This is a genomic window from Curtobacterium sp. MCBD17_035, from assembly GCF_003234815.2.
Lineage (GTDB): Bacteria > Actinomycetota > Actinomycetes > Actinomycetales > Microbacteriaceae > Curtobacterium.
On sequence record NZ_CP126279.1, the window covers coordinates 1136865 to 1193986 of the forward strand.

The following is a 57122-nucleotide window of genomic DNA, read 5'->3' on the forward strand; positions in this document are numbered from 1 at the left end:
TCCGCACGCTCGCCGACATCCACGCTGCGCACGCGGCCGGGAGGACCGGGCTCGTCTTCGGTCTGGAGGCCGCCACCCCGATCGGGAACGACCTCGACCGCCTCGACATCCTGTACGGACTCGGGATCCGGCAGATCGGGCTCGCCTACTCCCAGTCGAACGGTCTCGGGGCCGGCCTCTCGGAGCGAACCGACTTCGGCTTGACAGATTTCGGTCGGGCCGCCGTGCGTCGGATGAACCAGCTCGGGCTCGCGATCGACGTGTCGCACTCGTCCGACCGGACCGGCATCGACGCCGCCGACGCGTCCGACGTGCCGGTCTTCATCACGCACGCCGGGGCGCGGGCGCTCTGGGACATCCCGCGGCTCAAGTCGGATGACGTGCTCCGGGCCGTCGCCGCCGGCGGGGGAGTGATCGGCATGTCCGCCGCCCCGCACACGACGATCTCGCGCGACCACCCGACCCACAGCCTCCTGTCCGTCATGGACCACTTCGAGTACTGCGCCGAACTCCTCGGCATCGACCACGTGGCCTTCGGTCCCGACACGCTCTACGGCGACCACGTCGGCCTGCACACGACGTTCTCGTCCATGCTCGGGGCGGCCGCGGCCACGACGGAGGACCACCCCCGGGTCGAGTACGTCGACGGGCTCGAGAACCCGACGGAGAGCTTCCACAACATCGCGGCGTCGCTCGTCGAGCACGGGTACTCCGACGACGAGATCGGGAAGGTCCTCGGCGGGAACGTGCTCCGGGTGCTCGGGGAGGTCTGGGCGGGCTGACCGCGCAGTTCGGGTCCGCATCCGCGGCCGCGGGCTCGATGTCCTGCGTGGCTGGAGCGCTGGAAGTCCACACAGGACAACCCCATCCGTCGCCGAAGCCCGCGCTCATCGACGTCGACCACCGGCGGGACGTCGACGACCGCTGAGCCGGTCGTCGCCCCCGCCCGTCAAGCGGGACGGCCCGGGTACCTCACGGGTACAGCTTGTTCGAGTCTCCGATCTGGATCGACCCCTGCGCCGCGGGCCCCACGCCGGAACTGGTGATCGCGGACACGGACACCAGGTAGGTGAACGTGGAGTCGAGCTCACCCGAGGTGTAGGAGCGCGCGCTCGGCGCGAGCACGACGACGTTCGGCGCGGCACCGGTGGCCAGTTGCTGCACGGTGACCTGGTACCCGAGCACCTTCTTGCCGGCCGAGACCTGCGGTGCCGCCCACGCGGCGGACACCGTGCCGACCCGCGCGTTCTCGTCGTTCCGCGTGACCACGAGGGCACGCGGCGGCGTGACCTGATCCGACCCGACGCGCACGGTGGTCGAGGCGGATCGCCCCTGGCCGAGGTCGCCCGTCACGGTGACGGTGTAGGTCCTGCCGCGGACGAGGTGGTTGAGCACGAGTGCGGTGTCGTTCGCCGAGGTCGTGCTGATGCTCTGCGGGCCGATGCCGAGTGAGTCCGTCCCGTTGCGGCTGACGACCCACGCGCCCTGGGCGCCCTCGGGCTTCGTCCAGTGGATGAGGGCACTGCCGAACGTGGCGCGGGCCGAGGCGAGGGGGAGCGGTGTCGCCGTGAGGGCGGTCGGAGCCGGGGCCTTCGCGGTGGCGGTGCGCGCGGGCCCGGCGGCGCTCGGCTTCGCCGTCGCGGCAGTACTCGACTTCGCCGCCGCGGCAGCGCTCGGCGTGGCGGACGCGGTCGCGGACCACGGCGTGGCGGACGGCGACGCAGACGAGGGCGTGGTCGCGGACGGTGTCCGCCCGGCGGCCGGCGCGCTGCTGCGGGCTGCGGCGGACGCCGCCGTCGTCGCGTGGTCGGATGCGGTCGCCGCGGCGGCGGGAACGGTGATGCCGACTGCGGCGATGCAGACGGCAGCGGCGATGACGGTGATGGTCGTTGTGCGCACGGGTTCGGGTCCCCTCGGGTGTCGCGCTTCGGGTGGAGCTCGATCACCGTATCCGGTTTCGGCGGGCCCCCGGAAGGGGGTGTCCGCTCTGCGTGTCGCCCCGCATGTCCGGCCGCCTGGCGGGTCCGGGCTGGCCCACGCGTCGGGGCCGCGTTCCGACCCGCGTGCACGCGCCGCGCGTCAGCCCCGCCCGCCGGCGACGAGGACGGTGACGTCGCCGCGCGCCCGGAACGGCGCCAGCTGCTCCTCGGTCGCCCCCGCGTCGGTGATCAGGGTCCACGGCTGTTCGATCGGTGCCCACGCGTCGAACGGGGCGCGACCGAGCTTCGAGCTGTCGGCGAGCACGTAGACGTGGTCGGCGTGGTCCATCATGAGTTCCTTGAGCCGGGTCTGCACCGGGCTGGCCTCGCAGATCCCGAGCCGGGCGTCGAGGCTGTCGGCGCCGAGGAACGCGCGGTCCGCCGTCAACCGGGTGAGGGCGAGCTCGGCGAGGGGTCCGACGAACCCCTGGCTGATGTTCCGGAGGTCGCCGCCGAGGCCGATGACGTGGACGTGCTCGTCGTCGGAGAGTTCGGCCAGGGTCGTCATGCCGTTGGTGATGACGGTGAGGCCGGAGCGTCCGCGCAGGCGTCGGGCGAGGCTGCCCGTCGTGGTGCCGGCGTCGAGGATGAGCGTCTCGCCCTCCTGCACGAACGTCGACGCGAGGCGGGCGATCTGTTCCTTCTGCGCGACCGCCATGGTGGTCCGCTGACCGAGCGAGGGCTCCTGGCCGGCCGCGCTCGTGGCGATGGCGCCGCCGTAGGTGCGGGCGAGTTCACCATCCGCGGTGAGCTGTGCGAGGTCGCGGCGGATCGTCGACGGGGTGACGTCGAAGGTCTCGGCGAGCTGTTCGACGTCCACCAGTCCGGCGCGCGAGGTGAGCTGCTTGATCTGCTCGCGGCGCTGGGCGGCACCGGTCTTGCCCCTGCCTCTGGGCATCTCCGCGGCCCTCCCGTCCTCCGGTCCGCCGAGTCCGCCTCGGAGAACGGCACACGGAGCATACCGGGCGGCCGGATCCGGGCCGGTCTGGAGGTGCGGCGCGGCTCCGCCACGGCAGGTCAGGCGGTCCGTTGGTCCGTCGAGCGGCGGTCCGGCCCTCCTGGAGTTGCGCTGAGCGAAACGCGCAGTACGCTTGTTTTATGCGCACAACGCGCAATCAAGGAGCCGGCCCGGATGCCGAGCCCCCTCGCCCCCCTCGAGAGGTAGTCCATGAGCGGCACAACGAAGTCGTCGTCCAACCACGTGTTCCTCGTCTGGCTCACGGTGTTCCTCGGGTGGGCGGTGACCACCCTCGACCTGCAGATCGTCAGCTTCGTGCAGGGGCCGATGGCGAAGTCGTTGCACACGAGCACGGGCACCGTCGGCGACGCGTTCTTCCTGTACGCGGTGGGTCTGGGCCTCGGCGCCCTCGTCCTCGGGTACTTCAGCGACCGGCTGTTCGGCCGGAAGCGCGCGTTCATGTACGGCATCATCGGCACCGTCCTCATGACCGGTCTGACCGGTCTCGTGCAGGACGCGCCCCAGCTCATGGTGGTCCGCTTCCTCGCCGGGTTCTTCTCCGGCGGTGAGTGGGCGATGGGCCTCGCGATGCTGTCCGAGTTCGCGCCGGTCAAGCGACGGTCGCTCATGCTCGCCGGCACCCAGGCCGGCGTCGGCGTGGGCTACGGCCTCGCCAACGTGTTCGCGCAGACCTTCGGCGCCCCGACGGCCGCCGGGTGGCGCGTCGCCTACCTGGCGTCCTTCGCGTTCGCGGCCATCGCGTACCTCGTGCGCCTCGGCCTGCGCGAGTCGCCGCAGTGGGCGAGGATCAAGGAGGCCCAGGAGGCCGCGCCCGGCGAGTTCAAGCAGGGACTGCGTGCGCTGTTCGCCAAGAAGCAACTCGGCTACACGCTGATCGCGCTCATCATCGCCTTCCTCATCGGTGCTCCCCAGGGCGGCTGGGACTTCAACTACCCGGCCTGGTACGCCCACGGCGGCATCACCGGACACCCGATCCCCGCGGTGTCGGGCACCACGATCACGTACGCCTACGAGATCGCCCTGGTCGTGTCCACGGTGTTCGGCGGCTGGTTCATGGACAAGGTGTCCGCCAAGTGGACGCTGCCGCTCGTCTGGATCGCGGTGCCGTTCACCCTGCTCATCTGGCTCGCGCCGTTCTCGCAGGGCGTGGTGCCCGTCTCGCTGTACCTGTTCATCGCGGGCTTCTTCCGTCAGCTCGGCTGGAGCGTCACGGCGGCGTACTTCGTCCTCCTGTTCCCGACGCGGATCCGTGGCGTCGGGATGGGACTGGCGGTCGTCGCGGAGTGGTCGCTCGGCTACGGGACCTCGGCCTTCTGGGGCACGAACCTCGTCACGAGCGGCAACTGGAACACGTTCTGGCTCCTGCAGGTGATCCTGCTCGCCCTCATCCCGATCCCGATGGTGATCGCCGGCGTTGAGACCCGCGGGCGCAAGCTCGACTTCCAGGAGGACGTGCTCGAGCCCGGAGCCACGGCGGCCGTCGCGGCGCCCGGTCTCCTCGGGAAGGGGGGACCCCGTGCGCGCGCCTGAGCCCCGCGAGATCGGCCGTGTCGGGGACATCGGTCCCGCCGACGTCCTCGACGCCCTCGGGGCCGCCGGACAGGGCCGCGTCTACGACCTCGACGCGGGCCGGTTCGTGGGCATGCCGCAGTGGGATGGACACCCGACCTTCACCCTCACCCCGTACCGCACGCCGCGGGGCATCAAGCGGGCGCAGGACATCCCCCTGTTCGGCGAGCAGCAGAACGCCGCAGGCGTGAGCATGCTGACCGAGCTCATGATCACCGGCATGCACACGGGCACGCACCTCGACGCCCTCTGCCACATCACGGACGCCGACGACACGTGGTTCGGTGGCTTCCACGCGGCGGAGCACAGCAGCGACTTCGGTCCCACCCGGGCCGACGCCGCGAGCATCCCGCCGATCGTGCTGCGCGGTGTCCTGCTCGACGCCGCGGGGTACTTCGACGTCCCGCTGCTCGAACAGGGCCGCGGGCTGTCCCGGGCGGACCTCGAAGCCGTCGCCGCGGCCCAGGGGACGACGATCCCGCCGCGGTCCTGCGTGCTCGTCCGCACCGGCCTCATGTCGGTGTGGCCGGATCCCGCCCGCTACGGGGCCGCCGACGGCGCGGGCCCCGACCTCGAGGCCGCGCGCTGGCTCATCGACGACCTCGGCTGCGTCGTGCTCGGCTCGGACACCTCGACGGTCGAGCAGGTCCCGTCCGCCGACCCGCAGAACCCGCACCCCGTGCACGAGTTCGCCCTGCGGCAGCGCGGCGTCCACCTGCTCGAGAACGCGTTCCTCGAGGACCTCGCGCGTGATGGCGTGGCCGAGTTCACGCTCATCTGCCTGCCGCTCAAGATCGCGGGCGCGACCGGCTCGATGGTCCGTCCCATCGCGATCGCGTAGACGGGATCCGAGCAGTGCAGCACACAGACCGAGGAGGAGACGCGATGGAACGGTGGCTCATCCTCGCCGACGACGTCACCGGCGCGCTCGACAGCGCCGTGGGTTTCGCCGGGACCGGCCTCGTCGAGTACGGGGTGACGCTGCCGGTCCACGTCGACGTCGCGTCCGTCTCGACCGGGTCCCGCGCCAAGCCGACGCACGACTGGGAGACCGACGACCGGTTCGACCGCGACGCCGTCGACCGCCTGTTCGTCAAGATCGACTCCACGCTCCGTGGCTGGCCGGGCGAGCACGTCCGCACCGCCCTCGCGTGGTGGGGCCCGTCCGCGACGGCCGTCATCTGCCCGGCTGCCCCGGCACTCGGCCGCACCGTCACCGACGGCCGCGTGCTCGTCCACGGGACCCCCGCGGCACAGACGGCCGCCGGAGCCGATCCGGTCGCCCCGACCCGCGAGGACCGCCTGCCGGTGCTGTTCGACGCGCCCCTGGTGGACCTCGCGGATCTCCCGGGCGCGATCGGGCACCACCCCGCCGTCGTCGTGGACGCCGCGACCCAGGCGGACCTCGACGCGCTCGCCGCCGTCATCGAGGCCGCCGGGCCCCGTGCCGTCCCCGTCGGCGCGTCGGGCCTCGCGGCGGCACTCGGCGCACGGCGCACGGCACGGCAGGCGCCGGGCCCGCGGGCTGCACGCGTGGTCGTGGTCGTCACCTCGGTGCACCCCGTGTCCCGCGCGCAGATCGGCGCCCTGGAGGTCCGGGTGCCGATCGTCTCGCCGCCCGCCCTCGACATCGGGACGGTCACGCACGAGCAGGCCGTCGCGATCGCGCGGGCCACCGCCGACCGTGCCGCCGAGCACGTCCACCGGGATGCCGACACCGCCGTGGTCGTCATCGGCGGCGACGGCACCGACGCCCTGCTCAGCGCGCTCGGCGCCGAGGGTGTCGAGGTCCTCGGGTCCGTGCTGCCGGGCGTGCCCTGGGGTCGGATCCGCGGTGGTCGCGCCGACGGCACCACGATCGTGACCAAGTCCGGCGGCTTCGGCGACGCCGACACCCTGAACGCCATCATCCGCACCCTCACGAAGGACGAACCATGACCAACCCCACGCTCGCGCTCACCCTCGGCGACGTCGCCGGCATCGGTCCGGAGATCACCGCCAAGGCGCTGCTCGCACACCCCGAACTCCGGGAGATCGCGCGTCCGGTCGTGATCGGCGACGCCGACGCGATGCGCCGCGGGATGCGCGCCACCGGGTTCGACACGGACGCCCTCGTCGTCATCGAGGACCCGCGCGAGGCCCGGAACGACCCGGACACCGTCGAACTCGTGCAGACCGGACCGTCCCTGGCCGACGTCCCGATCGGCGAGCTCAGCGCGGCCGCCGGCGACGGCGCCTACCGCTTCGTCGTCGAGGCCTGCTCCCTCGTCAGGGCCGGCCGCGCCGACGCGATCGTCACCGCGCCGCTCAACAAGGCGGCGATGCACGCGGGCGGCCACGACTTCGCCGGCCACACCGAGCTGCTCGCCCACGAGTTCGGCGTCAAGGACTACAGCCTCGTGCTCTCGGCCGGGGACCTCTACGTGTTCCACCTCACCACGCACGTGTCGCTCCGCCGTGCGATCGAGGACGTCACCGTCGAGCGGACGACCCAGGTGCTGAACCTCGCACACGGGCTCGCCCGGGCCCTCGGGCGTCCGGAGGAGCGGATCGCCGTCGCCGGCCTCAACCCGCACGCGGGCGAGAACCGGCTGTTCGGCGACGAGGACGCCGACGTCCTCACCCCGGCGATCGAGGCCGCCCGCGAGCGGGGCATCCCCGTCGACGGACCGATCCCCGCCGACGCGCTGTTCCCCGCGGCGATGCGCCGCGGCCGCTGGAACCTGCTCGTCGCGTGCTACCACGACCAGGGCCACGCCCCCTTCAAGTCGGTCTACGGCGACGACGGGGTCAACATCACGGTCGGCCTGCCCGCGGTGCGCGTCTCCGTGGACCACGGCACGGCGTTCGACATCGCCGGGACCGGCCAGGCGAACGAGGCGAGCATGCTGCTCTCCTGCGTCCGGGCGGCCGAGCTCGCCCCGGGCTGGGGCGCGGTGGTCGACGCGCTCAGCTGATCCGGGGGAACGGCCGGGAGGCGCGGTGCGGGTCGGACCCGCACCGCGCCTCCCGGCCGTCGTCGTGTGCGCAGCGTCCACACGTCACGCTGGACGAACCGACCAATTCGCTGAGATTCTCCAGGGCGCGACCTCATAGGGTCGAGGACGTTTGGCGCGCCCGATCGTGAGGAGATCCTTTGTCGTCATCGCTGCACCCGGCCCTGCTGGCCGCATCCGCCGGAGGAGGCGGACTCCGGATCAACGCCCACGCGATCGACTACGTGCTCGTCGCCGTGTACTTCGCGCTCGTGCTGGCCATCGGTTTCGTCGCACGGCGCCAGGTGTCGAGCAGCCTGGACTTCCTGCTCTCGGGTCGGTCGCTGCCGGCCTGGGTCACCGGACTCGCGTTCATGTCGGCGAACCTCGGGGCGACCGAGCTCCTCGGCCAGACGGCCAACGGCGCGCAGTACGGGGAACAGACGTTCCACTACTACTGGATCGGCGCGATCCCGGCGATGGTGTTCCTCGGGCTCTTCATGATGCCCTTCTACTACGGGTCGAAGGCCCGCAGTGTGCCGGAGTTCCTGCGGCGCCGATTCAACCCGACGACACAGCGGTTCCAGGCCGTCCTGTTCGCGGTGGCGTCGGTGCTGCTCGCCGGCGTGAACCTCTACGCGATGGCCCTCGTCGTGAACGCGCTCCTCGGCTGGCCGATCTGGGTCGCGATCGTCGTCGCCGGCGCGGTCGTCCTCGTCTACACGTTCATCGGCGGCCTGTCGGCCGCGATCTACAACGAGGTCCTGCAGTTCTTCGTCATCGTCGCGGCGATGGTCCCGATCACCTTCGTCGGTCTCGCTCGCGTGGGCGGATGGCACGGCCTGGTGCAGAAGATCTCGGCGCAGCCGCACTCGCAGGGCAGCCTGAACCCGTTCCCGGCACACGAGCTGACCGGCATCATGAACTCGTTCGGCAGCGTCGTCGGCGTCGTGCTCGGCCTCGGCTTCGTGACCTCGTTCGGGTACTGGACGACGAACTTCACCGAGGTCCAGCGTGCGTTCTCGGCGAAGGACGCCTCGGCCGCGGTCCGGACCCCGCTCATCGCCGCGATCCCGAAGACGCTGGTCGCCTACGTGATCATCATCCCGGGCATGATCGCCTCGGTCCTCATCCCGTCGATCGCGCACCTCAAGGAGGGCCTGCCCTCGCACGCCGCCTACAACGACGTCGTGCCGCTACTGCTCCAGGAACTGCTGCCGAACGGGTTCCTCGGCGTCGCGCTCGCCGGTCTGCTCGCGTCGTTCATGGCCGGCATGGCCGCGAACGTCAGCTCGCTCAACACGGTGTTCACGTACGACATCTGGCAGGACTGGATCAAGCCCGGTAAGTCGGACCGCTACTACCTCAACGTCGGACGCGTGGTGACGATCGCGGGTACCGCGGTGGCGATCGGGACCGCGTTCATCGCGGGCGGGTTCAGCAACATCATGGACTACATCCAGACGCTGTTCTCGTTCTTCAACGTGCCGCTGTTCGCGATCTTCATCCTCGGCCTCCTCTGGAAGCGGATGACGGGTCCGGCGGGCTGGTCGGGCCTCCTGGCCGGCGTCGTGGGCGCGGTCGTCGTGTTCGTGATGAACCAGTCGGGCGTGATCGCGCTCTCGGGTCAGGGCTCGAGCTTCCTCGGCGGTGGCGTCGGGTTCGCGCTCGCGCTGCTCGTGGCGGTCATCGTGTCCTACCGGACCGCACCGAAGCCGGAGTCCGAACTCGTGGGCCTCGTCCGCGGTCTGTCGCCGCACAAGCTGTCCGACCTGCCGCCGGCGCCCTGGTGGCAGCGGCCGAAGGTCCTGGCGGTCATCGTGCTCGTGATCACCGCACTCAGCTACATCCTCTTCATCGTCTACTGACCCTCCACGAAAGGTCCACCATGGCGCGTCAGAACCGGGTCGTCGAGCAGCTCTTCGACCTCCGCATGATCATCGCGGTGCTCTTCACGATCTACGGCATCGTCTGCCTCATCTGGGGCCTCGCGTTCACCACCCAGCGCGAACTCGACAAGGCCGCGGGCACGAACGTCAACCTCTGGGCCGGCATCGGCATGCTCGTCGTGGCCGCCCTGTTCGTCGTCTGGGTGGTCCGCAGCCCGCTCACCGCACAGGCCGAGCGGGCGCAGGCGGAGCAGACCGAGGACTGAGCCCGCGGGCCGGGCTGCTCACGCTTCCTCGAGCACCGCCTCCGCGCGCTCCGGGCTGCCCTCGGCGAGCCCGCGGTCGATCGAACCGCGGAGCCCGGACCACATGACGATCCCGGCGACGAGGACGAGACCCTCGCTGACGGTGAGCGCCCAGATGATGCCCCCGAGGCCGAACCACAGGTTCGCCAGGATCACGATCGGGATGAAGAGCACCCCCTGGGTGACCGACATGATCGTCGCAGGCAGGGCGCGGCCGGTCGCCTGGAACAGCGACGTGATCAGGCCGGTGAACCCGTTGCAGATCATCGACACGAGCTGCGCGGTGATGATCGTGGCGCCGAGGGCGAGCAGCGCGTGGTCCGCGACGAACAGTGAGAACACCTGGTCACGGAAGGCGAAGACGAGCCCGGAGAACACGAAGGCGATGCCGCCGACGGTGATCGCCGAGCCGCGGAGCGCCGTAGCGAGCCGTGCCCGGTCGCCCTTGCCGAACGTGTAGGCGAGCAGCGGCAGGACCCCGAGCGTGACACCCATGATGAGGAACTCCGGCACCTGCGCGATCCGCACGGCGACTCCCATCGCGGCGAGGGGGCCGTCACCGTAGCCCGCTGCCAGGTTGTTGAGCACGAGCGACGTCACGATGAGGAACGCCGACTGCAGCAGCTCGCCGATGCCGACCCCGAACACGGGCCGCATGATGGCGGGGGAGAGCGTGAACCATCGCGGCGCGAGGCTGACGTGCTCGCTGTGCCGGGTCAGCCACGTGACGAAGTACACGACGGTCACGAGGTTCGACAGCCCGACCGACAGTGCCGCGCCGGCGACACCCCGGCGCAGCACGAGGATGAACAGCACGTCGAACACCAGGTTGCCGACCGTGGACGCGATGAGGCCGATCATCACCTGCCGTGCGGCGCCCTCGGCGCGCACGAGTTGCTCGAGGCAGAACGCCGCGGCGAGCACCGGGACGAAGGCGAGCATGACCGCGACGAACGCGCTCGTCGCGGGGACGGCCACACCGTGCGCGCCGAGGGCGAGCACCAGGGGGTGCAGGACCACGAGGCCGACGCCGCCGAGCACCGCGCCGACGATCACCGCACCCCACACGGAGAACGCGGCGACGTGCTTGATCTCGCCCGCTTCCGCGGGGTCCTGTTCCGACGCGCCGAGCAGCCGCGAGATGAGGGCACTGCCACCGGTCCCGAACACACCGCCGACGGCCATGACGAGCCCGAGGATCGGCGAGCCGAAGGTGACGGCGGCGAGCAGCGTCGCGTCGTGCAGCGAACCGATGAACCCGGCGTTGACGACGTTGTAGACGGCTCCGACGATGAGCGCGGCGGCCATCGGGATGCAGAGGTGGACGAGCGCCCGCACGATGGGCGCGGCGGACAGGTACCAACGGTTCGTGCCGATGGCGGGGGCGGCGACGGACACGTCGACGGTGGTGGGGGTTGAGGTGCTCATGGTGACTCCTCGAGGGCAGGGTGGAGCCCGGTTCCGGGCATGACGGATGGCGCGCCGACGGACGCCGGCACGGCGGTGGTGGGGGTGCGACCCGCGGCCGGGCGCGCGGGCGACTGGCTACTGGTCCCGCGTCGGACGCGGGAGTGCGGAGGTCACCTTGGTGAGCAGGGCGTGGAGGGTGTGACGCTCCTCCTCGCTCAGGGGCGCGAGGATGGTCTCCTCGGCGTCCCGCATCGCGTCGTCGAACCCGGCGATGAGCGCGGCGCCGGCCTCGGTGGCGTACACGCGTTTGCTCCGTTCGTTCCCGAGTTCCGTGCGGCGCTCGATGAGTCCGCGTCGTTCGAGCCCCTGCAGGAGACTCGAGACGCTGGCCGGGGTCGTCCGTGTCATCGCGGCGATGTCACGCTGGATCGCACCGGGGTTCTGCACGAGGAACCCGAGTGCGAAGCCCTGCTGGTGGCTCAGCTCGCGCTGCCGGATCCAGTCCAGTCCGGCCTGCTGCTGCGCCCAGCCGACCCACCGGAGCAGGTCCAGGTTGGTCGTGAGTTCGGGCTCCTGTTCGGTCATGGTCAGAACTCTGACAGTCCGACATCTAACTGTCAAGGATCAAACCGACCGATCCTGTTCGGGCGCGACGGCCGGGGGCGCGCGACGGCCGGGAGCGCACGACGGCCGGGAGACGCACACGGCGCCTCCCGGCCGGGAGTGGTCCTGCGGTGGTGGTCCGGGGGTCAGTACCCGAGCGGCTGCGCACCCGTCTTCCGCGCCTTGACCGCGGCGAAGTAGGCGTTCGACGGCCGGAGGTACATGAGGATCGTCGCGACGATGGCGGCGACCTCACCGACCGCGTTGATGCCGTGGCCCCCGAGGATGGTGAAGAGCGACAGGATCGTCAGGATGAAGAGCACGATGCGCGCCCAGTTCGCCCCGCGACGCATGAACACGTCGAACAGGGCGAACGCGATGATGGAGAGCACGCCGATGACGATCGCGATCACGAGTCCGGCGACGAGCGCGGCGTGCACCGTCGATTCCGAGAGGTTGCTCGACGTCGACGCGACCCGTCGCTTCGCTTCGTCCTCCGCCGTGCCGAAGGTCGAGATCGAGACGATCAGGCTGACGATCTGGGCGAGCACGGCGAGCATGAACAGCCAGAACGCGGCGTTCACCAGCGTGGGTGGGGTGGCACGGGTCTGGCGCTCGGAGGCGTAGGTCATCGGGACTCCTTCGTCGGAAGCATGAGCGTGGTTCGACTGTGAGTCTGCCCGTTCAGCGGCCGTCGCGTCCGCTGGCATGTGTGCCCCGCTCAGGTCGAGGGCTTGAGCGGGTCGTGCCCGATGGACATGAGCCGGTGCCGCCACTCCGCGTCGCCGGCCGTCGGCTCGCGGTCGTCGCCGCGCTCGGCCTGCACCTCGGCGACCACGGTCTCCATGACGGTGACGTCGTCGTCGGTCAGGTCCGTCCTGCGCTTGCCGAGGATCTCGAGCACGGCGCGCGAGCGCTCGTCACCGGCCTGGTCTGCGAAGGCCTCGCTGTCCGGCTGCGACGCATCGGTCTCGAGCCACTCGCGGAGTTCGCGCGAGGTCATGTTGACGGCCGCGTGGAAGTCGTCCCAGAGGGCGTCGTCGATGTCGGTGTGGGCCATGGAACCTCCTGCGTGGGTGGGAGAGCGGACCGGTCGGACCGCGGACGAGGACCGGTCCGACGCTAAACGTCGGGTGCCGCGCCCCTTCAGCTGCCGGTCAGGGACGCGGGAAGCGGGCCTGTCGCCGTCGGGAGCGCCATGCTGGGGGTGATCGTCCGCCGTTCGTCGACGTCCCTCGTGCAGGGACCACGACCATCCCAGGAGGCCAACCCCATGTCCGAACCCACCACCCCGGGCCCCACCGCACGCGACGACGGCGAGCTCATCGCCATCGACGGCACCGACCCAGACTGGTGGCGCCAGGCCGTCGTCTACCAGGTGTACCCGCGGAGCTTCGCCGACAGCAACGGGGACGGTCTCGGCGACATCGCCGGTGTCACGAGTCGCGTGCCGTACCTGCAGCGGCTCGGCGTCGACGCCATCTGGCTCAGCCCGTTCTACCCGTCCGCCCTCGCCGACGGTGGGTACGACGTCGCGGACTACCGGAACGTCGACCCGCGGCTCGGCACGCTCGACGACTTCGACGCCATGGTCGCCGCCGCGCACGACGCCGGCATCAAGGTGATCGTCGACATCGTGCCGAACCACAGCTCGAACGACCACGCGTGGTTCCGGGAGGCGCTCGCCGCCGAGCCCGGTTCCGCCGCCCGCGAGCGCTACGTGTTCCGCGACGGGCTCGGCGACGACGGGCAGATCCCGCCCTCCACGTGGCAGTCGAACTTCGGTGGCAGCGCCTGGACCCGCACCACGGACCCCGATGGCACACCGGGCCAGTGGTACCTGCACCTGTTCGCGCCCGAGCAGCCCGACTTCAACTGGGCGAACCCGGAGATCCGCGAGGACTTCCACACCACGCTCCGGTTCTGGGCCGACCGCGGGGTGGACGGGTTCCGCGTCGACGTCGCACACGCTCTCGCGAAGGACCTCAGCGAACCACTGCGCGACGCGAACCCGAAGGACTTCGACCTCCCGCTCGACGGCAGCGACCCGCTGTACGACCGCGACGAGGTGCACGAGATCTTCAGCGGCTGGCGGCGGGTGTTCGACGAGTACGACCCGCCCCGCACCGCGGTCGCCGAGGCGTGGGTGCCGAGCGCGCGGGTCGCCCTCTACGCGCGGCCGACCGAGCTCGGGCAGGCGTTCAACTTCGACCTGCTCCGCGCCGACTTCGACGCCGGCACGTTCTCGCGGATCATCGACGACAACCTGCGGCTCGCGGCCGAGAGCGGTGCGTCGAGCACGTGGGTGCTCTCGAACCACGACGTCATCCGCCACGCCTCCCGCTACGCGCTGCCCGCCGGCGCGGACGAGGAGGACTGGCTCATGTCCGGCGGCACGCGTCCTGCGGCGGACGAGACCCGGGGACTCCGCCGCGCCCGCGCCGCCACGCTCCTCCTGCTCGCGCTGCCGGGCTCGGCGTACCTGTACCAGGGCGAGGAACTCGGACTCCGTGAGGTCGCGGACCTCCGCGAGGGCGACCTCCAGGACCCGGTGTGGGTCCGGAGTGCACACACGCGCAAGGGCCGTGACGGCTGCCGAGTCCCGCTGCCGTGGGACACGTCGACGCCGGCGTTCGGCTTCGGCCCGGCCGCGCCGCACCTGCCGCAGCCGGCGTGGTTCGCCGACCTCGCCGTGTCCGTGCAGGACGGTGCGCCCGACTCGACGCTCGAGCTCTACCGGGCCGCACTCGGCGCCCGCCACGCGCTGCAGCAGGGCGAGGACCTCCGCTGGCTCGACGCTCCGGGGCCGGACGCGATCGCCTTCGCCCGGCACGACGGCTGGGTGTGCGCGATGAACTTCGGGACCGACCCCGTGCCCGCGCCCGCCGGCTCGGTCGTCGTCGCGAGCGGTCCGCTCACCGCGGCTGGCGTGCTCCCGGGGGAGACCACGGTCTGGGTGCGTTCCTGACCGCTGACCGGCAGCGGTGCCTGACCGCTGACCGGCAGCGAGAACGCTGGTCGGCGCCCCGCCGTACGCTCGGACGCGATGACCTCCTCGCTCTTCGCCGACCTCGACTCGTTCATCCGCCATCCGCGCGTCACCGGCCTCGCGCTCAGTCACGACGGCGCCCGCCTCGTCGCGACCGTGCAGGAGCCCGACGCGGACGCCGCCCGGTACCGGAGCGCGCTGTGGGAGGTCGACCCCGTCGGCGATCGCCCGCCGGTCCGCCTGACGTCCTCGGAGCAGGGGGAGTCGTCGCCCGCGTTCACCCCGTCCGGCGACCTGCTCTTCACGTCGAGCCGTCCCGACCCGCGCAGCGGCGAGAACACGGAGGACCCCGCGCTCTGGTCGCTGCCAGAACACGGTGAGCCGATCCGCGTCGCGACGAGTCCCGGTGGCGTCGGGAGTCCGCTCGTCAGCCGCTCGGGTGTGGTGATCGTGACCGGCAGCCGCCTGGTCGGCTCGTCCGACGCCGACGCCGACGAGGACCGAGCCCGCCGCGAGCGCCGGAAGGACCAGGCGGTCACCGCGATCCTGCACGACGGCATGCCCATCCGCTGGTGGGACCACGAACTCGACGACACCGAGGCGCGCCTGCTCGTGCTCGATGACGCGGGGGCCGCTGACCGTGCGCCGGCCTCCGACCGGGAGGCCCGTCCCACCCCGCTCCGGGACCTCGCCCCCGACGCGGGGCAGCGCTTCCGGAACCCCGAGTTCGACATCGCTCCGGACGGCTCCTTCGTCCTCGCTCGCGCCACGGAGCGGATCACGGGCGGACGCTCCCATGCCGTGCTCCTCCGGATCGACGTCGCGACGGGGGAGCGATCGGTCGTCGTCGACGAGGACGGCGCCGACGCGAGCCAGGCGCGGATCGCGCCCGACGCCTCCCGGTTCGCCGTCGCGATGCGCGTGCGCGGGACGTACGACACCCCGCACCAGGAGTGGATCGAGGTCCGCAGCATCGACGGCGGCGCAGCGGTGCGGCTCGACCTCGGCGACATCACAGCGAACGACGTCGTATGGACGGCCGACGGAACCGGCCTCCTGGTGACGGGTGACCTGCACGGCGCGGGGGCGGTCGTCCTCGTCGACCCGACCTCCGGTGCCATCGTCCGATGGCTCGTCACCGACGCGTCGTACTCGAACCTCCTCGTGCACCCGGACGGGCAGACGCTGTTCGCGCTCCGCTCGGCGATGGACCGTCCGGCGAGCCCGGTGCGGCTCGACGTGACCGCGGAGGACCAGACGCCCGCGTTCCTCCCGGCCCCCGGCGTGGTCGACACCCTGCCCGGCACCGTGCAGCGAGTATCGGCCGAGGTCGACGGCGTCGAGGTGCCCGGATGGTTGTTCCTGCCGGACGACGTCCACCGCGGCAATGGCCCGGCACCCGTCATGACGTGGGTGCACGGCGGACCGTTCTCGTCCTGGAACGCCTGGTCGTGGCGCTGGTGCCCCTGGCTCGCCGTCGAGCGCGGGTACGCCGTCGTGCTGCCCGACCCGGCGCTCTCGACCGGGTACGGCGACGAGTGGATCGCGCGGGCCTGGCCGCACCGCGCCGCGATCGTGTGGCGTGAGGTCGAGGGCGTGCTCGACGCCGTCCTCGCCGACAGCGACCACCGCCTCGACCCGACGCGGACGGCGTTGCTCGGCGCGAGTTTCGGCGGGTACATGACGAACTGGATCGCCGGCCACACCGACCGCTTCGACTGCATCGTCACGCACGCCGGGCTCTGGTCGCTCGACCAGCAGCACGACACGACCGATGCCGCCGAGAACAAGAACGGGATCTTCGGCACCGAGCAGGAGCACCCGGACTGGTACGCGCAGAACTCGCCCGACCGGACCGCCGCGGCGATCACGACGCCGATGCTGCTCATCCACGGCAACCGGGACTACCGCGTGCCGATCTCCGAGGCGCTGCGGGCGTGGTGGGACCTGGTATCGGGGTTCCCGGGCGCGCCCGAGGACATGCCGCACCGGTTCCTGCAGCTCACGAGCGAGAACCACTGGGTGCTGTCGCCGTCGAACTTCCGCGTGTGGAGCGAGACCGTGTTCACGTTCTGCGACCAGCACGTCCGCGGCGGGGAGGCCCTGACCAACCGGATCGACTGAGGAATCGCGATGGACTGACGCGGCCGCATCGAGGGCCGTCGCCCGTTCGTCCCGGCGCGGCCCGCCGGCCTCGGTGCCCTCACATCTCGGACAGCGCCACGCTCATCATCGCGACGACGGCGAGGACCGCGACCCCGAGTGCCACCGCGCTGAGGGCCAACGCGGGCCGCACGGCGAGTGCGCGCCGCCGCTCCGGGTCACCGGACCGACCGGGGACGAGCCGCTGCACGAACGGGAGCCGGCCACGGGCCGCCAGGTAGACCACCGCCGGGACGGCGAACGCAGGCACGGCGAGGTAGACGACGAACTCCGAGCACGCGCCCACGACGATCGCGACGGTCAGCAGGACGAGCACCCGCCCGGCTCGACCGAGGTCCTTCCGGACGAGCGCATCCGTGATCGGCAGGGCGATGCAGAGACACATGACGGGTACCAGGACGAGGAAGGGCATGGGAACGGCCTCCAGGGATCCGCGGGCGGGTGGTACCGATCGTGGCGGACCGTGCACCGGAGCGGCATCCGTCGTGAGGATGACCGTCCCGCGGTCGGAGGTGATCCGTAGGTTGGGCGCATGACCGACCACGGAACCGGCGTCGACGCACTCCTCGTCGACACCATCGGCACCGTCGTCGACGACGTCGGGACCATCCGGGACCGTCTGGCGGTGGCGCTCGCCGCGCATGCCGGACACGACGTCGACGCGATCGCCCGTCGATGGGACGACCTGATGGACGCCGCCATGGCGGCGGTCAACGCCGGAGAGGCCCCCTGGCGCCCGCACCGCGCGATCCGACGGGAGGCCCTCGACGACCTCGTCGCGGACGGCTCGCTCCCTGCGCTGTCGGCCGATGAACACGATGCGCTCGTGGACGTCACCGAGACGCTCCGGCCGTGGCCCGATTCGGCGGACGCCCTCGCGACGCTGGGACGGCAGGTGGTGGTCGCGTCCCTGTCGAACGCGGACCTCGACGAGCTCGCCGCGCTGTCGCAGCGTGCCGGACTGCGCTGGCACGCCGTGGTCTCCGCGCAGTTCGCGCGTGCCTTCAAGCCCGCGGCCTCGGTGTACCGGACGGCGTTGGAGCTGCTCGGCGTCCCCGCCGCCCGCACGATGATGGTGGCGGCGCATCCGTGGGACCTCCGGGCGGCGGCCTCGCTCGGCATGCAGACCGCGTACGTCGCTCGCCCGTCCGCCGACGCTCCGGCGCCCGACGACCGCTTCACGATCGCGGTGCGCGACCTCGCCGACCTCGGCGATCGACTTCCGACTCTGACGCACCGGCCGGACTGAGACCGGGACCACGCGCGCCCGATGCCGTCATCCCTCCGACGGATGTGCGAGCACTTCTCGCGTTGCCATGCTGCCGTCATGGGGAACGACGGGGTGTGGGCGGGCTTCGACGACGAGTGGGCGCCGGACCCGCTGGCCGATCGGCGTCCGCGGGGGAGTGCGGGCGCGTCGGTCGTGGGGATGACGTTGCTCGTCGGCTACGCGGCCGCGCTCCTGGGCGCCTACCTCGTCCTGCTGGCCCTCGTGCGTCACGAACCGCACGCGGCGCTCACGACACCCTCGTGGTGGGTGCAGGTGGCCGCCCTGCTGCTCGGGCTGTTGTCCGTCGGCTCGGTCATCGCCGCGGCGACCGTGCTCGTGCTCGGTGTCCGCGGGGCGCGCTCCGCCGACCCGGGACACCGCACGCTCGGGGTCGTCGTCGTCGTCCTCGGCGCGATGGCCGTCCCCGTGTCGTTCTGGGTGCTCGTGACCGGTGGCGTCACCGCGCTGTTCGGCTTCGGCGGGTTCTGACATCCCTCGCCGACTCGGGCGTTCCCCGAGATCCGCGGGAGCTGCGTCCCGCTGACCGGTACCCGGTGGGCCTCCCGTCAGCCGCGGAGGCGCGTGGAGGCGATCCCGCCGTCCACGTCGAGCGTCCCACCGTTGACGAACACGCCCTCGTCCGAGGCCACCCAGCGGACGGCGACCGCGACGTCCACCGGGCGGACCGGCACGCCGGCCGGCGTCCCCTCGGTCATCGCCGCGAGCAGCTCGCTCGAGTCGGCGTTCCCCGGGATGGCCGTCGCGCCCGGCGCCACCGTCGAGACCCGGACGCCGGTGCCGGCGAACTCCGCCGCCCTCGCACGGGTCACGGATCAGGCCCCGCGCCTCCTGGCCGCTGTCGGCAACCGCGAGGGCGACGCCGCCGCCGCCACGGACCTCCTGACCCGCCGGATGGCGGAGCCCTGGTCGGTCGCGGACCTCGCCGCGGCGCTCGCTACGAGCGAGTCGACGCTGTTCGCACGCTTCCGCCAGGTCACGGGCATGACGCCCGTGCAGTACCTCAGGCGGGTCCGCCTCGGCGAGGCCCGGCACCGGATGGTCGTCCTCGACGAGACCGCGATGCAGGCCGCCACCGCGGTCGCGTACCGCAGCGCCTCGCACTTCTCCCGCGACTACCGCGCGATGTACGGAGCACCGCCGGCGGCCGACGCCGAGCGCGCCCGGATGCAGCTCACGACGGGCGCCGCTGTCGTGGTCTGAGGTGCCGCCGCCGTGGAACTCATGACGGCGTTAGCGCTCCTCCGACGGCACCTGCTCCCACTCGTGCATGTCGCCCACCCGGCGCCAGTGCTCCGGATCGTCGGCGATCACCGCGGCCTCGGTCAGCCAGGAGGTCGCGTCGGGATCCCACCCCGCGAGCACGGTCGCCCCGTCGAGGACGTCCAGGGCACGTCCCGCGGTCGCGAGGTATCCGGTCACGGACAGGTGGATCGCGTCGAAGTCACGCGCGGCGGCGCGGTAATCAGGGATGTACCAGCGGGCCTCGCGTCCCGTCGATTCCCACCACTCCCGTCGTCGCGCCCACCGGACGTCCATCGGGAAGCGAGCGACGAGCGCGGTCCAGTCGTCCGGCCCGTGGACCTCGTACACGCGAGCGTCGGCATCGGGCGTGAGCCGGTACGTCCATGCCTCCTCGTCGCCGAATCCGTCCTCCACGAGCGCCAACCCCGTCGCACCAAGCGCACCGACCCGGCGCGTGGACGAGGGGAGGAACGCCGCATCCCGATCCTCCCCACCGAACGCGTACGGGGTCGACCACCATGCGCCGCTCATCGACCGCTCGACCGGGCGAGTGGTGCGGTACTCGGCGTCCTCGTTCCGCTGGTTCTCGTGCCACCGTTCGAGGGTGGCGGCCGCCGGGCCGGGGCTCGCCATCGGCTGCTGCTGCCCGTCACGCACCGCACGGACGACCCATTGCCCGTCGTGGTCGAGGTCCGTCGACCACCAGGCGGCCGCGTCCGACGCGAGGACGGCCTCCGCGACCGGTCGGAGGGCCTCCTGGATGACCGGGAGGCCGCTGAGCGCCTCCTCGATCAACGGCGGCTGCCAGGGCATGGACGAGTCGACGGCGCGGCCGAGCGCCGGGAACAACGAGAGCGGCTCGGTCCGTGCTCGGACGGCCCGCACGGGCGCCACCGCCAGGGCACGCGCCAACGGGCGCACGAGCGCTTCGTCGACGTCGAGCTGGTCGAGGCGGGCGAAGCCGCTCCTGGCCGCGCCTCCGACGGTCAGGCTGTCGGTCGTGTCCACGCCGAGTTCCTCTGCGACGGCGAGGCACAGCATCCGGAACCGCGGCGCCGCCAGGAGCTGATCGAACGACGCCGCCGTCACCAGCCGACCTCGACCGCTCGTCGGACGCCCCACAGGTAGTCGTCGGGTCGCTCCCACGCCGCGAAGTGCCCGCCGTGCTCGAACTCCCGCCAGTCCACGATCCGGAAGCGTCGCTCGGCGAACCGTCGCGGCGCGTTGACGAGGTCGGCGGGGAACACCGTCATCACGGTCGGTACGTCGATGCGACCCCAGTCCTTGCCGCCGCCCACCGCGTAGGGCGCGAACGACGTTCCGATGCATCCGCTGACCCAGTAGGCGGTGATCCAGGTGAGCAGCTCGTCGCGCGAGAACGGCGGCGTGTCCACCGCCTGGTCGGTCCAGCGGTCGAGCTTCTCGCCGATCCAGGCGGCGAGCCCGGCAGGCGAGTCCGCGAGCCCGACGGACAGCGTGTTCGGACGTGTCGACTGCTCGTGCATGTACCCGCCCTCGGCCCGTTGCCACTGCCGGCCGCGCTCGACGTACGCGCGCTCCTCGTCGTCGAGGTCGTCGGGGAGGCCACCGAGGAAGTGGTACTGCGACACGTCCGTCAGGTGCAGCGCAGCCACCGCTCCGGGGTGCCGGGCCGCGATCGCCTCGCCCACGTCGCAGCCGACGTCCCCGGCCGAGACGACGAACCGGTCGAACCCGAGGTCGAGCATCGCGGCGTGCACCGCGTCCGCCATCTCGATCGCCGACCAGCCGCTCCGCTCCGTCGCCGCGGCGAACGGGAAGCCCGGCAGCGCCGGAACGACGCACGTCACGTCGTCGACGCGGTCGAGCACCCGCTCGAACCGGAGGACCGAGTCCGGCCACCCGTGCAGGAACAGGACGACCGGGGCGTCGGCACCCGCAGGTTGGACGATCGCGTTCACCGGTGTCGTCGACCCCGAGTGCACCCATGGCCGGGCGAGGAGGCGCGCCTCGTGGTCCTCCCACCGGTAGGCGTCGGCCCAGTGGTCGAGGAGGGCGTCGAGGTCGCGCCCCGCCATGCCGAGGTCCTGACCGGCGCGGTCAACGGCAGGCAGCACCCGGCGTGCGCGCACGCGCTCGCGCAGGTCCCGCAGGACGTCCGGATCGACGGGGTGGAGGACGGTCCTCGTGCTCATGTCCCCATGCTGCACCGGGGAAAGCGACGAGGACAGGGGTCGTGCCTCCCGGCCGGTCGGCGAGTGAACGCTCACCCACGCCCGCCTGGCGGAGTAGACAGGCGTCATGCCCAACGACGCGTACAACGAACCAGCCGTCGCCCTGCCCACCGCCTCGATGCCGCTGCTCGGCTTCGGCACCTGGCAGATCGAGGACGCCGACGCCCCCGCTGCCGTGAGCTCGGCCCTCGAGGCCGGCTACCGCCACATCGACACCGCCACCGGCTACGCCAACGAGCGCGGGGTCGGTCGGGCCGTCGCCGAGTCCGGACTCGACCGCGACGAGGTGTTCATCACCACCAAGCTGCCGCCGGAGCACGGCGGCCGTGAACGGCAGACCATCTCCGAGAGCCTGGACAAGCTCGGCGTCGACCAGCTCGACCTGTGGCTCGTGCACTGGCCGCCGAACGGCGAGGCGACCCCGGCGGTGTGGGAGCAGGTCATCGCCGCCCAGCAGGACGGTCTGACCAAGGCCATCGGCGTCAGCAACTACTCGCTGGCGCAGATCGACGAACTCATCGACGCGACCGGCGTGACCCCGTCGGTGAACCAGGTGCGCTGGAGCCCTGCGGAGTACGACGTCGCCTTCGCCCAGGGGTTGGCCGAGCGCGGCGTCGTCCTCGAGGGGTACAGCCCGTTCAAGGCCTCGAACCTCCAGGACCCGACGTTCCTCCGCATCGCCGAGGCGCACGACGCCGACGCCGCGCAGGTCATCGTCGCATGGCACATCGCGCACGAGTTCGTCGTCATCCCGAAGTCGTCGCAGCCGGAGCGCATCCGCTCGAACGCGCGCGGCGTGACGTTCCAGCTGACCGAGGACGAGGTCGCCGCGATCGACGCCCTGGGAACCTCCGCCCGCTGACGCGCGATCCCGCGAGATCGCGGTCGTTGTCGTTCCGAACGCGGTCAGAACGACAACGACTGCGATCTCGCGGAAGAGGGGCCGGGCGCGGCGGCGGCGCGGGCGCGGTCAGCTCGCCGGGGCCGGGCGCGAGAGCGCTGCGAGCGAGCGATCGGCGAGCGTCAGCGCCACGAGGACCGCGGCCGCCACGACCATGATCCACGCGAGTTCGTGCAGCCCGGGGGTGGTCGCCCGTGCCCCGAACGCCGCCCCGCCCGACGCCGACGCCACGATCGCGCCGAAGTACGAGAACGTCCGGAGCAAGCCCGCGGACGCGCCGACTCGCTCGGGGTCCGCCTGGTGGTACAGGGCGTTCTGGTTCGCCAGGTTGAGCAGCCCGAGCGGGATCCCGACGAGCGTGGTGAGGGCGAACAGGAGCCACACGGCCGTGCCGGACCCCACGGCGAGGAGCAGGACGCAGCCGACGAGCAACAGGACGCCGCCGACGACGAGCTTCGCCCGCACCTCGGGCCGTCTGCCGGTCAGGGTCGACACGACGATGGCCGCACCGAACAGCGGGAGCAGCACGAGCCCCGCGGCCGATGCCGACAAGCCACGGCCGTCCTCGAGCCACTGCGTGAACCCGTAGAGGAACGCGTAGCTGACGACCTGGGCGACGAGGGCGCGCGCGAACGTCCCGAGCAGCGGGAGGTTGCCGGCGAACACCCGCACGTCGATGAACGGGTCGACGGCGCGGAGCTCGCGCACCGTGAAGGCGACCGCGGCGGCGACGGCGACCACGAGCAGCCAGACGAGTGCCGGCCGCAGGTCCATGAGGAACAGCAGGAGCGCGAGGAGCGTCGCCGCGAAGAGCAGGACACCGGCGACGTCGAACCGCGCACGCGTCCGGGTGGCGTCGAGCGCGGTGTGCCGGGGGAGTGCGACCCAGCCGAGCACCAGACAGGCGACACCGAGCGGGATGTTGACCGCGAACGTCGCCCGCCACCCGCCGACGGCGATGAGGAGTCCGCCGAGCGTCGGCCCGATCACCGCGATGGTCTGCGTCGTCACGGCGAGCGCGGTGAGCACCGCCTGGGGGCTGTCCTGCCCGGTGCGGCGGCCCTCGGCACGGATGAGCGTCATGGCGGCGGGGTACCCCGCGCACGTGCCGAACCCGAGCACGACCCGGGCGGCGACGAGCCACCCGAGCCCGGGGGCCGCGGTGCCGATCACGCCCGCGACGAGGGTGAGCACGGCGCCGACGAGGAACAGCCGCCGCGGCCCGAACGTGTCGACGAGTCGCCCCACCAGGGGCTGCCCGATCGACGTCGCCAGGTACAGCGCGGACACCAGCCAGGCGGTCTCCGACGCGGGTGCGCCGAACGCGGCGGCGATCGGCACGAGGGCGACCGCGATGATCGACGAGTTGATCGGGTTGAGGATCGACCCGAGCATCATCGGCGCGAGCAGGCGCCGGTCGAACCGGTCGGGAGGCGCGGCGCGGCCCCGTCGTCCGGCTCCCGGCGTGGACGGTGCAGTGGTGCGGGGGAGCCGCCCGGTGTCCGACTCGCTCATCGGTCGGTGCGCTCCGTCGGCGCCTCGGCGACCCGGTCGAGCAGCGCCAGGGCCTCGAGCAGTCGACGACGCTCGTCCTCCGTGTACCGCTCGGCCATCACCTCGGTGAGCCACTCCTGCCGCGCGGCGCGGTTGCCCTCGTTCTGCACCGACCCGGCGTCGGTCAGGCCGACGATCTGGCGGCGCCCGTCGGTGGGGTCGGGTGCCCGCTGCACGAGCCCTGCGGCCTCGAGCGCGGTGAGGGTGTTCGCCATCGACTGCGGCCGGACGCCCTCGAGCACGGCGAGAGCCGAGGCGGTGGTCGCCTCGCCCTTGCCGACGCGGGTCAGGACGGACGCCTGCGAGGGAGTGAGGTCGCCCTCGGCCGCGACCTCGCGCAGGCGGCGGAGGAAACGGCCGACGGCCACGCGCACGGCCAGCGAGGTCGCCGCGGGGGATGCGTCGAGTGGGATCGGTTCGTCGGACATGATCTGCAGCCTAGACTGCGCATCAGTACCTGTACAGTCAGGACTGTCGAATTCCACACGACCACCGGAGGCTCGCCATGTCCACACCCGTCCTGCTCGTCATGGACTTCCAGACCAGCATCGTCGACCGGCTCGGCTCGCCCGAGGTCCTGGCGGCCGCCACGCGCGCGGTCGATGCCGCCCGCACGAACGGCGTGCCCGTGGTGTTCGTCCGCGTCGCCTTCCGCGCGGGGTTCCCGGAGATCGCCGCGTCGAACAAGAGCTTCGGCGCGATCCGGCAGCGGGGCGACGCCGCCGGCTTCGACGAGCGCTCGACCGCGATCGACGCCGCGTTCGCGGTCCGCCCCGACGAGGTCGTCGTGACGAAGCGCCGGGTCAGTGCCTTCGCCGGCAGCGACCTCGACGTCGTGCTCCGGGCTGCCGGGGCGACCGAACTCGTCCTCGCGGGCATCGCCACGAGCGGGGTCGTGCTGTCGACCCTCCGGCAGGCCGCGGACCTCGACTACGGGATCACCGTCCTCGCCGACGCATGTGCGGACGCCGATCCCGAGGTCCACCGGGTCCTGACCGAGAAGGTCTACCCCCGACAGGCCGACGTCACGACCGTGGACGCTTGGGTGGCGAACCTCCGCGGATGACGCTGCCGGGCCTCCCGGCCGTCCCGCGGATCAGACCAGGATCTTCGAGACGCAGACCACGTCCGCCACGAGGGTGTGCGCACCGAACGGGGCGATCGGCACGTACCCGCGGCGCAGCAGCGTGTCCGTGATGTCCGCGTCTCCCGGGGTGCCGGCGTGCACGAGGGCGGGGGAGCCGAGTTCGCCCGCGACCTGTTCGAGGCGGCTGAGCAGCGCGCTGCCGACACCTGCGCCCCGGGCGTCCTCGCGGATGAAGAACGACTGGATCTCGAGCACGCCGTCGGCGACCTCGCTGAGGACCCCGTAGCCGAGCGGCTCACCCATGCCGTTGCGGACCGTCAGGTTCGCCGCGACCGACGCCGGGGGCAGCGTCCGTGCCATGCGCGGGGGGAGCCCGGCGCTGAGGAGTGCGACGGCCCGCAGGCGAACGGCGTCCTCGCCGCTGTACGGCTCGTGGTCGATCGTGATCTCGGATGGTGCTGTGGTGCTCATGAGCGTCATTGGTTCCTCGGTTCGGGTTGCACAGGGCGACCGCTCGATCGCCCCACTGCACGTCCGGAGTCGCCACGTCCAGGGCCGGGCGGGAACTCGGATTCGCTAGTCTGTCTAGCAAATCAGGTCACACCGGGGGCACGCTGTGAGTCCTGTCCCCGGTGACCACCCAGTTCGGGGTGTGGTGGATCCAGACGGAACTGTCCTACTCCAGGAGCCCCCGCACGTCCTCAGCCGTCAGCGCTCCCGAGAACGTGTCGTCCTCGTCGATGACCGCGTCGAACAGTTCCCCCTTGCGGGTCGCGAGGGCCAGGACCTTGTCCTCGATGGTGTCCTGCGCGATGAGGCGGTGCACGCTCACGGGGACCCGCTGCCCGATGCGGTGCGCGCGGTCGATCGCCTGGGCCTCCGCCGCGGGGTTCCACCAGGGATCGAGCACGAACACCGTGTCGGCCTCGGTCAGGTTGAGGCCGAACCCGCCCGCCTTGAGGCTGATGAGGAACGCCGACGCACTGCCCTGCTTGAACCGGTCGATCACCGCTGCGCGACCGGTCGTCGACCCGTCGAGGTACTCGTACGCCACGCCGCGCGCGTCGAGCCCGGCCGCGACGAGCCGGAGGAACGAGGTGAACTGACTGAACACGAGGGCACGGCGCCCCTCGGCCTCGAGCTCCGCGAGGTCGTCGAGCAGCAGGTCGAGCTTCGCCGACGGCACGGCCGAGTCCGGGTCGATGAGCGCCGGCGAGAGGGCGAGCATCCGCAGGAGCGTCAGCGAGCGGAACACGATCATCCGGTTCCGGTCCATGTCGTCGAGCAGGTCGAGCACCTTGAGCCGCTCGCGCTGCAGGGTCCGGTCGTAGAGGGCGCGGTGCTCCGGGTCGAGGTCGACGTGCAGCACCTGCTCGACCTTCTCGGGCAGGTCCGCCGCCACGGACTCCTTGGTGCGCCGGAGCATGAGCGGGCGGATCCGCCGCCGCAGCCGACCCATCACATCGGCCCGCTGCTCCGGTGTCAGGTCCGGGGACGCAACCGGCTTGACCACGTCGTCCGTGAACCGCGTCACGCTCGACAGCAGACCGGGCGCGACGACCGAGAAGATCGACCACAGGTCCATGAGCCCGTTCTCGAGCGGCGTCCCGGTGATCGCGAGCTTGAACGGCGCGGGGAGGTCCGCCGCGAGCCGGTTCGCCTGCGACGTCCGGTTCTTGACGAACTGCGCCTCGTCGAGGACCAGCCCGGCCCACTCCTGCTGTCGGTACGCCGCCGCGTCGAGCCGGAACAGCGCGTACGAGGTCACGACGACGTCCGCCTCGGCCGCGGCGTCCCGGAGCATCCGCCGTCGCTTCGCGGTCGTCGCCGTCACGCCGCGCACCACGAGCGACGGGGTGAACCGCGCCGCCTCGGTGACCCAGTTGCCGACGACGCTCGTCGGCGCGACCACGAGGAACGGGCGACGGTCGGGAGCGGCGGCTGACGGGCCTCCCGACCGGTCCGGTGCGGCGTCCCCCGAGCCGGCCCGCGCGCGTTCGCGCTCCCGCACGCCCGCCACGAACGCGAGCGTCTGCAGCGTCTTGCCGAGCCCCATGTCGTCCGCCAGGACCCCGCCGAGCCCGTGCTCGTACAGGAACGTCAGCCACGCCAGGCCCTCGCGTTGGTAGGGGCGGAGCTCGGCGTGCACGGAGTCCGGCACGGACACGGCCGCGATCACCGGGTCGTCGTCGGTGGCGTCCTGGAACCGCAGGAGGCCCTCGACGGTCTCGCGCCACCGGGCGTCCTGCACGGTCTCGTCGGCGAGCTGGTCGAACTCCGACCACAGCGCGGCCTGGTACGGGCTGATGCGGTAGCGGCCGGGCTCCCACTCGTCGAGCTCGGTCGCCTCGTCGATGAGGCGCTTCAGCTCGTCGAACACCGGGTTCTGCAGTGACATGTACGTGTTGTCGATGAGCTTGAGCTTCCGCTCCCGCTTGGCGAGCGCCTCGAGCAGGGGCGTGAACGGGACCGTGCGACCCTCGACGGTCACGAGGAACCCGAGGTCGAACCAGTCGCGGTGCGGGCTCGGCATCGTGGTCAGGGTCAGCTTCGGCTGGTCGGTGAGTTCCCGGTAGTCCGGGCGCTCGCCCACGATGCGGACGCGCAGGTCGTCGCGGGCCTGGAGTGTCGGCAGGGTCGTCGTCGTGAACTCGATGGCGTCGGAGCCGTCGAGCACCTGGTCGCCGTCGTCGGAGTCCCCGTCGTCGGCGTCGCTTCCGTCGACGTCGCCGCCGCGGTCACGGTCACGGACCGGGTCGACGCCGGTCCGGCTCGGCCACCGCACGCCAGGAGGCCCGTCCACTTCCGACAGGTCCGGAACCGGTCCGTGCGCTGCCGGGAGGTCCCGTCGGCCGTCCACGTGCCAACGCCAGCTGAGCAGCACCCGGTCCTCGGGCTCGAACGTCACGGTCAGGACGAACTCCGGCGGCGTGCGGTCCGGGAGCTCGAGCGAGCCGTCGGCGCTCACGAGGTCCACGCTGCCGCGCAGGCGGGGCGAGACGTCGTGCAGGAACTCGTCGACGTCCGCGGGCGGGACGGTGATGCGGTCCCCGGTCGTCAGGAGACGGCGCTGGTCCTCGCGCAGGGGCGTCGGTGTCGGCGCGAGGGTGATGTGCAGCGCGGGGGAGCGACGGAAGGCGTAGACGCCGTGGGTGCCGATCGCGCCCGCGGCCCCCGGCGGGATCGGACGGCCGTCGACCAGGGCGAGTGCGCCGAGCTGCACGCCGTCCGACGTGCGGGACGCATCGAGGACGACCCGGGCCTCCCGGCCGACGACGACGGCACGGGCGTCGGTGTCGGCGGTGGGGTCGGGCGCCGTGCCAGTGCCGGTGCCGGTGCCGGTGCCGGCACTGGCGCTCCGGCCGCGCCCGCGCGCCGCGGCCTTCGCGCCCGCCGCGACGAGCCCGATGCCGAGGCGGTCGGCCTCGTGCAGCAGCGGCCACAACAGCGGACTCGCGAACTCGTCGAGGAACAGCCAGTCGCTCTCGCCCGGCGCGTACGCCGCGTGCGCGGAGCGGTGCAGCGCGGCGAACTGCAGGAACCAGGCGTGCTGGTCGGGGTCCGCGCCGAGGCGGTTGCGCGAGTACGGGAGCGACCCCCAGGTGAGTTGCCCGCGGACCCAGTTGCCCGCTGCGCTGCGCGTGACCGGGCGGACGCCGAGGCGGACACGGCTCCCGACCGACCGAGCGGCGTCGTGAGCCGCCGCTGCGCGAGCGAGTCGCTGCGGCACGAGGTCCCGGAGCTCGAACTGGAGGCCCATCGCGGTCGTCCGTGCGCTCGCCGGCCCGGGGTCGCCGGCGAGCGACCCGAGCGCCGTCCGCCAGTGCTCGGGCGGCGCGGCTACGGCGTCGTCGACCGCCGTCACGGCGAGGCCCGTCGGCTCCACGAGTCCGGTGAGTCCGGCGGCGCCGGTCAGCCCGGGGTCGCGCCGGACCGCGGCGGCCGTGACCTCGAGGAGCGCCGCCGCGACGTGCTTGCAGTCGCCACCGATGGGGCACGTGCAGGTGTTCCGGCCGGGTCGGCTGAACGGACCGCGGGTGGGCGTGAGGTGCACGCTCACCTGGTACGGCTCGGGGCCGGAGCCCTGCACGAGGGCGGCGAGCGTCTCGTCCGCGTCGTCCCAGCGGGTCCCGAGCACGCCGCCGGCACGCACGAGGTCCTTCGCGCGCCCGAACGGACGCGGGCCGACGAGTCGGATGACGTCGACCGCGTCGACGAGCGGGGCGGGCATGTCCCCCATCGTCGCAGGAGCGTCCGACGTCGTCAGTCGCCCGGCTCCGCCCGCAGTCCCGCGAGCAGCAGCCGCACCATGCGTTCGGCACGGCCGGACCGCTCGGTCCCGGGAGGCCCACCCGCGTGACAGAGGTCCGCGACCGCCCCGAGGAACTCGGCGGCGTCGACCTCGTGCACGACGTCCCCGGACGCGGTCGCCGCGGTGAGCAGCCGATCGAGCGTCGGTGCGAGTCGCGTCGAGAAGTACTCGGCGAGCGGTTCGTACGCCGGGTCGCCCGAGTGGAGTGCCGCAGCGAGCCCGCGCTTCGTGGCGACGAACTGGGTGTAGCGCATGATCCAGCGGTCGAGTGCCTCGCCCGGCGGCGAGGTGGCCTCGATCTCCTCCGCAGCCGCCACGCACGCGTCCATCTCCCGCCGGAACACCGCCGAGATGAGGTCCGAGCGGAGCGGGAAGTGCCGGTACAGGGTGCCGACCCCGACGCCCGCGCGTTCGGCGATCGACCGCACCGGCGCGTCCACGCCGGCGTCCGCGAACACCGCCTTCGCGGCTTCGAGGAGGGCATCGACGTTCTGCCGCGCGTCCGAGCGCATCCGTCGGCCGGCCGGGGCGATCGACGCCTCGGTGTCGCTCGTGGGCGCGGGCATGGTGGGGCTCCTCTTGCGGCGGAACAAAGTTCCGCATAAGGTGACAGAATCAAGCGGAACAGGGTTCCGGATAGCCGAATCGCATCGAGCGGTCGTTCCGGAAGGTCGTTCCGATTCATCGATCATACGACCCGCCTCGGCTGACAGGGCGGCGCGGGTCCGGAAGTGGAGCATCATGCAGTACCGCACTCTCGGCCGCACCGGCATCAAGGTCACCCCGTACGCGCTCGGCGCGATGATGCTCGGGAGTCTCGGCAATCCGGACCGGAAGGAGGGCGTCCGGATCATCCACCGGGCCCTCGACGCCGGCATCAACCTCGTCGACACCGCCGACCGCTACGGCGACTCCGAGGAGGTCGTCGGCGAAGCGCTGAAGGGCCGCCGCGACGACGTCGTCCTCGCCACGAAGTTCTGGGGTCCCGTGGACGACGACGTCAACCACCGGGGCGCGTCGCGGCGCTGGATCACCCAGGCGGTCGAGCGATCGCTCCGCCGCCTGCAGACCGACCACATCGACCTGTACCAGCTCCACCGCCCGGACCCCGACACCGACATCGACGAGACGCTGTCGGCGCTCACCGACCTCGTGCGGCAGGGCAAGGTCCGCGCGATCGGGTCGTCCTCGATGCGCGGCTCCGAGATCGTCGAGGCGCAGTGGACGTCCGAGCGCCGCGGGTTCGAGCGGTTCCGCACCGAACAGCCGAACTACTCGATCCTCGACCGTGAGATCGAGCGCGAGATCCTCCCCGTCGCCGAGCGCTACGGCATGGGGACCCTGGTCTACAGCCCGCTCGCCGGTGGCACCCTGACCGGGCGCTACCGGGCGGGTCAGGACAACGACGTGTTCCGCTCGTCGGTCTCCGGGATGCGGCACTTCCGCGACGAACGTCGCCTCGCCACCGTCGAGCAGCTCATCACGCTGGCCCAGGAGGTCGGTGTCCCACTCACCCACCTCGCGATGTCCTTCGTGATCGCGCATCCCGGGGTGACCTCCGCCATCGCCGGACCCCGGACCATGGAGCAGCTCGAGGACACGCTCGCCGGGATCGACGTCGCGCTGTCGGACGAGGTGCTCGACCGGATCGACGCGATCGTCCCGCCCGGCGAGAGCGTCGGGGCGATGGACATGGTCTACCGCGGCCCGGAGGTCGGCGACCCGGCGCTGCGCCGCCGCCCGGCCGCGGAGCGCTCCGCCGCCTGACCGTCCCGTTCTTCCGCGAGATCGCAGTCGTTGCCGGTATCTGCGGCTCCAGAGCGGCAACAACTGCGATCTCGACGAAGGGGGGGTGACCGGGCCGGTGGGAGCGCTGGTCAGCGCAGCGCGGAGAGGGCGTCCGTCGACGCCGAGTGCGTGGCGCCGTCGCTCGTCGTCCAGGTCACGGTCAGGTCTCCGAGGTCCCCGGTGTCCCGGTCCGCCGGCGGCCACCACGCGGTCCACAGGCCGTCCCCGACGGTCGTCGTGATCGTCCGGCCTGAGGCGGTGTGGAGGACGACGCCCGTGACGTCCGGCCCGACCTGGCCGTACGCGCGGCTGATCGCCTGGCCGCCCGATCCGTTCATCTCGGTGCTCTGGACGTTGACCGTCCCGGCGGCGAGCACCGGCAGCGGGGTCGAGCGGTCGTCGATGAGCTCCCACGACACGACATGTCCGGAGCCGACGAGGCACCAGCGCCGCGCGCCGTCGCCCGCGCTCGACACCACCATGGTCAGGACCGAGCCGCGGCGGTCGACGTCCGACACCGAGATCCGTCCGGCCGTCGAGGTCGCGTCGGTGCCCACCGACCTCGTGCACTGCTGCGCGATCGCCTCGATCGACGAGGACGTCGCCGACGGGTGCGAGGGGACCGCCGTCCACGAGGCGATCTCGGCCGTCGACAGGCTCGTCGCGTGTCCCGGCAGCTGGTGGTACAGGTCGCGGGCGATCGGCAGGCCGACCACGGCGCCGCCGAGGAGCAGCGCGCCGCCCGCCACGGTGGCACCGGTCGCCCAGGCGGCCCGTGTGACCGGTCCGCGCCCGGTGCGTGTCGCCGGCATCGGCCGGGAGGCCCGGGACGAGCCCGTCACGCGGACCACCTCCGGCTCGGGGTCGAGTCGGACGATCGCGGCGAGGAGGCGCTCCGCGCGGTCGACCTCGCTCGGGGTCAGGTCGGTGCGGGGCTCGGTGTCGAGGCCGCCGAGCTCGTGCTCGAGTCGTGTTGCGTGCGGTCGTGTCATCGTCGTGCCTTCCGGTCGAGGCGGAGTGCGGTCATCGCGGTGGGGGAGTCCGGGTGGTCGGGGCCCGGATCCGCGTCGGGGGTGGGCCAGCTGGCGAACGGGTGCGGGGCCTCCCGGCCGGTGTCGGGGGTGGGCCAGATGGCGGCGGGCGGCTGGGCCTCCCGGCCGGTGTCGGGGTGCGTGGCGGCGGCCGGTGCCGTCGACGATCCGCGTCGCTCGCCCTCGTCGGAGTCGCGGAGCACCGCTGCCAGGCGGCGTCGGGCGCGACTGGCGCGCATCGAGTAGGCCGCACGGCTGATGCCGAGGACGGCGGCGGCTTGCGCTCCGGTCATGCCCTCCCAGACCTGCAGGGCCAGGGCCTCCTGGTCGAGCTCGTCGAGCGAGCGCCACGCGAGGGCGAGGTCGTGCCGACGTTCGAGCGCCGCGATCGGGTCGTCGCTCGGAACCGCGACCGATGCCTCACCCTGCACCCGGACGGCGAGTCCGGTCCGACGTCCGGCGCTCCGGGCGGCGTTGAGCATGACGTTCCGCGCCGTCCGGTAGAGCCAGGGGAGCGGTGCGACGAGCATCTCGTCCTGCCGGCGCCACGCGGCGACGAAGGTCTCGGACACGACGTCGTCCACGGCCGCCGGGTGCGCTCGTCGACGGACGAACCGCAGCACCGCGGGGTAGTGGAGCCGGTACAGCTCGGTGAATGTGGGGTCCACGGGACTCCTTCGGATCGGTGGTCACCCTGGATGTGTCCGGCACGCCCCAGTGTGCAACCGCTACCGCCCCGTCTGGCCGCCGAGTGTGTACGACGCGCGACGGGGAGGGACGGCGCCCGCCTATCCGGCCGAGGACGGCGGCGCCTCCTGGGTCGCCAGGACCGAGTGCCGCCGTGAGTACCCGAAGTAGACCCCGAGACCGATCGCGAACCACACGCCGAACCGCACCCACGTCTCCCACTGGAGGAACGTCACCAGCCACAGGGACGCCATCACCCCGATCACGGGCACGACGGGCATGAGCGGCAGTCGGAACTGGCGGGGGATCTCTGGACGCCGGTAGCGGAGGACCACCACGGCCGAGCAGACCACGACGAAGGCGAGCAGGATGCCGATGTTCGTCAGCTCCGCGACGGTGCCGATCGGCAGCAGCCCCGCCAGGACCGCCGCCGCCGCGCCCGCGATCCACGTCACGCGCGTCGGGACGTGTCGCTTCGGGTCCGTCTTGGCGAACCACGCGGGCAGCAGGCCGTCGCGGCTCATCGAGAACCACACGCGCGAGACCCCGAGCAGGAACGTCAGGAGCACCGTGACGATGCCGATGATCGCGCCCACGGCGATGACGTCCGCCACGCCCCCGAGCCCGACCGACGCGAACGCGGTCGCGAAGCCCGACGCCGGGTCGATCTCCGTGTACCGCTGCATGCCCGTGAGCACCAGGGTGGCCAGCACGTACAACACCATGGCGATCCCGAGCGACAGCAGGATCGCCTTCGGCATGTGCTTCCGCGCGTCCTTCGACTCCTCCGCCGCGGTGCTCATGGCGTCGTACCCGAACACCGCGAAGAACACGGTCGCCGCCCCGGTCATCACCCCGCCGAAGCCGTGCGGGAAGTACGGATGGTAGTTCGCCGCCCGGATGTGGAAGACGCCGAGCACGACGATGAGCACGACGAGTGCGACCTTGATCCCCACCGCCACGAACTCGAACCGCGCTGCACTCCGAATGCCCCGGGTCAGGACGAACGCCGTGAGCAGACAGAGTGCGATCGCGAACACGTCGACGACGTGGCCGTGCCCCGTTCCCGGGGCGCCGAGCATCCACGCCGGGAGGTCGAGACCCACCTGCCCGAGCAGGAACCCGACGTACCCCGAGATGCCGATCGCGACCACCGCCACGATCGCCGTGTACTCGAGGAGCAGGTCCCAGCCGATGAACCAGGCGACGAGCTCGCCGAGCACCGCGTAGCCGTACGTGTAGGCGCTGCCGGCCTTCGGGATCATCCCCGCGAACTCGGCGTACGACAGCGCTGCCGCCGCGCTCGCGACCCCGGCGACGAGGAACGAGATGAGCACCGCGGGTCCTGCCGTCTGGTGCGCGACCTGGCCCGCGAGGGTGAAGATCCCCGCGCCGATGATGCCGCCGACGCCGATCGCGGTGAGCTGCCAGAGGCCCAGGTGGCGAGCGAGACCGCCGGGCGGGGACCCCGCGCCCGGATCGTCCTCGACCTGGTCGATCGGCTTGCGGCGGAACAGGTCGCGCCGCGCTGACGTCGTCGTCACGCGTTCATCCTGTCACTCTGCTCAGCCGTTGGCGCCCCCGGCCCCGATCCCGCGGCATTCGTGGGTGGTCGGCGGCCGGTGGCCGGTGGCCGGTGGCCGGTGTTCGGTGGCCGGCGGCCCGTGGCCTGTGGCCGGTGGCCCTCGGACGGCGGGGGCGGACGGCCGTCAGGCCTGCGGATGCGCCCAGGCCAGGAGGCGCTCCACCGGCCACGTCGTCACGATGCGGTCGGGCGGCACCCCGTTCTGCGCCGCCCGCTCCGCCCCGAGCCGCAGGAAGTCGAGCTGTCCGGGCGCGTGTGCGTCGGTGTCGATGCTGAACAGACAGCCCACCTCGAGCGCGAGCTGGATGAGGTCGTCCGGCGGGTCCTGTCGCTCGGGTCGGCTGTTGATCTCGACCGCGACGTCGTGCTCCGCGCACGCCTCGAACACCGCACGCGCGTCGAACGTCGACTGCGGGCGCTCGCCGCGGGACCCCTGCACGAGGCGGCCGGTGCAGTGCCCGAGGACGTTCGTGTGCGGATCACGAATGCCGCCGAGCATGCGCTCCGTCATCGTGCGGCGGTCAGCGCGGAGCTTCGAGTGCACGCTCGCGACGACGACGTCGAGCCGGTCGAGCATCGCCGGGGTCTGGTCGAGCGTGCCGTCCTCGAGGATGTCGACCTCGATCCCGCTGAGCACCCGGACGTCGGGGTGGTCCGCCCGGACGTCGTCGAGCACGCCGAGCTGTTCGGTCAGGCGCTCGGCGGTCAGACCGTGTGCGACGGTCAGGTTGGGCGAGTGGTCGGTGAGCGCGATGTACTCGCGCCCCAGGGTCCGCGCCGCCTCGACCATGAGCGCGATGGGCGTGCCGCCGTCCGACCACTCACTGTGGCAGTGCAGGTCGCCGCGCAGGTCGGCCAGGAGGCCCGCCCCGGCTTCGCTCGTCGTCTCGCGTTCCCGGTCGCGCAGGGCCTGCAGGTAGTCGGGCACGCGGCCCTCGAGCGCCTGGCCGATCACCTCGAGGCTGCGGGAACCGACCCCCTTGGTGCGGGCGAGTGCGCCGGAGCGGAGCCGGGCCTCCAGATCGTCGTCGGACCGACCGGCGATCGCGGCGGCCGCCGTGCGGAACGCCTGCACCTTGAACGACGGAGCGAGGTCCCGTTCGAGCCAGAAGGCGATCTCCTGCAGGGCGTCGACGGGGTGCACGCCGTCCATCCTGCTCGTCCGCGCGTCCCGGCGTCCCGGGCGTCCGGCGTCCCGCTCGCCGGGTGGCCGGCACCCGACCGTTCCGACGAGATCGCAGTCGTCGTCGTTCCGACGCCGGTCAGAACGGCAACGACTGCGATCTCGCGGAAGGGGGAGCGGGGGAGCGGCCGGCGGTCAGCGGTCAGCCGACGCTGTGCCCGCAGGCCGCCGCGTAGTCGCGGAGGACCTCTCGCACGGCGTCGACCGCGAGGGCCTCGGGCTCCGGCGCCAGCACGCCCTGCCGCACCCGCGTGAACTGCTTCGGCAGGAACTGCCCGATCAGCGGCTCGGGGATCCCGGACGCGGTCAGGTTGGTGAACAACCGGTCGACGCGCTCCTCGACCTCGGGCGAGGCCCAGTAGTAGCGGATGCGGTCGCTGTAGCTGTACCGGCGGGCGATGCGCTGCTCCTCGGCGTCGCCCTCGTAGTAGTGCTCCCAGTACCCGGGATCGGCGACCATCCGCTCGTCCATGAACGCGACGAGGTCGGAGCGCTCGCCGGCGGGCACGAGTTCGTCCTCGATCGCGGCGAGGGCGAACAGGGCCTCGCGCAGGGCGAACGTCAGCCCCGGCCCGACCTTGAGCACGGCCCAGTGGTCCTCGACGAGCTCGGTCAGGTGGCCGCGGGTCTGGTAGTCGGTGCTGTGCGCCTCGAACACCATGTCGGGCTCGTCGTCGAGGACCCGCTGCAGCTGCTGCGTGGCCGTCCGGTCGTAGTCGATCACCTTGAGGTGGTCGAACTCGACGCCGGGCTGCACGACGAGTGCGACGACCCGCGGCCACACCGCGTCGAGGCCGCGGTCGCGCAGGGCGCCCCGGTGGGCGTCGAGGGTCTCGCGTGCGGCCCCGGGACTCGTCGGCTGGAGCGCGCCGAGGGTCTCGTGCGCGCCTCCCGGCACGGGCACCTCGGTGCCGATCACGTACACGGGCGGTTCGCCGTCGGCCGGCCGGGCGGCCTCGGCGATCGCGATGAGCCGGGCCGCGCGTTCGGCGACGACGGCGTCGGGCAGGGGCGTGGGGTCGCCGTCGAGCCGCATGCTGCAGTCGATGTGGAGTTTGGCGTACCCGGCGGCGGCGTACGCGGCGACGAGGTCGTCGGCCTTCGGCATCGCCTGATCCGGCGTCTCACGCTGCCACCGGTTCGGCCCGAGGTGGTCCCCGCCGAGCACCAGGCGGTCGCGGGGGAAGGACTCCTCGTCGGCGAAGCCGAGCACCTGGTCGCGGAACTGCTCCGGCGTGAGCCCCGTGTACCCGCCGAACTGGTCGACCTGGTTCGAGGTCGCCTCGATGAGCAGGACGGAGCCGTCCTCGAGGGCCTGCCGCATCGACGCCCGCAGCACGAGGGGGTGCGCGGAGCAGACGGAGGTGATCCCGACGGTGTCGCCGCCGCGGTGCCGACGGACGATGGCTTCGACCTGGTTCATGTCGTGGGGTTCCTTCCAGCGCGGTGAGCGCGATCCGTGGTCGACGACGGGACGTCGACCGGGAACGGGTGCATCGGGACCAGCATGGCGGTTCCCGACGCACCCGATGGTGGTGCGGCGGCGATCAGTGGAGACGCAGCGCCTGTGGGATCCGGTCGCCGTGCGCCTCGAGCAGCTCGTCGCACATCGCGTGGATGTCGTCCAGGCTCAGTGACGCGGCGGCGTTCGGGTCGAGCATCGCGGCGTGGTACACGTGGTCGCGGTCGCCCTCGAGGACGGCCTTGACCGTGAGTTCGACGACGTTGAGGAACGTCCGGTTGAGCGCGACGAGCTGCGCGGGCAGTGCGCCCACGGACTGCGGGTGCAGGCCGTCGGCGTCGACCGTCGCGGGGACCTCGATCGCGCACTCGTCGGGGAGGTTCGCGATCTTGCCGTTGTTCACGACGTTGACGTACAGGTCCGTCGGCTGACCGGTCACCTGCGCGCGGATGTACTCCGACGCCATCTCCGAGGTGGGCTCGAGCGTGAGTTCCCCGCCGCCCTCGAGGATGTGCTTCGTCTCGTCGAGCTCGTCGAGGTTCTCCTCGGAGCGGCGCAGGTACTCGCCGACCGGGATGCGGAACCGATCGATCGCGGCGTCGTCGTGCATGAGCCACGGCACGTACTCGGCCGAGTGCTCGCTCGACTCGGTGGGGAAGTACCCGAACCGGCGGAAGATCTCGACGCGCACGCGGCGCTGCAGCTCCGGGTCGGCCTCGACGACCTCGCGGAGGCGCGGGTACAGGTCCTCGCCGTCGCGGCTGAACCGGAGGACGAACGCCTGGTGGTTGAAGCCGGCGGTGACGTACTCGATCTCGTCCTGCGGAACGCCGACGAGCTCGGCGAGCTGGCGGTGGGTGTCGCGCACGGAGTGGCACAGGCCGACGACGCGCTGGAAGGGCGTGCTCGCCGCGACGGCCCACGGCAGCATCGCCATCGGGTTGCTGTAGTTGAGGAGCGTGGAGTCGGGCGCGACCTCGGCGAGGTCGTTCCCGATGCCCTGGAGCACGGGGATGGTACGGAGGCCGCGGAAGATGCCGCCGACGCCGATCGTGTCGCCGATCGTCTGACGCAGCCCGTACTTGGCGGGGATGTCGAAGTCGAGGCGGGTCGCCGCGTACCCGCCGACCTGGATCTCGTTGATGACGAAGTCGGCACCCTCGAGCGCGGCGCGTCGGTCGATGTCGGAGCTGATGCGCGCGCCGGCTCCGGCCAGGTCGGACACCCGGCCGGCCAGGGCCTCGGCGTACCCGAGCCGCTCGGCGTCGATGTCGTGGAGCGACAGCTCGAGCTGTCCCTGGAGCTCCGGGTAGGTGCACAGATCGGTGACGACGTTGCGGGTGAACTCGACGCTCCCGGCGCCGATGAAGGCTACTTTGACCACGCGCTCACCCTGGCACGTGCTGCGCGTTGTGTGCAATGAATGCGCAAGAACTGCGACGCGAACTGCGCGAAGCGGCGGCGGGCGCCATGGGTCGGGATCAGGCCCGGATGACGCGGCAGCCCTGGCGCTCGATCGCCTCGACGGCGCTGTCCGGAGCGCGCAGGTCGGTCACGAGGACGTCGACGGCTTCCATCGGGCACACTCCGGCCAGCGCGGTCCGGCCGATCTTCGTCGCGTCCGCGAGGACGACCGTCGCCCGTGACCGCTGACTCATCCTGGCGTTCACACGGGCACCCACCGGGTCGTAGTTCGTGCAGCCGGCGGCCGCGTCGACACCGTCCACACCGACGAAGGAGACGTCGATGTGGTAATCGGCGAGGAACGACTCCGCGCTCGGTCCGACGGTCTCCTGACTGCTGGCGCGCACCTCGCCACCCGCTGCGAACACCCGGATCCCGCTGTTGCCCACCAGGCTCGAGGCGACGTTGAGTGCGTTCGTCACGACGGTGAGCCCCGGGCGGCTGCCGAGGTGCTGCGCGAACTCCCAGACGGTGGTCCCACCCGTGAGCCCGATCACCCGCGCGCTGTCGAGGAACCGCAGCGCCGCGAGCGCGATGCGCTGCTTCTCTGCGGCGTCCTGCGAGGTCTTGTACCCGAGCGGGAGGTCGTTGAAGGCGACGTGACGCGTCGCGCCCCCACGCGTGCGGCTGACGAGCTGCTGCTGCTCGAGGACCTCGAGGTCCCGCCGGATGGTGGCTTCCGAGACGTCGAACCGGGCTGCGAGGGACGGGACGTCCATCTCGGCGTGCTCGACGATGGCCGACACGATCTGATTGAGCCTCTGCTTACGCTGCACATGCTCACAGTAGCCACTGCGCATGCGCAAGCCAAGAGTACGTGCAGTACGAGCAAGAAAATGCGCGAAAGGGGCCGCTGGTGTGTGAATTCGGTCCTCGTGTTGGCACCCGCGTGCAGATCGTGCAATCGTTCCACCACACCTGCGCACGGTGCGCAGCGAGGAGGGACAGGCGCGACGATGCGTCCCTGTCTCAGAAGGGTCATGAGATGCCATTCACGCGAAAGAGCCTCAAGGGCACCGCGCTCCTGGCGGGTGCGCTGGGGCTGTCACTGCTCGCCAGCGGTTGCTCCGGGAGCTCCTCGTCCGGCGGCTCCGACCAGACCAAGGGCGTCACGATCACCGTGGCGTGGCTGAACCCGCCGCCTCCGCAGGCCGCACTCGACCAGTTCACGAAGAGCACGGGGATCCACGTCAAGTGGACCACCACCGACTGGGACAGCCTCCAGACCAAGATCTCGGCGGCGGCGACCTCGCACACCTACTTCGCCGATGCCACCGACGTCGACTGGTCGCGGGTCGGCCAGCTCGGCCAGCTCGGGTGGTTCTACCCCATGTCGCAGTACCTCGACGTCAAGAGCATGCGGCCGGACATGCCCCAGATGAGCTCGTTCACCTCGAAGGGCACGGTCTATGGCATCCCGTTCGACTCGTCCTACATGGTCACCACGGTGAACAAGGCCGAGTTCGCCAAGGCCGGGATCACGACCATGCCCACGACGATGAGCGAGTACACCAAGGACCTCCGGCAGATCAAGGCGAAGGGCGTCACGGACACCCCGCTGAACATCCCGTTCGCCGCCGCCGAGGGTCTGTCGACGCACTGGTACCAGCTGACGAACGCGTTCGGCGGGTCCGTCCTCGACAAGCAGGGGCGGCCCCAGTTCGCGTCGCCGAGCTCGCCCGGGTACAAGGCGGCCGAGTGGATGGTCGATGCGCTGAAGGACGGCCTCGTCCCTGCCGGCAACATCAACGTCAACGATTCGCAGGGCATGCAGAACTTGATGGCCAAGGGCATCACCGCCGCGACCACATCGGACTACTCGGGCAACGTCGGCAGCCTCTACGACGTCCCCGCGTCCTCCTCGGTGGTGGGCCAGGTCGAGTACATCCCGACCCCCGGCGTCCACGGCCCGGTGGCGAACCTCGGCAACCCGGACGGCATCGGCATCCCGAAGCAGGCGAAGTACCCGAAGGCGGCCGCCGAGTTCATCAAGTGGATGACGTCTTCGAAGAACCAGGCGGCGTTCGCGGGTGCCGACGGGCCCTCCAAGGTGCTCCCGAACTACCCGACGCCCTCGCGCCTCAGCGCCATGAAGGCCCTGACGACGTCCGGCCACCTGGCACAGGGCCAGGAGCTGACCACGCTCCTCGAGGGCTCGAAGGCCGTCTTCCCGGCCGGCGCACCGTCCTGGTACCCGCAGTTCTCCCGGGCCGTGAACACGAACCTGCACGCTGCGGCCGTGGGCAACGAGTCCGTCAGCGCCGCCATCAAGGCGATCGTGAAGACCACGAACTCGCTCGCGAAGGGGAACTCGTGACCCTGGTCCTGCCCTGCACCGCGACGGAGGTGACGACCCCGTGAGTGCCGGTACGAGCACCACGTCCCGTGCGACTCGGATCGCGCGGAGGAACGGCCGCGCGAACGCTCCTCGGCCGACACCGGGCCGCGGGCGGCGACGGTTCGACCTCCTGCCCTACGCACTGGTCACGCCCCTGGCGCTGTTCATCGTCGTCCTGGCCCTCGTCCCAGCGGCGATCACGCTGGTCGAGGCGTTCTTCAAGGCCCAACCGCTCGACCCGCCGAACTCCTTCGTCGGGCTCGGCAACTTCGTGAAGCTGTTCCAGGACGACACGATCGTCTCGAGCATGGTGAACACGGCCTACTACGTCGTCATCGGTGTCGTGGTCTCGACCGTGCTGGGGATCGTCATGGCGGTCACCCTGCAGAAGCCGTTCGTCGGACGGTCCGTGCTCATCGCGGTCCTCATCCTGCCGTGGGCGCTGCCGGGCGTGGTCGAGGGCATCGTCTGGTCGGGCATCTGGGACAGCAACACCGGTCTGCTCAACAGCGTGCTGTCGTCGCTCCACCTGATCGACCACTACCAGGTGTTCCTCGGCCAGAACCGATTCGTCACCATCCTGGTGATCGAGATCGTCCAGGTGTGGCAGATGACCCCGCTGTCCACACTGCTCGTGCTGGCGGCCTTGCAGAACATCCCCGGCGAGCTGTACGAAGCGGCGTCGATCGACGGTGCGACGGGCTGGAAGTCGTTCCTCCAGGTGACGCTGCCGCTCGCTCGTCCGGGCATCGCGATCGCGATGGTGCAGGCCATCATCGCGACGCTCAACGTGTTCGACCAGCCGTACGTGTTGAACGGCGCTGCCTCGACCGGAGCCTCGGTGACCGAGCAGACCTACTTCGTCAGCTTCCAGAACCTGGACTTCGGCGAGGGGTACGCGCTGTCGCTCCTCATCACCATCGCAACGGTCGTGGTCTCCCTCGCCGTCGTGCGACTCGTCTACAAGCCGGTGGAGTTCTGATGCACCGTCGTTCCGTCGCGCGCCCCCTGGGCGTCGCGTTCATCGTCCTCTGGACGCTCGTCCCGCTGTACTGGGTGCTCAACACGAGCCTCCAGACGGATCAGCAGATCAGCGCGAAGCCGGCCAACTACATCCCGCCGACGCCGACGTTCGCCAACTACGCGACCCTGCTGGGAGGCAGTGGGGACGTGGCCTCGTCGGTCCGGCAGTCGACGCTCAACATCTTCGTCGAGTGCGGCGGGGCGACGATCGTCACCGTCGTGCTCGCGACGATCGCGGCGTACGCGTTCGCCCGGATGACGTTCCGTGGTCGGAACGTGCTGTTCTACGCGGTCCTCGCGACGATGGCCTTCCCCGCCTACGCGACGCTCATCCCGCTCTACGAGATGCTCAGCACCGCCGGGCTCGTGAACACGTACACCGGCATCGTGCTCGTGTACGTGTCGGGGTTCCTGCCGCTCGCCACGTGGATCCTCTACAACTACATGTCGAGCCTGCCCCTGGCGCTCGAGGAGGCCGGGTCGATGGACGGCGCCAGTCGGCTCGGCGTGCTCTGGCACATCGTGCTGCCGCTCGCCCGCCCGGGCATCGTCTCGACGGCGATCATCACGTTCCTGTCCGCCTGGGCGCAGTTCCTGTTCCCGCTCGTGCTGTCGAGCGACATCTCGACCCAACCGCTCACGGTCGTGATCGCCGCGCTGCAGGGGCGGCACACGGTGCCGTACTCCCTGATGAGCGCGGCGGGCGTCCTCGCGGTCGTCGTCCCGGCCGCCATCGCGGTCGTGCTCAACCGGTACATCGTCAGCGGCCTCCTCACGGGGAGCGTCAAGTGAATCGAGGCGGGGCGTTCGTCCTCATCGGTGCGGGCAGCACGGTGTTCACTCCGGGCCTCCTGACCGATCTCGCCCGCGCGGCGGCGTTCGACGACATCACGGTCCGCCTGGTCGACGTCGCTCCCGAGGCGGCGGAGACCATGGCGGCCGTGGGACGCCGGATCGCCGCGCAGTACGGATCGCACATGCGCGTCGAGGCGGTGCACGACCGACGTGAGGCCCTGCGCGGCGCGCAGTTCGTCACGACGACCATCGCCGTCGGGTCGGCCGCCGGATGGCGGCGTGACCTCGAGGTACCGGAACGGTTCGGGATCCGGCAGACGGTCGGCGACAGCGTCGGACCGGGCGGCGTCCTCCGCGCGCTCCGACACGTCCCGGAGATCGTCGCGATCGGCCGCGACATCGCCGACGTCGCTCCAGACGCCATCCTGTTCAACTACAGCAATCCCCTCACCGCGAACGTCCGGGCCGTCACCCGCGAGACGGGCATCCGTGCCGTCGGGCTCTGTCACGGCACGATGCACACCAAGAGCGCGCTCGCCCGGGCGCTCGAGGTCCCCGAGCAGGAGATCACAACGACGTTCGGCGGGCTGAACCACCTGTCCTGGCTGATGGACATCCGGACGGCGGACCAGGACCTGTACCCGCGCCTCCGCGAGCTCGTCGAAGCGCAGGCCGGTGGCGCCGATGCTCCCTCCGACTGGAGCGAGGGCCCGCACGCGCCGGTGTCGGCGGACCTCATGCGGACGTTCGGGCTGTACCCGGCGCCCGGCGACCGGCACGTGGCGGAGTTCTTCGCCGACCACCTCGGTCCGGCCGGCGCGGGGGAGCTCCCGTGGGGCCTCCAGGCCGGCCTCGACGCGACACGCGAGTACATCGGCGAGAAGTCGCGACTCTGGGACGAGCTGCGCGAGCTCGCGGACGGTGACCGGCCGGTGCCGCCGCCGTCCGACCAGGAGGCGGAACGACTCGTCGCCATGGCGACGGCGATCCGCACGGGCCGGACCCACGTCGAGCTCGCGGTCAACCTCCCGAACCACGGTCTCATCGGGAACCTCCCCGAGACCGCGGTCGTCGAGGTGCCGGCCGCCGTCGGTGCCGACGGCGTGCGCGGCGTGTCCGTCGGGGACCTCCCCGCCGGCATCGCCGCGGTGCTCACCGCCCGGGCGCTCCAGCAGGAGCTCGTCGTCGACGCAGCACTGCGCGGTGATCGCACGCTCGCGATCCAGGCGCTCGTGCTCGACCCGCTCGTGCCCGACCGGGCGACGGCCACCGCGATCCTCGACGCCGCGGTCGCCGAGGACCCGACCACCCTCCGTGCCGGCACCGAGCACGGTCTCGCCACCGTCTGAGCGCGACCACCTCGACCACGTCACCGGGTCGGCCCCGAGGGGTCGCCCCTCAGCCTCACCATCAGGAGAACCACCATGACCGAGACCAACCCCGACATCGATGTCGACCTCGCGGCCGCAGGGGCGACCGCGACCTTCCGGGAGATCAGACAGCAGCCCGACGTGTGGCTCGAGGCGGCATCGATCGTGCAGGGGCGCCGCGCCGACCTCGACGCGTTCCTCGCACCGCTCCTCGCGCACGACGACCTGCGCATCGTCTTCACCGGTGCCGGGACCTCGGCGTTCGCCGGCGGCGTCGTGGCCCCGACGGTGGCCCGCGCCACCGGTCGACGCGTCGAGAGCATCGCGACGACCGACATCGTGTCGAACCCCCGGCACTACCTCGCCGAGGACGTCCCCACGTTGCTGGTGTCGTTCGCCCGGTCCGGGAACAGTCCCGAGAGCGTGGCGGCGACGCGGCTGACCGACCAGGTCCTCGGCGATGCCTCCCACCTCGTCATCACCTGCAACGCCGGCGGTGCGCTCGCACAGGAGCACCAGGAACGGCCCGACTCGTTCGTGCTGCTCATGCCGCAGCGTTCGGACGACGCCGGCTTCGCGATGACGTCGAGCTTCACGTCGATGATGCTCAGCGCGCTGCTGGCCTTCCTCGGCGACGCCCCCGAGACGGTCGCGGCGCTGTCCAGCGCGGCGGACCAGGTGATCGGGGAGGACTGGGACTCGATCAAGGGGCTCGCGCAGGACGGCCTCCGGCGACTCGTGTACCTCGGCAGTGGTCCGCTCGCCGCACTGGCGCAGGAGTCCGCGCTCAAGACCCTCGAGCTGACCGCCGGCGGCGTCGTGAGCTACCACGACTCGTCGCTCGGGTTCCGGCACGGGCCCAAGGCCGTCCTCGACGCCGAGACGCTCGTGGTGGTCTACATCTCGAACGACCCGTACACGCGGTCCTACGACCTCGACATCGTGGCGGAGCTGCGTACCGCGATCGGCGCCTCCCGGGTGCTGTCGGTCGCGACCGACGGCGTCGGCGAGGGAGCGATCGTGCTCGAGGGCCTGCGCGGCACGGACGACGGGTACCTCGCGATCGCGTACATCCTGGTCGCGCAGATCCTCGCGCTCTCGTTCGCGCTCCGGGTCGGGACGACGCCGGACAACCCGTTCCCCGGCGGCGACGTGAACCGGGTCGTGCAGGGTGTGCACATCCACGAGCTCGAGGACTCCGCCGGGGACGGTCGCTGACGTGGCGGTCTTCCTGGGCGTCGACGGCGGGGGCACGAAGACCGCCTTCGTCCTGCTCGACGACGACGGACGGGAACTCGGGGCCGTCGAGGGTGCGAGCGCCTACCACCTCGAGCACGGGCTGCCGCACGTGCGGCAGGTGCTCGTCGAGGGCGTCGCCGCGGTGACGGCGGCGGCGGGGACCACCGCCGATGCCATCACCTACGCGTTCATCGCGATCCCCACCTACGGCGAGGCCAGTCACGAGGTGGCCGTCCTCGACGAGCTCCCTGCGCAGGCGCTCGGACACGACCGGTACCGGTGCGGCAACGACATGATCGCGGGTTGGGCCGGCTCCCTCGCCGACGCCGACGGGATCAACGTCGTCGCCGGGACGGGCAGCCTCACCTACGGCGAACGGGCCGGGGCGTCGTCACGTGTCGGCGGCTGGGGGGAGCTGTTCGGCGACGAGGGGTCCGGGTACTGGATCGGTCTGGAGGCGCTCTTCGCGTTCGCCCGCATGAGTGACGGACGGCTGCCGCGTACCTCGCTGCACGACCGTGTCCGTGACGCGGTCGGGGTCGAGACGGACCTGGACATGATCGACGTGGTGCTCACCCGGTGGGGGCGGAGCCGCGGCCGGATCGCGTCGCTGTCCCGCCTCGTCGTCGAGGCGGCGCAGGACGACGACGCCGCCGCGACGCGGATCGTCGAGCGCGCGGTCGACCACCTGGTGGAACTCGTCGAGGCGACGAAGCGCAACCTCGGGTTCGGCGCGGACGAGCCGGTACCCGTGTCGTACTCGGGCGGCGTCTTCAGGGCCGAACTCGTCCGGACCGGGTTCGAGCGCGCCCTCCGCGCTCGGTCGGACCGGTACGACGTGCGGAGCCCGCGGTTCCCCTCGGACATCGGCGCCGCCCTCCACGCGGCCAAGCTCGCCGGACAGCCGCTCGGCGAGGCCGCACTGGCACGCCTGTCCGCCGGTCGGACGGTCTGATCCATGTCCTCCACCGCAGCGGTGACGCGGTACGACACCATGCCGTACAACCGGGTCGGGCGGAGCGGACTGCTGCTGCCGGCCATCGCCCTGGGTCTGTGGCAGAACTTCGGGGACGATCGCCCGTACGCGACACAGCGGGCGATCGTCCGTCGGGCGTTCGACCTGGGCGTCACCCACTTCGACCTCGCGAACAACTACGGGCCGCCGTACGGCAGCGCCGAGGTCACGTTCGGCCGGGTGCTCCGGGAGGACCTCCGCCACCACCGCGACGAGCTGATCGTCTCGACGAAGGCCGGGTACGACATGTGGGCCGGGCCGTACGGCGAGTTCGGGTCCCGCAAGTCCATGATCGCCTCGCTCGACCAGAGCCTGGGGCGGCTCGGGCTCGAGTACGTCGACGTGTTCTACTCGCACCGGTACGACCCGGACACGCCGATCGAGGAGACGATGGGCGCCCTGGCGTCCGCCGTCACGAGCGGCAAGGCACTCTACGTCGGCGTCTCCAACCACGACGCCGACCAGACCCGGCGTGCGGCCGCGGCGCTCGCCGACCTCGGCGTGCCGCTCCTGGTCAACCAGCCGCCGTACTCGATGTTCGACCGGGAGGCCGAGCACGCGTTGATCCCGACGCTCGCGGAACTCGGCACGGGAGCGGTGGTGTACTCACCGCTCGCGCAGGGGTTGCTCACGGATCGCTACCTCGGTGCCACGATCCCGGGTGACTCGCGTGTCGTGGCCGGGCGCGACCTCCCGGCGTCCGCCCTCGACGGCCCCTACCGGGAACGCGCTCGCGCGCTCGCCGCCATCGCGGCGGACCGCGGGCAGACGCTGGCGCAGCTCGCCCTGACCTGGGTCCTGCGCCACCCGGAGGTCGCGTCGGCACTGGTCGGGGCCTCCAGCGTGCCGCAGCTCGAGCAGAACCTCCGCGCGGCGACGGCTCCGCCGCTCACCCCTGCCGAACTCGCCGCGATCGAGCCGTACGCCGTCGACGGCACGGCCGCGTGAGCTGAGGGCCCGATCCGTCCACCGGGGCGAAGCGCGACGGGGTCGTCGGTGTCACCGACGACCCCTTCTGACTGCGCATTCGTACAGTTCTGCGACCGTGCGGCAGCGTCAGCGCATGTTTCCTGCTTGTTTCGCGGGCCTGTGGACCAGAACCGATCAGTGCTGGTGCTCGTTTGATTGCCAGTCGTTCGAACGGTGCAATAGCGTTCCCTCCACCGCGGCACCACCGACCGGCTCGCCGCTCCGACGAGGTCGCTCAGGCCCCGCTCCATGCGTGGCCGTGACGGGTGCCGAGGACGACTCGCGCGGCCCCGTCCGACGGCGCCGTCTCGTCCCGCTTGAACGAAGGAGTTCACGTGTTCCCCAGGACCATCAACCGCCGGGGTGCCGCCGTGCTCCGTCGTGGCGCCGTTCTCGGCGTCGCCACGGTCGCGATCGCGGCCGCCCTCACCGGCTGCGCGTCGTCCACCTCGTCGGGCGCCCTCGACACGAAGGCGAAGGTGCACCTGACCGTCTGGTCCGGCCAGGACGACCAGGCCGAGCAGATCCTCCAGCACCTCGTGTCGGAGTTCGAGCAGCAGCACCCGAACGTCTCGATCGACCTGTCCTCGGGCGCCTCGTCCACCGACCAGCTCCTCCAGAAGCTCTCCGCGTCCTTCGCGGCGAGCACCTACCCCGACGTCTCCTACACGTACGGATCGTGGGCCAGCCAGCTCGAGCAGTCCGGCCGCACGCTCGACATCACGAAGGACGTCGCCAAGCCGTCGGTCGGGTGGGACGAGTTCTCCGCCGCGGCGCGGGCCACCGCCCGGCCGACCGGGAAGAAGACGATCGGGTTCCCCGCGGTCGTCGACGACCTGTCGCTGCTCTACAACAAGACCGTCTTCGACAAGGCGCACGTCGCCTACCCGACGGCGGACTGGACCTGGGCCGACTTCCGGAAGGCGGCGAAGCAGCTCACCGATCCGGGGACGAACACCTACGGCTACGGCTACTCCGTGTCGGGGAGCGAGGAGACGACCTGGCAGTTGTGGCCGCACCTCTGGCAGAACGGTGGGTCCATCCTGTCGAGCAACGGCAAGAAGGCGACGTTCGACTCGACGGCGGGCGTCGACGCCCTCACCTACCTGCGTGACCTCGCGATCACCGACAAGAGCGTCTACCTCGACCAGACCGACACGAAGTTCGCGCAGCTGTTCGAGAGCAACCACATCGGCATGATCACCTCCGGCCCCTGGGAACTGTCGGCGCTCAAGACCGCGGGGACCTCGTACGGCGTGGTGCGGCTCCCCGGGACGAACGGCGACCACCAGACGGTGTCCGGACCCGACCTGTGGACCCTGTTCGACCACCACGACGCCGACCGTGCCTACTGGGCCGAGCGGTTCACCCAGTGGCTGACGTCGGACGAGCAGGACGAGCAGTTCAACGTGTCGTACGGCAACCTGCCGCTCCGCTCGAGCGAGGCCGACAGTGCCGAGTTCCAGCAGCAGGTCACGGCGCTCCCCGGGCTCGAGGTGATGGAGCAGAACTCGGCCAACGCCAAGCAGGCCCGGCCGACGGTCCCCGGGTACAACGGGCTGTCCCAAGCGGTCGGTGCCGCGGTGTCACAGGTCCTGCAGGGCCAGGGGACGCCCTCGTCAGCATTGAAGACGGCCACCGTCGCAGCCGACAAAGCGCTCGCGGGCAAGTAGGAGGCGACCGTGACCACGTTCGCGCTCCGACCTCGGGAGACCACCACGGCGGCGGCCGCCGCCGGACGCCGGCGGAGGTCGTTCCGGGACGGACTGGAAGGCTGGGGGTTCGTCACCCCTGCCCTCGTCATCGTGCTCGGGCTCACCGTCTTCCCCGGGGTGTGGGCCCTCGTCCTCTCGTTCCAGAAGTGGGACGGGTTCAGCGCCGCGGTCTCCGTCGGGGCGCAGAACTACCAGGCGCTGCTCTCGGACGGGGAACTGCACGCCGCCGTCCTGCACACGCTGCTCTACACGGTCCTGTTCGTGCCGGCATCGGTGCTCCTCGGGCTGTTCCTGGCCGTGGCGCTGAACCGACGGATCCGGTTCATCGGCCTCTACCGGACGGCGATCTTCGTGCCGTTCGTCGCGTCGGCGGCCGCCACCGGCATCCTGACCACCTACCTCTTCAGCCCGCAGTTCGGGCTCGTCAACAACGTGCTGCGGGTGGTGCACCTGCCGCAGCAGGGATGGCTCGAGGACCGCCACGAGGCCATGATCGTCGTCACGATCATGTCCCTGTGGGGCCAGGCGGCGTTCACGACGGTGATCTACCTCGCCGCGCTCCAGGACGTCCCCGGTGACGTCATCGAGGCGGCTCGGATCGACGGGGCGAACTCGTGGCAGGTCTTCTGGCGGGTGGTGTGGCCGTCGCTCGCGCCCGTCACGGTGTTCGTCGGCATCTACCAGGCCCTGGAGGCGCTCCAGCTGTTCGACCTCGTGTACGCCACCACCCGCGGCGGGCCGCTCGACGCCACCGAGACGATCGTCTCCTACCTCTGGAAGGTCTCGTTCCAGGGCCTCCAGTTCGGCTACGGCTCGGCGATCGCGTACGCGATGTTCTTCGTCACCCTCATCCTCACGGTGTCCGTGACCGTGTACACGCGCACCTCCGGAAGGCGGTCCCGCTGATGGCCATCGACCTCCCCACCCTGTCCGCCGAGCACGGGCGCGCCCGGACCCGGCCGCTCCCCGCGCCGCTCGCCCGTCGGCGCCGGAGACTCCCGTTCAGCGGCTGGCACTTCCTGCTGGTCCCGGTGGCGTTCCTGTTCCTCCTGCCGTTCCTCGAGATGTTCATCACGTCGGTGGAACCGGCCGCCGAGATCAACGCGTTCCCGCCGGCCTTCATCCCCTCGCACGTGACGCTCGACGGGTTCCGGCAGCTGTTCGCGCAGTCGGACATCCTGCACTGGCTGCTCAACACCGTCATCGTGTCCGCGGCGGCGGTCGGCTCCCACCTCGTGCTGTGCTCGCTCGCCGGCTACGGCTTCGCGCGGCTGTCGTTCCCGGGCCGCTCGTTCGCGTTCCTCGCGGTCCTCGCCACGATCATGATCCCGACACAGCTGCTCATGGTGCCGACGTACGTCATGTTCGCCCGGGTCGGGCTCATCGACCACCTCGGCGCGGCCATCGTCCCGTGGCTCGCCTCGGCGTTCGGGATCTTCCTGATGCGGCAGTTCTTCCTGTCGCTCCCCGCGGAACTCGAGGAGGCCGGCCTCATCGACGGGTGCACGCGCCTCCAGGTGTTCTTCCGGATCATCCTGCCGCTGGCCCGGCCGGCGCTGGCGACGCTCGCGATCTTCACCCTGCTCGGCTCCTGGAACGACCTCGTCTGGCCGCTCATCGCGATCAACAACGAGCACGCGTTCACGCTGCAGCTCGGCCTGACGAACTTCCAGGGCTCGCGACGTACGGAGTGGTCCCTGCTCATGGCGGGCAACGTGATCGCCACGCTGCCGCTGATCCTGTTCTTCCTGGCCGCGCAGAAGCAGTTCGTCGCGACGATGACCTTCGCGGGCCTGAAGGGATGACGCAGCACTGGATGTCTCGACGCAGCACGCGAGCGAGCGAGCGAGGACGACGGCGCACCGCGCGCCGTCCGGAGGAGGAATGATGGCAACACCCGACTGGGACCGCGTCGCCGAGCTACGACTGACCGACTGGCGGCCGCGCGCGCAGGTCCGCCTGCCGCACACCACGGTCACGCGGAGCGCCGTCCCCTGCATCGACGTCCACAACCACCTCGGACGCTGGCTCAGCGACGACGGCGACTGGATGATCACCGACCCGGCCGACCTCGTGCGCACCATGGACGCCGCGAACGTCGCCACCGTCGTCAACCTCGACGGCATGTGGGGCGACGAGGTGGACGCGAACGTCGAGCGGTACGACCGTGCGTTCCCCGGGCGGTTCGTGACGTTCTGCCAGCTGGACTGGCCGCTCCTCGGCGAACCGGACGGCGAGGAGCGGCTGCTCGCCTCCCTCGACGACAGCAAGCGGCGTGGTGCACGCGGTCTGAAGGTGTGGAAGAACCTCGGGCTGCGGGTGCACGACGCCGACGGCGCCGTGATCCTGCCGGACGACCCCCGCGTCGTGCGCGTCCTCGGTCACGCCGGTGACATCGGCCTGCCGGTCCTGATCCACGTGGCCGACCCGATGGCGTTCTTCGAACCGCTCGACGAGCACAACGAGCGGCTCGACGAACTGGGGCACGAGCGCGACTGGTGGTTCGGCGACCGCTCGGTCTTCCCGACGTTCGACCGGATCCTCGACGCCCTGGAGACCCTCGTGGTCGCCACCCCGCAGACGACCTACATCGGCGCGCACGTCGGGTGCGTCGCCGAGGACCTGGACCGGGTCGAGCGGCTCCTCGAGCGCGCGCCGAACTTCACCGTGGACACCGGCGGTCGGATGGCCGAGCTGGGTCGGCAGCCCCGCCGGTTCCGCGCCCTCGTCGAGCGGTTCCCCGATCGCGTGTTGTTCGGATCGGACGTCTACCCGGTCGACGCGGAGGCCTACGCGCTCTTCTACCGCTTCCTCGAGACCGAGGACGAGAGCTTCGACTACGCACCCGGAGCCGCCGTGCCGCCGCAGGGGCGCTGGCAGGTGTCGGGCGTGGGACTCAGCGGCTCCTCGCTCGAGCAGGTGTACGCGGGCAACGCCCGTCGCGTGCTGGGCCTGTGACCGCGGGACGCCGGGTGGCCGACGTCGTCGTGCTCGGCGCCGGGATCTCCGGAACGAGCGTCGCACTGCGGCTCGCCGAGCGCGGTGTCGCGGTCACCCTCGTCGACGCGGGGCTCCCCGGCCGAGCGACCACCGCGGGAGCCGGCATCATCTCGCCGTTCGGCCTGGCGCCGGGCGACACGGACCCGCGGTGGACGCGCCTGGTCGACGCGGCCGTCGCCCGGTACCCGGGCCTCCTGCGCGACCTCGGCGACGACGCCACCACGCGCGCCGACTACGCGATCGTCGACGAGGTCGTCGTGGCCGCCGACGAGGAGGAACGCGGCGCACTCGCGGCCCTGGCCGCACGGGCGGCGGAACGGGACCCCGGCGGAGCGGCAGGCGAGGCACCCGTGTTCCTGGAGGGCCGGGAACTCCGCGAGCGATGGCCCGCGGTCGATCCCGACCTGCAGGGACTCCTGCTCGCCGGCACCGCCAGGGTGGACGGCCACGCGCTCACGGCTGTGCTCCTGGATGCCGCGGTCCGGTCGGGGGTCGAGGTCGTGCCCGGACGCGCGGAGCTCCGTCGTGCCGGATCCCGGGCCATCGTCGAGGTCGACGGGGCGCCCGTGGTCGCCGACACCGTCGTGATCGCGACCGGGGCCTGGTCCGCATCGATGCTGACGACCGTGGGCGTGCCGACCTCCGTCACGGCGGACCGCGGTCAGATCGTGCACCTCGCGGCGGGGTGGCTGCCCACCGAGCGGCTCCCGGTCCTCAAGACCTTCGCCGGACCCTACGTCATCGGGTTCAGCGGAGGACGCATCGTGGCCGGTGCGACCCACGAGACCAGCTCCGACCACGACGCCGAGGTCCGAGCGGGCGACCAACGGACGGTGTTGCAGGACGCGCTCCGCGTCGCGCCCGGGCTCACCGCCGCGCGGATCGTCGAGACCCGCGTCGGGCTGCGTCCGGCCTCGGCCGACGGGTTCCCGTTGGTCGGGCGGTCGCGGCTGGACGACGTGTTCGTGGCCACCGGGTTCGGCTCGTGGGGGCTCACACTCGGCCCCCTCCTCGGCGAGGTGCTCGCCGACCAGGTCCTCGGCGGCCCCGTCCACCCGGTGGCCGACCTCGTCGATCCACTCCGGGTGCCCGTCGCCGTGCCCGAGGGCGCTCCGGGGGAGTGAACCTCCGAGCCGCCCCGCGGACCACCGGTCCCCGGGGCGGCTCGGCGAACGCCGCAGCGATCCGCCGCGCCGTGCCCCCACCGAGTGGGCAGGGGCACGGCGCGGGTCACGACCAGGTCGACGGGACGTGCACCCGGAGCGGCTCGGGCAAGAGGTCGCCGTGCGCGTCCACGAGGTCGTTGCACATGGCCCAGATCTGCTCGGGCGTCAGGGTCGAACTCGCGTTCGGGTCGACGAGCACGGCCTGGCGCACGAGCAGGGGATCGCCGGTCTGTGCCGCGGACACGGCGAGCTCGGCGACCGACACGTAGTTGCGGTTCTGCGCGGCGCACTGCAGCGGCAGGTTCCCGATGCGGTGCGGCGCGAGGCCGCCCGCGTCGATCGTGCACGGCACCTCGACGGCGGCGCCGGTCGGCAGGTCGTCGATGAGCCCGCGGTTCGGCACGTTCGCGTGGATGACCCGTTCGGTGCCGGTCACCATCGAGTGGATGATCAGCGGTGCGTACTCGGCGGCGCCGTTGTCGTGGAGTTCGAGATCGGTCCCCGAGGCCAGGCGTGCCCGTGCGTCCTCGAACTCGTCGACGTTCGCTGCGCTGATGTCGAGGTACTGGAGCGGTTCGATCCGGTACCGGGCGATCTGCTCGGGGGAGCGGAGGAACCACGACAGGTACTCGGAGGAGTGCTCGCTGGTCTCCGTCGGGTAGAACCCGAACCGTTCGAACATCTCGACCCGGACGCGTCGCTGCAGTTCCGGCTCGGAGCGGATCCGCTCGCGCAGTCGCGGGTACAGGTCCTCGCCGTCGCGGGACCACTCGAGCAACCACGCCTGGTGGTTGACGCCCGCAGCACGGTAGTGCGTGCCCTCGAGCGGGACGCCGACGAGCTCACACAGCTCGTGGGCGGTCCAGTAGACGCTGTGGCAGAGACCGACCGACCGGATGTCCGGCGCGACGACCGACAGCCACCACACGTTCATCGCCATCGGGTTGGTGTAGTTCATGAGGAGGGCGTCGGGGCACACCGCTCGCATGTCGGCGGTCAGGGCGGTCAGGAACGGGAACGTCCGGAGGCCGCGGAAGACACCGCCGACACCGGTGGTGTCCCCGATCGTCTGCTGCAGGCCGTAGCGCGCCGGGATCTCCAGGTCCTTCCGGGTGCCGTCGATGCCGCCGATCTGCACCATGTTGACGACGAAGTCGCTGCCCTCGAGGGCCAGTCTGCGGTCGAGGCTCGCGACGATCGTGGCGCGCGCGCCGAGCCGCTCGTTCACCTGCTTCGCGGTGCCCTCGGCCACCGCGAGTCGGTCGGGGTCGATGTCGTGGAGCGCGACGGTGACGTCGGCGAGTTCGGGGAAGCGGAGGAGGTCGGTCAGCAGCTGGCGCGTGAACACGACGCTGCCGGCGCCGATGAAGGTAACCCGTGTCATGGTGCTGATCCTCGTCAGCAGTGCGCGGATCACCAACGGTTTCGCGCGGAACACCCGCAAGTGGACAACAGGAATGAGCGAGTGCGCGCTCCCAGTAGCATCGAAGCATGACCTACCAGGGCGGCCGGGCGGACCCGCACCCGCGCGCGACCTCGGTCAAGCGATCGCAGCGCATGCTCGCCATCCTCGAGCGCCTGGCCGAGAGCGGAAGCCTCAGTCTCGAGTCGCTCTCGGCGGAACTCGCGGTGTCCCCGGCGACGATCCGGCGCGACCTCGCCGACCTCGAGGACCAGCAACTCCTGCGTCGTACCCACGGCGGTGCGAAGACCTTCGACACCGCGATCGAACTCCCGGTGCAGCTGAAGGACACCCGGTTCCGCGAGGCGAAGGCGCTGATCGCCCGGAGAGCAGCGCAACTCATCCCGTCGGGCAGGTACGTCGTCGCCCTCTCCGGTGGCACCACGACGACCGAGGTGGCGCGGGTGCTGGCCACGCGCCGCGAACTCACCATCGTGACCAACTCCCTCACGACCGCGACACAGCTGGCGTCGCGACCCACCCTGCAGGTCATCATGACGGGCGGTCTCGTCCGACCACACTCGTTCGAACTGGTCGGCGTGCTCGCGGAGAACACCTTCAACGCGATCAACGTGGGCACCGCGATCCTCGGCGTCGACGGCATCACCGCCGCGGCCGGAGCCACCACCCACGACGAGGTCGAGGCCCGCACGAACCACGCGATGGTGACGCACGCGCAACGCACGGTCGTCGTGGCCGACGGCTCGAAGGTGGGGCGTGTGACGCTGGCGAGCGTGGCGACCTGCGACCAGGTCCACGACCTCGTGACGGACTCGACCGCCGACCCGGCCGCGCTCGAGGAGCTCCGGGACGCCGGGGTCCGGGTGCACGTCGCCGACGCGTGAGGGCCGGCCGGGGGACCGGTCGCCCGGCACTCGTCCCCGCGGGGGTCGTGCCATCCTGGGAACCGATCGAACACGAGCACGGCGAGCAACGACGCCGACCGAAGGAGCAGACACACGTGATCGCAGGCATCGAGACGGGCGGGACGAAGGTCATCTGCGGGGTGGTCTCCGAGGACGACCCCCAGCGGCTGCTCAGCACGACCCGGATCCCCACGACCACGCCCGACGAGACCACCACCGCGATCAACGCCTTCCTCGACGAGGCCGAGGCGTCGTCGTCCGAGCCGGTCACCGCGCTCGGGGTGGCGTCGTTCGGCCCCGTCAACGTCGACCCCGCCGAGGACCGCTGGGGCTGGGTCACCGGGACGCCCAAGCCGGGATGGGCGGACCAGGACCTGCTCGGACGGATCCCCCTGGCCTCCCGGGTCCCGACCGTGATCATGGCCGACGTGGGCAGCGCGGCCCTCGGCGAAGCGACCTGGGGCGCGGGGCGCGACGTCGACCGCGTCGGGTACGCGACGTTCGGGACCGGCGTGGGCGTCGGCCTCGCGCTCGGCGGCCGACTGCTGCACGGCAACGGCTACCCCGAGATGGGGCACGTCATCGTCCGCAAGCACCCGCAGGACGACTTCGTCGGCAGCTGCCCGTTCCACGGCGACTGCCTCGAGGGGCTCGCGTCCGGGCCGGCCGTGATCGGTCGATGGGGACACGACGCCTCCTCGTTCACCGACCCTGAGGAGCAGGCCCTCGCCTACGAGATGCTCGGCTCCTACATCGCGCAGCTCGCCCTCACGGCGGCGATCACCGCCGGCGTGCAGCGCTTCGTCGTCGGCGGCGGGGTGCTCAAGTCCCCGGGGCTGTTCGACGCCGTGCGGGCGCAGCTGCCGCTCCTGTCCGGTGGGCCCGGCGCGGGGCACGCCGCGTCGCTCGACGCACCGGACTTCCTGGCGCAGCCGGCGCTCGGGGACCACTCGGGCGTGCTCGGGGCCGTCGCGGCGGCGCTGACGCTCGAGCGCTGACCCGATCCCGGGCGACTGCGCGCCTGGACGACGACTGCGCGCCTGGACGACGACTGCGCCGTCGCGACGACAGCGCAGTCGTCGTCCACGCGCGCCCTTCCGGAAGCCTCGCGCCCGCCCGGAGCGCGCTACGGCCGGTAGTCGCCCCGTCGTCGGTACAGTGCCGCGGCGGACTCGTCGGCGAACGGCTTCACGCCGTGCATCCCGCCGACCGTCTTCACTGCGGTGCTGAGCAGCCACGCTGCCGTTCGTGCTGCGATGGTGATGATCCGCATGCTGACTGCCCCCTCGTGGTGGTCGCGAGGCTAGCGCCTCCCGTGTGCTCCCGTCACGGTCCATCGCGGGCGTTGAGCCGCAGTACGGACGACGAGCCGCGCCGATGCGCGGCGGGATGTCCGGAACCCGGTTCGGTCGCGGCGTCAGCGCCGCCGGAGCGCCCGCACCGCTGCGACGACGAGGCAGACCACCGCCGCGAGGACGAGCAGGAGCGCCAGGGTCGCCAGCG

At 71.6% G+C, this 57122-nt stretch carries 54 protein-coding genes (2 of these 54 cut by a window edge); 29 read left to right on the forward strand and 25 right to left on the reverse strand.

The genetic code is table 11. From position 1 onward, the window contains the following. Positions 1–782: the 3' portion of a dipeptidase gene (locus DEI93_RS05435; RefSeq protein WP_258372199.1), read on the forward strand. It extends 403 nt beyond the left edge of the window; the window shows 782 of its 1185 coding nt (coding positions 404–1185); the start codon falls outside the window, past its left edge; its stop codon occupies positions 780–782. A 190-nt stretch (positions 783–972) separates the two neighbouring features. On the opposite strand, the gene DEI93_RS05440 is transcribed toward DEI93_RS05435, so the two are convergent. Together DEI93_RS05440 and DEI93_RS05445 are read right to left on the reverse strand one after the other, a co-directional pair. After that, the gene (locus tag DEI93_RS05440) at positions 973–1899 is read right to left on the reverse strand and encodes a fibronectin type III domain-containing protein (protein WP_111119469.1); all 927 of its coding nucleotides are present in this window, start codon (positions 1897–1899) and stop codon (positions 973–975) included. 180 nt (positions 1900–2079) lie between these two features. After that, a complete protein-coding gene (locus tag DEI93_RS05445) occupies positions 2080–2877 on the reverse strand; it encodes a DeoR/GlpR family DNA-binding transcription regulator (protein ID WP_111008513.1) in 798 nt (265 codons plus the stop codon). Between the two features lie 270 nt (positions 2878–3147). On the opposite strand from DEI93_RS05445, the gene DEI93_RS05450 reads away from it, so the two are divergent. From DEI93_RS05450 to DEI93_RS05475, 6 genes are all read left to right on the forward strand, one after another. Further along, positions 3148–4488 (forward strand): MFS transporter, encoded by a 1341-nt coding sequence (locus tag DEI93_RS05450; protein ID WP_111012727.1) that lies wholly within the window; start codon positions 3148–3150, stop codon positions 4486–4488. Further along, on the forward strand, positions 4475–5368 hold the full coding sequence (locus DEI93_RS05455) for a cyclase family protein (protein ID WP_111119468.1): 894 nt from the start codon (positions 4475–4477) through the stop codon (positions 5366–5368). Before DEI93_RS05450 ends, DEI93_RS05455 begins: the two co-directional genes overlap by 14 nt. A gap of 44 nt (positions 5369–5412) precedes the next feature. Beyond that, entirely contained in the window at positions 5413–6465 is a 1053-nt protein-coding gene (locus tag DEI93_RS05460; RefSeq protein WP_111119467.1) for a four-carbon acid sugar kinase family protein, read from the forward strand. Further along, the gene (gene pdxA / locus DEI93_RS05465; RefSeq protein WP_111026800.1) at positions 6462–7484 is read left to right on the forward strand and encodes a 4-hydroxythreonine-4-phosphate dehydrogenase PdxA; all 1023 of its coding nucleotides are present in this window, start codon (positions 6462–6464) and stop codon (positions 7482–7484) included. The genes DEI93_RS05460 and pdxA overlap by 4 nt, the downstream gene beginning before the upstream one ends. Positions 7485–7663: 179 nt before the next feature. Continuing rightward, a complete protein-coding gene (locus tag DEI93_RS05470) occupies positions 7664–9370 on the forward strand; it encodes a sodium:solute symporter family protein (RefSeq protein WP_220035601.1) in 1707 nt (568 codons plus the stop codon). A 20-nt stretch (positions 9371–9390) separates the two neighbouring features. Next, positions 9391–9657: a hypothetical protein gene (locus tag DEI93_RS05475; protein WP_111026801.1), complete on the forward strand. Its 267-nt coding sequence runs from the start codon at positions 9391–9393 to the stop codon at positions 9655–9657. Positions 9658–9675: 18 nt separating this feature from the next. Here the strand turns inward: DEI93_RS05475 and DEI93_RS05480 are convergent, their stop codons facing one another. The 4 genes from DEI93_RS05480 to DEI93_RS05495 all read right to left on the reverse strand — a co-directional run bounded on the left by DEI93_RS05480 (position 9676) and on the right by DEI93_RS05495 (position 12769). Further along, positions 9676–11124 carry an MATE family efflux transporter gene (locus DEI93_RS05480; RefSeq protein ID WP_111119466.1) on the reverse strand — a complete coding sequence of 483 codons (1449 nt, stop codon included), beginning with the start codon at positions 11122–11124 and terminating at the stop codon, positions 9676–9678. A gap of 117 nt (positions 11125–11241) precedes the next feature. Beyond that, the gene (locus DEI93_RS05485) at positions 11242–11691 is read right to left on the reverse strand and encodes a MarR family winged helix-turn-helix transcriptional regulator (RefSeq protein WP_111119465.1); all 450 of its coding nucleotides are present in this window, start codon (positions 11689–11691) and stop codon (positions 11242–11244) included. 164 nt (positions 11692–11855) lie between these two features. Continuing rightward, positions 11856–12341, reverse strand: a complete 486-nt coding sequence (locus DEI93_RS05490) for a hypothetical protein (protein WP_111119464.1) — start codon at positions 12339–12341, stop codon at positions 11856–11858. 89 nt (positions 12342–12430) lie between these two features. Then, on the reverse strand, positions 12431–12769 hold the full coding sequence (locus tag DEI93_RS05495) for a DUF3140 domain-containing protein (RefSeq protein WP_111008522.1): 339 nt from the start codon (positions 12767–12769) through the stop codon (positions 12431–12433). Positions 12770–12982: 213 nt separating this feature from the next. On the opposite strand from DEI93_RS05495, the gene DEI93_RS05500 reads away from it, so the two are divergent. Further along, positions 12983–14677, forward strand: coding sequence for a glycoside hydrolase family 13 protein (locus DEI93_RS05500; protein WP_111119463.1), 1695 nt, complete (start codon positions 12983–12985; stop codon positions 14675–14677). A gap of 78 nt (positions 14678–14755) precedes the next feature. Then, positions 14756–16822, forward strand: coding sequence for a S9 family peptidase (locus tag DEI93_RS05505; protein ID WP_111119462.1), 2067 nt, complete (start codon positions 14756–14758; stop codon positions 16820–16822). A gap of 79 nt (positions 16823–16901) precedes the next feature. Here DEI93_RS05505 and DEI93_RS05510 read toward each other — a convergent pair whose 3' ends face one another. After that, positions 16902–17273 carry a hypothetical protein gene (locus tag DEI93_RS05510; RefSeq protein WP_111119461.1) on the reverse strand — a complete coding sequence of 124 codons (372 nt, stop codon included), beginning with the start codon at positions 17271–17273 and terminating at the stop codon, positions 16902–16904. A 120-nt stretch (positions 17274–17393) separates the two neighbouring features. On the opposite strand from DEI93_RS05510, the gene DEI93_RS05515 reads away from it, so the two are divergent. Both DEI93_RS05515 and DEI93_RS05520 read left to right on the forward strand, forming a co-directional pair. Next, positions 17394–18110: a haloacid dehalogenase type II gene (locus tag DEI93_RS05515; protein WP_111119460.1), complete on the forward strand. Its 717-nt coding sequence runs from the start codon at positions 17394–17396 to the stop codon at positions 18108–18110. Positions 18111–18188: 78 nt separating this feature from the next. Further along, a complete protein-coding gene (locus DEI93_RS05520) occupies positions 18189–18620 on the forward strand; it encodes a hypothetical protein (RefSeq protein WP_111048693.1) in 432 nt (143 codons plus the stop codon). Positions 18621–18697: 77 nt separating this feature from the next. On the opposite strand, the gene DEI93_RS05525 is transcribed toward DEI93_RS05520, so the two are convergent. Continuing rightward, the gene (locus tag DEI93_RS05525) at positions 18698–18961 is read right to left on the reverse strand and encodes an SDR family oxidoreductase (protein WP_111119459.1); all 264 of its coding nucleotides are present in this window, start codon (positions 18959–18961) and stop codon (positions 18698–18700) included. 82 nt (positions 18962–19043) lie between these two features. Here DEI93_RS05525 and DEI93_RS05530 point away from each other — a divergent pair, with 82 nt between their 5' ends. Next, positions 19044–19352: a helix-turn-helix transcriptional regulator gene (locus DEI93_RS05530; RefSeq protein WP_258372210.1), complete on the forward strand. Its 309-nt coding sequence runs from the start codon at positions 19044–19046 to the stop codon at positions 19350–19352. 30 nt (positions 19353–19382) lie between these two features. Here DEI93_RS05530 and DEI93_RS05535 read toward each other — a convergent pair whose 3' ends face one another. Both DEI93_RS05535 and DEI93_RS05540 read right to left on the reverse strand, forming a co-directional pair. After that, complete coding sequence (locus DEI93_RS05535; protein ID WP_146244369.1) at positions 19383–20402, reverse strand: hypothetical protein; 1020 nt, start codon at positions 20400–20402, stop codon at positions 19383–19385. A gap of 77 nt (positions 20403–20479) precedes the next feature. After that, positions 20480–21568: an alpha/beta fold hydrolase gene (locus DEI93_RS05540; RefSeq protein ID WP_111119457.1), complete on the reverse strand. Its 1089-nt coding sequence runs from the start codon at positions 21566–21568 to the stop codon at positions 20480–20482. Positions 21569–21674: 106 nt separating this feature from the next. Between DEI93_RS05540 and DEI93_RS05545 the strand changes: the two genes are divergently transcribed. Further along, a complete protein-coding gene (locus DEI93_RS05545; RefSeq protein ID WP_220037858.1) occupies positions 21675–22469 on the forward strand; it encodes an aldo/keto reductase in 795 nt (264 codons plus the stop codon). A 108-nt stretch (positions 22470–22577) separates the two neighbouring features. Here the strand turns inward: DEI93_RS05545 and DEI93_RS05550 are convergent, their stop codons facing one another. Beyond that, a complete protein-coding gene (locus DEI93_RS05550) occupies positions 22578–24023 on the reverse strand; it encodes an MFS transporter (protein WP_111119456.1) in 1446 nt (481 codons plus the stop codon). Next, on the reverse strand, positions 24020–24490 hold the full coding sequence (locus tag DEI93_RS05555; protein WP_111036046.1) for a MarR family winged helix-turn-helix transcriptional regulator: 471 nt from the start codon (positions 24488–24490) through the stop codon (positions 24020–24022). Before DEI93_RS05555 ends, DEI93_RS05550 begins: the two co-directional genes overlap by 4 nt. Positions 24491–24567: 77 nt before the next feature. Between DEI93_RS05555 and DEI93_RS05560 the strand changes: the two genes are divergently transcribed. Continuing rightward, complete coding sequence (locus DEI93_RS05560) at positions 24568–25128, forward strand: cysteine hydrolase family protein (protein WP_111119455.1); 561 nt, start codon at positions 24568–24570, stop codon at positions 25126–25128. Positions 25129–25158: 30 nt separating this feature from the next. Here DEI93_RS05560 and DEI93_RS05565 read toward each other — a convergent pair whose 3' ends face one another. The 3 genes from DEI93_RS05565 to DEI93_RS05575 all read right to left on the reverse strand — a co-directional run bounded on the left by DEI93_RS05565 (position 25159) and on the right by DEI93_RS05575 (position 30027). Further along, the gene (locus DEI93_RS05565) at positions 25159–25620 is read right to left on the reverse strand and encodes a GNAT family N-acetyltransferase (RefSeq protein ID WP_181435276.1); all 462 of its coding nucleotides are present in this window, start codon (positions 25618–25620) and stop codon (positions 25159–25161) included. Positions 25621–25825: 205 nt separating this feature from the next. Next, positions 25826–29380 carry a DEAD/DEAH box helicase gene (locus tag DEI93_RS05570; protein WP_181436005.1) on the reverse strand — a complete coding sequence of 1185 codons (3555 nt, stop codon included), beginning with the start codon at positions 29378–29380 and terminating at the stop codon, positions 25826–25828. A 32-nt stretch (positions 29381–29412) separates the two neighbouring features. After that, positions 29413–30027 carry a TetR/AcrR family transcriptional regulator gene (locus DEI93_RS05575; RefSeq protein ID WP_258372198.1) on the reverse strand — a complete coding sequence of 205 codons (615 nt, stop codon included), beginning with the start codon at positions 30025–30027 and terminating at the stop codon, positions 29413–29415. A 175-nt stretch (positions 30028–30202) separates the two neighbouring features. Here DEI93_RS05575 and DEI93_RS05580 point away from each other — a divergent pair, with 175 nt between their 5' ends. Further along, on the forward strand, positions 30203–31228 hold the full coding sequence (locus tag DEI93_RS05580; RefSeq protein WP_111012708.1) for an aldo/keto reductase: 1026 nt from the start codon (positions 30203–30205) through the stop codon (positions 31226–31228). Between the two features lie 110 nt (positions 31229–31338). Here the strand turns inward: DEI93_RS05580 and DEI93_RS05585 are convergent, their stop codons facing one another. From DEI93_RS05585 to DEI93_RS05615, 7 genes are all read right to left on the reverse strand, one after another. After that, a complete protein-coding gene (locus DEI93_RS05585; RefSeq protein ID WP_111008535.1) occupies positions 31339–32241 on the reverse strand; it encodes a hypothetical protein in 903 nt (300 codons plus the stop codon). Further along, positions 32238–32948 carry an RNA polymerase sigma factor gene (locus DEI93_RS05590; protein WP_111008536.1) on the reverse strand — a complete coding sequence of 237 codons (711 nt, stop codon included), beginning with the start codon at positions 32946–32948 and terminating at the stop codon, positions 32238–32240. The genes DEI93_RS05585 and DEI93_RS05590 overlap by 4 nt, the downstream gene beginning before the upstream one ends. 120 nt (positions 32949–33068) lie before the next feature. Beyond that, positions 33069–34511, reverse strand: a complete 1443-nt coding sequence (locus DEI93_RS05595; protein WP_111008537.1) for an amino acid permease — start codon at positions 34509–34511, stop codon at positions 33069–33071. A 165-nt stretch (positions 34512–34676) separates the two neighbouring features. Then, entirely contained in the window at positions 34677–35696 is a 1020-nt protein-coding gene (locus tag DEI93_RS05600) for a PHP domain-containing protein (protein WP_111119519.1), read from the reverse strand. Between the two features lie 181 nt (positions 35697–35877). Continuing rightward, positions 35878–37158 carry a D-tagatose-bisphosphate aldolase, class II, non-catalytic subunit gene (locus tag DEI93_RS05605; RefSeq protein WP_111119453.1) on the reverse strand — a complete coding sequence of 427 codons (1281 nt, stop codon included), beginning with the start codon at positions 37156–37158 and terminating at the stop codon, positions 35878–35880. A gap of 124 nt (positions 37159–37282) precedes the next feature. Then, positions 37283–38581 carry an alpha-glucosidase/alpha-galactosidase gene (locus DEI93_RS05610; RefSeq protein WP_111119452.1) on the reverse strand — a complete coding sequence of 433 codons (1299 nt, stop codon included), beginning with the start codon at positions 38579–38581 and terminating at the stop codon, positions 37283–37285. A 97-nt stretch (positions 38582–38678) separates the two neighbouring features. Continuing rightward, on the reverse strand, positions 38679–39437 hold the full coding sequence (locus DEI93_RS05615) for a DeoR/GlpR family DNA-binding transcription regulator (RefSeq protein ID WP_181435114.1): 759 nt from the start codon (positions 39435–39437) through the stop codon (positions 38679–38681). A gap of 209 nt (positions 39438–39646) precedes the next feature. Between DEI93_RS05615 and DEI93_RS05620 the strand changes: the two genes are divergently transcribed. The 12 genes from DEI93_RS05620 (at position 39647) to DEI93_RS05675 (ending at position 53249) form a co-directional block, all read left to right on the forward strand. Beyond that, positions 39647–40978 (forward strand): ABC transporter substrate-binding protein, encoded by a 1332-nt coding sequence (locus DEI93_RS05620; RefSeq protein WP_111026820.1) that lies wholly within the window; start codon positions 39647–39649, stop codon positions 40976–40978. A 40-nt stretch (positions 40979–41018) separates the two neighbouring features. Further along, positions 41019–41981 (forward strand): carbohydrate ABC transporter permease, encoded by a 963-nt coding sequence (locus DEI93_RS05625; protein ID WP_111008543.1) that lies wholly within the window; start codon positions 41019–41021, stop codon positions 41979–41981. Further along, positions 41981–42814 (forward strand): carbohydrate ABC transporter permease, encoded by an 834-nt coding sequence (locus DEI93_RS05630; protein ID WP_111008544.1) that lies wholly within the window; start codon positions 41981–41983, stop codon positions 42812–42814. The genes DEI93_RS05625 and DEI93_RS05630 overlap by 1 nt, the downstream gene beginning before the upstream one ends. Continuing rightward, positions 42811–44166, forward strand: a complete 1356-nt coding sequence (locus tag DEI93_RS05635; RefSeq protein ID WP_111119451.1) for a family 4 glycosyl hydrolase — start codon at positions 42811–42813, stop codon at positions 44164–44166. The genes DEI93_RS05630 and DEI93_RS05635 overlap by 4 nt, the downstream gene beginning before the upstream one ends. A 75-nt stretch (positions 44167–44241) precedes the next feature. Continuing rightward, positions 44242–45405 (forward strand): SIS domain-containing protein, encoded by a 1164-nt coding sequence (locus DEI93_RS05640; RefSeq protein ID WP_111008546.1) that lies wholly within the window; start codon positions 44242–44244, stop codon positions 45403–45405. Between the two features lies 1 nt (position 45406). Further along, positions 45407–46381 carry an N-acetylglucosamine kinase gene (locus DEI93_RS05645; RefSeq protein WP_111036058.1) on the forward strand — a complete coding sequence of 325 codons (975 nt, stop codon included), beginning with the start codon at positions 45407–45409 and terminating at the stop codon, positions 46379–46381. A gap of 3 nt (positions 46382–46384) precedes the next feature. Next, a complete protein-coding gene (locus DEI93_RS05650; protein WP_111026825.1) occupies positions 46385–47389 on the forward strand; it encodes an aldo/keto reductase in 1005 nt (334 codons plus the stop codon). 356 nt (positions 47390–47745) lie between these two features. After that, the gene (locus DEI93_RS05655; protein ID WP_258368383.1) at positions 47746–49083 is read left to right on the forward strand and encodes an extracellular solute-binding protein; all 1338 of its coding nucleotides are present in this window, start codon (positions 47746–47748) and stop codon (positions 49081–49083) included. A 9-nt stretch (positions 49084–49092) separates the two neighbouring features. Next, complete coding sequence (locus DEI93_RS05660) at positions 49093–50031, forward strand: carbohydrate ABC transporter permease (protein ID WP_111008549.1); 939 nt, start codon at positions 49093–49095, stop codon at positions 50029–50031. Continuing rightward, positions 50031–50930: a carbohydrate ABC transporter permease gene (locus tag DEI93_RS05665; protein ID WP_111026826.1), complete on the forward strand. Its 900-nt coding sequence runs from the start codon at positions 50031–50033 to the stop codon at positions 50928–50930. Before DEI93_RS05660 ends, DEI93_RS05665 begins: the two co-directional genes overlap by 1 nt. Before the next feature lie 82 nt (positions 50931–51012). Continuing rightward, positions 51013–52083: an amidohydrolase family protein gene (locus DEI93_RS05670; RefSeq protein ID WP_111119450.1), complete on the forward strand. Its 1071-nt coding sequence runs from the start codon at positions 51013–51015 to the stop codon at positions 52081–52083. Next, the gene (locus tag DEI93_RS05675; RefSeq protein ID WP_181436004.1) at positions 52080–53249 is read left to right on the forward strand and encodes an NAD(P)/FAD-dependent oxidoreductase; all 1170 of its coding nucleotides are present in this window, start codon (positions 52080–52082) and stop codon (positions 53247–53249) included. The genes DEI93_RS05670 and DEI93_RS05675 overlap by 4 nt, the downstream gene beginning before the upstream one ends. Before the next feature lie 106 nt (positions 53250–53355). Here DEI93_RS05675 and DEI93_RS05680 read toward each other — a convergent pair whose 3' ends face one another. Then, the gene (locus tag DEI93_RS05680; RefSeq protein WP_111119448.1) at positions 53356–54675 is read right to left on the reverse strand and encodes an alpha-glucosidase/alpha-galactosidase; all 1320 of its coding nucleotides are present in this window, start codon (positions 54673–54675) and stop codon (positions 53356–53358) included. A 107-nt stretch (positions 54676–54782) separates the two neighbouring features. On the opposite strand from DEI93_RS05680, the gene DEI93_RS05685 reads away from it, so the two are divergent. Together DEI93_RS05685 and DEI93_RS05690 are read left to right on the forward strand one after the other, a co-directional pair. Further along, positions 54783–55598, forward strand: a complete 816-nt coding sequence (locus DEI93_RS05685) for a DeoR/GlpR family DNA-binding transcription regulator (protein WP_111008553.1) — start codon at positions 54783–54785, stop codon at positions 55596–55598. Between the two features lie 116 nt (positions 55599–55714). Beyond that, positions 55715–56617, forward strand: a complete 903-nt coding sequence (locus tag DEI93_RS05690) for an ROK family protein (RefSeq protein ID WP_181436003.1) — start codon at positions 55715–55717, stop codon at positions 56615–56617. A 128-nt stretch (positions 56618–56745) separates the two neighbouring features. Here the strand turns inward: DEI93_RS05690 and DEI93_RS05695 are convergent, their stop codons facing one another. Both DEI93_RS05695 and DEI93_RS05700 read right to left on the reverse strand, forming a co-directional pair. Continuing rightward, a complete protein-coding gene (locus DEI93_RS05695) occupies positions 56746–56892 on the reverse strand; it encodes a hypothetical protein (RefSeq protein ID WP_181435281.1) in 147 nt (48 codons plus the stop codon). Between the two features lie 144 nt (positions 56893–57036). Beyond that, positions 57037–57122 carry the 3' end of a hypothetical protein gene (locus DEI93_RS05700; protein ID WP_111008555.1) on the reverse strand. Its footprint extends 169 nt past the window's final position, so the window shows 86 of its 255 coding nt (coding positions 170–255); the start codon falls outside the window, past its right edge; the stop codon is at positions 57037–57039.

Bases quoted from the DNA above. Each gene is read 5' to 3' on its own strand.
- DEI93_RS05445 (WP_111008513.1), bottom strand. From the start codon at position 2,877: ATGCCCAGAGGCAGGGGCAAGACCGGTGCCGCCCAGCGCCGCGAGCAG.
- DEI93_RS05450 (WP_111012727.1), top strand. From the start codon at position 3,148: ATGAGCGGCACAACGAAGTCGTCGTCCAACCACGTGTTCCTCGTCTGG.
- DEI93_RS05460 (WP_111119467.1), top strand. From the start codon at position 5,413: ATGGAACGGTGGCTCATCCTCGCCGACGACGTCACCGGCGCGCTCGAC.
- pdxA (WP_111026800.1), top strand. From the start codon at position 6,462: ATGACCAACCCCACGCTCGCGCTCACCCTCGGCGACGTCGCCGGCATC.
- DEI93_RS05475 (WP_111026801.1), top strand. From the start codon at position 9,391: ATGGCGCGTCAGAACCGGGTCGTCGAGCAGCTCTTCGACCTCCGCATG.
- DEI93_RS05480 (WP_111119466.1), bottom strand. From the start codon at position 11,124: ATGAGCACCTCAACCCCCACCACCGTCGACGTGTCCGTCGCCGCCCCC.
- DEI93_RS05485 (WP_111119465.1), bottom strand. From the start codon at position 11,691: ATGACCGAACAGGAGCCCGAACTCACGACCAACCTGGACCTGCTCCGG.
- DEI93_RS05490 (WP_111119464.1), bottom strand. From the start codon at position 12,341: ATGACCTACGCCTCCGAGCGCCAGACCCGTGCCACCCCACCCACGCTG.
- DEI93_RS05495 (WP_111008522.1), bottom strand. From the start codon at position 12,769: ATGGCCCACACCGACATCGACGACGCCCTCTGGGACGACTTCCACGCG.
- DEI93_RS05500 (WP_111119463.1), top strand. From the start codon at position 12,983: ATGTCCGAACCCACCACCCCGGGCCCCACCGCACGCGACGACGGCGAG.
- DEI93_RS05505 (WP_111119462.1), top strand. From the start codon at position 14,756: ATGACCTCCTCGCTCTTCGCCGACCTCGACTCGTTCATCCGCCATCCG.
- DEI93_RS05510 (WP_111119461.1), bottom strand. From the start codon at position 17,273: ATGCCCTTCCTCGTCCTGGTACCCGTCATGTGTCTCTGCATCGCCCTG.
- DEI93_RS05515 (WP_111119460.1), top strand. From the start codon at position 17,394: ATGACCGACCACGGAACCGGCGTCGACGCACTCCTCGTCGACACCATC.
- DEI93_RS05520 (WP_111048693.1), top strand. From the start codon at position 18,189: ATGGGGAACGACGGGGTGTGGGCGGGCTTCGACGACGAGTGGGCGCCG.
- DEI93_RS05530 (WP_258372210.1), top strand. From the start codon at position 19,044: ATGGCGGAGCCCTGGTCGGTCGCGGACCTCGCCGCGGCGCTCGCTACG.
- DEI93_RS05540 (WP_111119457.1), bottom strand. From the start codon at position 21,568: ATGAGCACGAGGACCGTCCTCCACCCCGTCGATCCGGACGTCCTGCGG.
- DEI93_RS05545 (WP_220037858.1), top strand. From the start codon at position 21,675: ATGCCCAACGACGCGTACAACGAACCAGCCGTCGCCCTGCCCACCGCC.
- DEI93_RS05550 (WP_111119456.1), bottom strand. From the start codon at position 24,023: ATGAGCGAGTCGGACACCGGGCGGCTCCCCCGCACCACTGCACCGTCC.
- DEI93_RS05555 (WP_111036046.1), bottom strand. From the start codon at position 24,490: ATGTCCGACGAACCGATCCCACTCGACGCATCCCCCGCGGCGACCTCG.
- DEI93_RS05560 (WP_111119455.1), top strand. From the start codon at position 24,568: ATGTCCACACCCGTCCTGCTCGTCATGGACTTCCAGACCAGCATCGTC.
- DEI93_RS05565 (WP_181435276.1), bottom strand. From the start codon at position 25,620: ATGAGCACCACAGCACCATCCGAGATCACGATCGACCACGAGCCGTAC.
- DEI93_RS05570 (WP_181436005.1), bottom strand. From the start codon at position 29,380: ATGCCCGCCCCGCTCGTCGACGCGGTCGACGTCATCCGACTCGTCGGC.
- DEI93_RS05575 (WP_258372198.1), bottom strand. From the start codon at position 30,027: ATGCCCGCGCCCACGAGCGACACCGAGGCGTCGATCGCCCCGGCCGGC.
- DEI93_RS05580 (WP_111012708.1), top strand. From the start codon at position 30,203: ATGCAGTACCGCACTCTCGGCCGCACCGGCATCAAGGTCACCCCGTAC.
- DEI93_RS05585 (WP_111008535.1), bottom strand. From the start codon at position 32,241: ATGACACGACCGCACGCAACACGACTCGAGCACGAGCTCGGCGGCCTC.
- DEI93_RS05605 (WP_111119453.1), bottom strand. From the start codon at position 37,158: ATGAACCAGGTCGAAGCCATCGTCCGTCGGCACCGCGGCGGCGACACC.
- DEI93_RS05620 (WP_111026820.1), top strand. From the start codon at position 39,647: ATGCCATTCACGCGAAAGAGCCTCAAGGGCACCGCGCTCCTGGCGGGT.
- DEI93_RS05630 (WP_111008544.1), top strand. From the start codon at position 41,981: ATGCACCGTCGTTCCGTCGCGCGCCCCCTGGGCGTCGCGTTCATCGTC.
- DEI93_RS05640 (WP_111008546.1), top strand. From the start codon at position 44,242: ATGACCGAGACCAACCCCGACATCGATGTCGACCTCGCGGCCGCAGGG.
- DEI93_RS05650 (WP_111026825.1), top strand. From the start codon at position 46,385: ATGTCCTCCACCGCAGCGGTGACGCGGTACGACACCATGCCGTACAAC.
- DEI93_RS05665 (WP_111026826.1), top strand. From the start codon at position 50,031: ATGGCCATCGACCTCCCCACCCTGTCCGCCGAGCACGGGCGCGCCCGG.
- DEI93_RS05670 (WP_111119450.1), top strand. From the start codon at position 51,013: ATGGCAACACCCGACTGGGACCGCGTCGCCGAGCTACGACTGACCGAC.
- DEI93_RS05680 (WP_111119448.1), bottom strand. From the start codon at position 54,675: ATGACACGGGTTACCTTCATCGGCGCCGGCAGCGTCGTGTTCACGCGC.
- DEI93_RS05685 (WP_111008553.1), top strand. From the start codon at position 54,783: ATGACCTACCAGGGCGGCCGGGCGGACCCGCACCCGCGCGCGACCTCG.
- DEI93_RS05695 (WP_181435281.1), bottom strand. From the start codon at position 56,892: ATGCGGATCATCACCATCGCAGCACGAACGGCAGCGTGGCTGCTCAGC.